The sequence below is a fragment of the Mycobacterium sp. DHQP2018-32-09 genome (assembly GCF_058148405.1).
On the sequence record NZ_JBYVYK010000031.1, the window covers coordinates 1 to 57,671 of the forward strand.

At 70.3% G+C, this 57,671-nt stretch carries 50 protein-coding genes (1 of these 50 running past the window's edge); 14 read left to right on the top strand and 36 right to left on the bottom strand.

All coding sequences use genetic code 11. The annotated features are described in order from the left end of the window. Positions 1–1,360: hypothetical protein (locus AC30CM_RS16050; RefSeq protein WP_490117890.1), on the bottom strand; the 1,360-nt coding region annotated here is incomplete at its 3' end. Between the two features lie 357 nt (positions 1,361–1,717). On the opposite strand from AC30CM_RS16050, the gene AC30CM_RS16055 reads away from it, so the two are divergent. From AC30CM_RS16055 to AC30CM_RS16070, 4 genes are read left to right on the top strand one after another with little or no spacing between them, the layout of a single operon-like run. Then, complete coding sequence (locus AC30CM_RS16055; protein WP_490117891.1) at positions 1,718–4,942, top strand: non-ribosomal peptide synthetase; 3,225 nt, start codon at positions 1,718–1,720, stop codon at positions 4,940–4,942. Further along, the gene (locus AC30CM_RS16060; protein WP_490117892.1) at positions 4,939–5,919 is read left to right on the top strand and encodes a thioesterase domain-containing protein; all 981 of its coding nucleotides are present in this window, start codon (positions 4,939–4,941) and stop codon (positions 5,917–5,919) included. Before AC30CM_RS16055 ends, AC30CM_RS16060 begins: the two co-directional genes overlap by 4 nt. Further along, positions 5,913–6,452 (top strand): YdcF family protein, encoded by a 540-nt coding sequence (locus AC30CM_RS16065; protein ID WP_490117893.1) that lies wholly within the window; start codon positions 5,913–5,915, stop codon positions 6,450–6,452. Before AC30CM_RS16060 ends, AC30CM_RS16065 begins: the two co-directional genes overlap by 7 nt. A gap of 13 nt (positions 6,453–6,465) precedes the next feature. Further along, positions 6,466–7,392 carry a polysaccharide lyase family 20 protein gene (locus AC30CM_RS16070; RefSeq protein ID WP_490117894.1) on the top strand — a complete coding sequence of 309 codons (927 nt, stop codon included), beginning with the start codon at positions 6,466–6,468 and terminating at the stop codon, positions 7,390–7,392. Positions 7,393–7,410: 18 nt separating this feature from the next. Here AC30CM_RS16070 and AC30CM_RS16075 read toward each other — a convergent pair whose 3' ends face one another. The 29 genes from AC30CM_RS16075 to AC30CM_RS16215 form a co-directional block, all read right to left on the bottom strand. After that, positions 7,411–8,859, bottom strand: coding sequence for a hypothetical protein (locus AC30CM_RS16075; RefSeq protein ID WP_490117895.1), 1,449 nt, complete (start codon positions 8,857–8,859; stop codon positions 7,411–7,413). Then, entirely contained in the window at positions 8,856–9,890 is a 1,035-nt protein-coding gene (locus tag AC30CM_RS16080) for a polysaccharide deacetylase family protein (protein ID WP_490117896.1), read from the bottom strand. The genes AC30CM_RS16075 and AC30CM_RS16080 overlap by 4 nt, the downstream gene beginning before the upstream one ends. Next, entirely contained in the window at positions 9,880–11,088 is a 1,209-nt protein-coding gene (locus tag AC30CM_RS16085; protein WP_490117897.1) for a glycosyltransferase family 4 protein, read from the bottom strand. The genes AC30CM_RS16080 and AC30CM_RS16085 overlap by 11 nt, the downstream gene beginning before the upstream one ends. After that, a complete protein-coding gene (locus AC30CM_RS16090) occupies positions 11,088–12,617 on the bottom strand; it encodes an oligosaccharide flippase family protein (protein ID WP_490117898.1) in 1,530 nt (509 codons plus the stop codon). The genes AC30CM_RS16085 and AC30CM_RS16090 overlap by 1 nt, the downstream gene beginning before the upstream one ends. Beyond that, positions 12,617–13,951: a nucleotide sugar dehydrogenase gene (locus AC30CM_RS16095; protein WP_490117899.1), complete on the bottom strand. Its 1,335-nt coding sequence runs from the start codon at positions 13,949–13,951 to the stop codon at positions 12,617–12,619. Before AC30CM_RS16095 ends, AC30CM_RS16090 begins: the two co-directional genes overlap by 1 nt. After that, positions 13,948–17,253 carry a heparinase II/III domain-containing protein gene (locus AC30CM_RS16100; RefSeq protein ID WP_490117900.1) on the bottom strand — a complete coding sequence of 1,102 codons (3,306 nt, stop codon included), beginning with the start codon at positions 17,251–17,253 and terminating at the stop codon, positions 13,948–13,950. Before AC30CM_RS16100 ends, AC30CM_RS16095 begins: the two co-directional genes overlap by 4 nt. Continuing rightward, positions 17,250–19,478 (bottom strand): bi-domain-containing oxidoreductase, encoded by a 2,229-nt coding sequence (locus AC30CM_RS16105; RefSeq protein WP_490117901.1) that lies wholly within the window; start codon positions 19,476–19,478, stop codon positions 17,250–17,252. The genes AC30CM_RS16100 and AC30CM_RS16105 overlap by 4 nt, the downstream gene beginning before the upstream one ends. Next, the gene (locus AC30CM_RS16110; RefSeq protein ID WP_490117902.1) at positions 19,475–20,722 is read right to left on the bottom strand and encodes a glycosyltransferase family 4 protein; all 1,248 of its coding nucleotides are present in this window, start codon (positions 20,720–20,722) and stop codon (positions 19,475–19,477) included. Before AC30CM_RS16110 ends, AC30CM_RS16105 begins: the two co-directional genes overlap by 4 nt. 1 nt (position 20,723) lies before the next feature. Then, positions 20,724–21,875 (bottom strand): glycosyltransferase, encoded by a 1,152-nt coding sequence (locus AC30CM_RS16115; protein WP_490117903.1) that lies wholly within the window; start codon positions 21,873–21,875, stop codon positions 20,724–20,726. Next, complete coding sequence (locus AC30CM_RS16120) at positions 21,872–23,347, bottom strand: O-antigen ligase family protein (protein ID WP_490117904.1); 1,476 nt, start codon at positions 23,345–23,347, stop codon at positions 21,872–21,874. The genes AC30CM_RS16115 and AC30CM_RS16120 overlap by 4 nt, the downstream gene beginning before the upstream one ends. After that, positions 23,344–24,750, bottom strand: a complete 1,407-nt coding sequence (locus AC30CM_RS16125) for a hypothetical protein (RefSeq protein WP_490117905.1) — start codon at positions 24,748–24,750, stop codon at positions 23,344–23,346. The genes AC30CM_RS16120 and AC30CM_RS16125 overlap by 4 nt, the downstream gene beginning before the upstream one ends. 48 nt (positions 24,751–24,798) lie before the next feature. Next, positions 24,799–26,187, bottom strand: a complete 1,389-nt coding sequence (locus tag AC30CM_RS16130) for a flavin monoamine oxidase family protein (RefSeq protein ID WP_490117906.1) — start codon at positions 26,185–26,187, stop codon at positions 24,799–24,801. Continuing rightward, positions 26,184–26,417 (bottom strand): phosphopantetheine-binding protein, encoded by a 234-nt coding sequence (locus AC30CM_RS16135; RefSeq protein WP_490117907.1) that lies wholly within the window; start codon positions 26,415–26,417, stop codon positions 26,184–26,186. The genes AC30CM_RS16130 and AC30CM_RS16135 overlap by 4 nt, the downstream gene beginning before the upstream one ends. Next, positions 26,414–27,976 (bottom strand): AMP-binding protein, encoded by a 1,563-nt coding sequence (locus tag AC30CM_RS16140; protein ID WP_490117908.1) that lies wholly within the window; start codon positions 27,974–27,976, stop codon positions 26,414–26,416. Before AC30CM_RS16140 ends, AC30CM_RS16135 begins: the two co-directional genes overlap by 4 nt. Beyond that, positions 27,973–29,094 carry a GNAT family N-acetyltransferase gene (locus tag AC30CM_RS16145; protein WP_490117909.1) on the bottom strand — a complete coding sequence of 374 codons (1,122 nt, stop codon included), beginning with the start codon at positions 29,092–29,094 and terminating at the stop codon, positions 27,973–27,975. The genes AC30CM_RS16140 and AC30CM_RS16145 overlap by 4 nt, the downstream gene beginning before the upstream one ends. Continuing rightward, positions 29,079–29,978 carry a hypothetical protein gene (locus tag AC30CM_RS16150; protein ID WP_490117910.1) on the bottom strand — a complete coding sequence of 300 codons (900 nt, stop codon included), beginning with the start codon at positions 29,976–29,978 and terminating at the stop codon, positions 29,079–29,081. Before AC30CM_RS16150 ends, AC30CM_RS16145 begins: the two co-directional genes overlap by 16 nt. Next, positions 29,975–31,459, bottom strand: coding sequence for a KamA family radical SAM protein (locus AC30CM_RS16155; RefSeq protein ID WP_490117911.1), 1,485 nt, complete (start codon positions 31,457–31,459; stop codon positions 29,975–29,977). Before AC30CM_RS16155 ends, AC30CM_RS16150 begins: the two co-directional genes overlap by 4 nt. A gap of 5 nt (positions 31,460–31,464) precedes the next feature. After that, a complete protein-coding gene (locus AC30CM_RS16160) occupies positions 31,465–32,451 on the bottom strand; it encodes an NAD-dependent epimerase/dehydratase family protein (RefSeq protein ID WP_490117912.1) in 987 nt (328 codons plus the stop codon). A gap of 55 nt (positions 32,452–32,506) precedes the next feature. After that, the gene (locus tag AC30CM_RS16165) at positions 32,507–34,009 is read right to left on the bottom strand and encodes a sugar transferase (RefSeq protein ID WP_490117913.1); all 1,503 of its coding nucleotides are present in this window, start codon (positions 34,007–34,009) and stop codon (positions 32,507–32,509) included. Beyond that, a complete protein-coding gene (locus AC30CM_RS16170; protein ID WP_490117914.1) occupies positions 34,009–34,977 on the bottom strand; it encodes a UDP-glucuronic acid decarboxylase family protein in 969 nt (322 codons plus the stop codon). Before AC30CM_RS16170 ends, AC30CM_RS16165 begins: the two co-directional genes overlap by 1 nt. Positions 34,978–35,019: 42 nt before the next feature. Next, positions 35,020–36,342 (bottom strand): UDP-glucose dehydrogenase family protein, encoded by a 1,323-nt coding sequence (locus AC30CM_RS16175; RefSeq protein WP_490117915.1) that lies wholly within the window; start codon positions 36,340–36,342, stop codon positions 35,020–35,022. 438 nt (positions 36,343–36,780) lie between these two features. Continuing rightward, entirely contained in the window at positions 36,781–38,553 is a 1,773-nt protein-coding gene (gene glmS, locus AC30CM_RS16180) for a glutamine--fructose-6-phosphate transaminase (isomerizing) (RefSeq protein WP_490117916.1), read from the bottom strand. 151 nt (positions 38,554–38,704) lie between these two features. Then, positions 38,705–39,382 carry a LuxR C-terminal-related transcriptional regulator gene (locus AC30CM_RS16185; RefSeq protein ID WP_490117917.1) on the bottom strand — a complete coding sequence of 226 codons (678 nt, stop codon included), beginning with the start codon at positions 39,380–39,382 and terminating at the stop codon, positions 38,705–38,707. A gap of 72 nt (positions 39,383–39,454) precedes the next feature. Then, the gene (gene ltp2, locus AC30CM_RS16190) at positions 39,455–40,612 is read right to left on the bottom strand and encodes a 17-hydroxy-3-oxo-4-pregnene-20-carboxyl-CoA lyase (protein ID WP_490117950.1); all 1,158 of its coding nucleotides are present in this window, start codon (positions 40,610–40,612) and stop codon (positions 39,455–39,457) included. An 8-nt stretch (positions 40,613–40,620) separates the two neighbouring features. Further along, a complete protein-coding gene (locus AC30CM_RS16195) occupies positions 40,621–41,034 on the bottom strand; it encodes a MaoC family dehydratase (RefSeq protein ID WP_490117918.1) in 414 nt (137 codons plus the stop codon). After that, positions 41,031–41,972, bottom strand: a complete 942-nt coding sequence (locus AC30CM_RS16200; protein ID WP_490117951.1) for a bifunctional MaoC family dehydratase N-terminal/OB-fold nucleic acid binding domain-containing protein — start codon at positions 41,970–41,972, stop codon at positions 41,031–41,033. The genes AC30CM_RS16195 and AC30CM_RS16200 overlap by 4 nt, the downstream gene beginning before the upstream one ends. A 17-nt stretch (positions 41,973–41,989) precedes the next feature. Next, a complete protein-coding gene (fadE29, locus tag AC30CM_RS16205) occupies positions 41,990–43,153 on the bottom strand; it encodes an acyl-CoA dehydrogenase FadE29 (protein WP_490117919.1) in 1,164 nt (387 codons plus the stop codon). After that, positions 43,154–44,164, bottom strand: a complete 1,011-nt coding sequence (locus AC30CM_RS16210) for an acyl-CoA dehydrogenase family protein (RefSeq protein ID WP_490117920.1) — start codon at positions 44,162–44,164, stop codon at positions 43,154–43,156. Positions 44,165–44,173: 9 nt separating this feature from the next. Next, a complete protein-coding gene (locus AC30CM_RS16215) occupies positions 44,174–45,418 on the bottom strand; it encodes a cytochrome P450 (protein ID WP_490117921.1) in 1,245 nt (414 codons plus the stop codon). A gap of 149 nt (positions 45,419–45,567) precedes the next feature. Between AC30CM_RS16215 and AC30CM_RS16220 the strand changes: the two genes are divergently transcribed. Genes AC30CM_RS16220 through AC30CM_RS16235 form a run of 4 tightly spaced genes read left to right on the top strand, consistent with a single transcriptional unit; the run spans position 45,568 to position 48,094 of the window. Beyond that, positions 45,568–46,731, top strand: coding sequence for a steroid 3-ketoacyl-CoA thiolase (locus AC30CM_RS16220; RefSeq protein WP_490117922.1), 1,164 nt, complete (start codon positions 45,568–45,570; stop codon positions 46,729–46,731). Then, complete coding sequence (locus tag AC30CM_RS16225; protein ID WP_490117923.1) at positions 46,731–47,117, top strand: DUF8021 domain-containing protein; 387 nt, start codon at positions 46,731–46,733, stop codon at positions 47,115–47,117. The genes AC30CM_RS16220 and AC30CM_RS16225 overlap by 1 nt, the downstream gene beginning before the upstream one ends. A gap of 53 nt (positions 47,118–47,170) precedes the next feature. Beyond that, positions 47,171–47,587 (top strand): nitroreductase family deazaflavin-dependent oxidoreductase, encoded by a 417-nt coding sequence (locus AC30CM_RS16230; RefSeq protein WP_490117952.1) that lies wholly within the window; start codon positions 47,171–47,173, stop codon positions 47,585–47,587. Between the two features lie 51 nt (positions 47,588–47,638). Next, entirely contained in the window at positions 47,639–48,094 is a 456-nt protein-coding gene (locus tag AC30CM_RS16235; protein ID WP_490117953.1) for a nitroreductase family deazaflavin-dependent oxidoreductase, read from the top strand. Positions 48,095–48,100: 6 nt separating this feature from the next. Here the strand turns inward: AC30CM_RS16235 and AC30CM_RS16240 are convergent, their stop codons facing one another. Beyond that, positions 48,101–49,006 carry an SDR family oxidoreductase gene (locus AC30CM_RS16240; RefSeq protein WP_490117924.1) on the bottom strand — a complete coding sequence of 302 codons (906 nt, stop codon included), beginning with the start codon at positions 49,004–49,006 and terminating at the stop codon, positions 48,101–48,103. Between the two features lie 28 nt (positions 49,007–49,034). Then, positions 49,035–49,808 carry an SDR family oxidoreductase gene (locus AC30CM_RS16245; RefSeq protein WP_490117925.1) on the bottom strand — a complete coding sequence of 258 codons (774 nt, stop codon included), beginning with the start codon at positions 49,806–49,808 and terminating at the stop codon, positions 49,035–49,037. Between the two features lie 53 nt (positions 49,809–49,861). Here AC30CM_RS16245 and echA20 point away from each other — a divergent pair, with 53 nt between their 5' ends. The 6 genes from echA20 (at position 49,862) to AC30CM_RS16275 (ending at position 54,849) form a co-directional block, all read left to right on the top strand. After that, positions 49,862–50,617 (top strand): (7aS)-7a-methyl-1,5-dioxo-2,3,5,6,7,7a-hexahydro-1H-indene-carboxyl-CoA hydrolase, encoded by a 756-nt coding sequence (echA20, locus tag AC30CM_RS16250; protein ID WP_490117926.1) that lies wholly within the window; start codon positions 49,862–49,864, stop codon positions 50,615–50,617. 1 nt (position 50,618) lies between these two features. Continuing rightward, complete coding sequence (gene ipdA / locus AC30CM_RS16255) at positions 50,619–51,503, top strand: cholesterol ring-cleaving hydrolase subunit IpdA (protein ID WP_490117927.1); 885 nt, start codon at positions 50,619–50,621, stop codon at positions 51,501–51,503. Continuing rightward, on the top strand, positions 51,500–52,249 hold the full coding sequence (ipdB, locus tag AC30CM_RS16260) for a cholesterol ring-cleaving hydrolase subunit IpdB (protein WP_490117928.1): 750 nt from the start codon (positions 51,500–51,502) through the stop codon (positions 52,247–52,249). Before ipdA ends, ipdB begins: the two co-directional genes overlap by 4 nt. Further along, positions 52,246–53,319 carry a (3aS,4S,5R,7aS)-5-hydroxy-7a-methyl-1-oxo-octahydro-1H-indene-4-carboxyl-CoA dehydrogenase gene (ipdC, locus tag AC30CM_RS16265; protein ID WP_490117929.1) on the top strand — a complete coding sequence of 358 codons (1,074 nt, stop codon included), beginning with the start codon at positions 52,246–52,248 and terminating at the stop codon, positions 53,317–53,319. The genes ipdB and ipdC overlap by 4 nt, the downstream gene beginning before the upstream one ends. A gap of 78 nt (positions 53,320–53,397) precedes the next feature. Next, positions 53,398–54,282, top strand: a complete 885-nt coding sequence (locus AC30CM_RS16270; protein WP_490117930.1) for a hypothetical protein — start codon at positions 53,398–53,400, stop codon at positions 54,280–54,282. Between the two features lie 96 nt (positions 54,283–54,378). Continuing rightward, the gene (locus tag AC30CM_RS16275) at positions 54,379–54,849 is read left to right on the top strand and encodes a hypothetical protein (RefSeq protein ID WP_490117931.1); all 471 of its coding nucleotides are present in this window, start codon (positions 54,379–54,381) and stop codon (positions 54,847–54,849) included. 165 nt (positions 54,850–55,014) lie between these two features. Here AC30CM_RS16275 and fadA6 read toward each other — a convergent pair whose 3' ends face one another. The 4 genes in view from fadA6 to ipdF are tightly spaced (at most 41 nt apart) and all read right to left on the bottom strand, a layout consistent with a single transcriptional unit that may run on beyond the window. Beyond that, entirely contained in the window at positions 55,015–56,163 is a 1,149-nt protein-coding gene (gene fadA6 / locus AC30CM_RS16280) for a steroid 3-ketoacyl-CoA thiolase FadA6 (protein WP_490117932.1), read from the bottom strand. Further along, positions 56,156–56,758, bottom strand: coding sequence for a TetR family transcriptional regulator KstR2 (kstR2, locus tag AC30CM_RS16285; RefSeq protein WP_490117933.1), 603 nt, complete (start codon positions 56,756–56,758; stop codon positions 56,156–56,158). The genes fadA6 and kstR2 overlap by 8 nt, the downstream gene beginning before the upstream one ends. A 41-nt stretch (positions 56,759–56,799) precedes the next feature. After that, entirely contained in the window at positions 56,800–57,069 is a 270-nt protein-coding gene (locus tag AC30CM_RS16290) for a hypothetical protein (RefSeq protein ID WP_490117934.1), read from the bottom strand. Between the two features lie 21 nt (positions 57,070–57,090). Beyond that, a protein-coding gene (gene ipdF, locus AC30CM_RS16295) for a (5R,7aS)-5-hydroxy-7a-methyl-1-oxo-2,3,5,6,7,7a-hexahydro-1H-indene-carboxyl-CoA reductase (RefSeq protein WP_490117935.1) crosses the window boundary here: on the bottom strand, positions 57,091–57,671 show its 3' portion. Its footprint extends 211 nt past the window's final position; the window shows 581 of its 792 coding nt (coding positions 212–792); its start codon lies off the right edge, out of view — the gene reads right to left on this strand; its stop codon occupies positions 57,091–57,093.

The following is a 57,671-nucleotide window of genomic DNA, read 5'->3' on the forward strand; positions in this document are numbered from 1 at the left end:
CGCCGTCGCCGCCGGTGCCACCCCGGCCGCCGGTCCCGACCGCCGAGTTGCCGCCCGCACCGCCGCTGCCACCGGAGGCGGTGGTCCCCGTGCCGTTCGACACGGCGTTGCCGGCGTCACCACCACGACCGCCGTTGCCGACGGTCGCGTCCCCGCCGCCGCCACCCGTTCCGCCCGTCGCATTGCCGTGCGCCGAGGCCGCATAACCCCCTTGACCGCCGGCGCCGCCGCTACCCGCGATGCCCCCGGCGCGACCCCCCGTGCCGCCGGAGCCACCGGTGGCGGTAGATCCACTGCCCGCGGGCGCCTCGTTGATGCTGTCGCCGCCCGCGCCGCCGCCGCCGCCGGATCCCACCAGGACCGAACTTCCGCCGTTGCCCCCGGCACCTCCGGTCCCCGCACCCCCTTCGGCGCTGCCGTGTCCGGCGTCGCCACCGCGGCCGCCGTGACCGACGATCGCGGTGCCGCCGTCGGCGCCGTCGCCGCCGGTGGCCGTGAAGCCGGACTCCAGGGTCTCGGCGTTGCCTCCGCTACCGCCCGCCCCGGCGTTCCCGACGGCCGACGCGCCGCCGCTGCCCCCGCGTCCGCCGACGGCGTCGCCGTTGGCCGACTGCGCATCGCCACCCCGGCCACCGTTGCCCGCCGTACCCGTCACCAGGCCGCCCCGCCCACCGGCGCCGCCTGCGGCGCCGGTGGCGGTGGTGGGATCGCCGGGCTTGGTGGACTGGACGTCGTCGCCGCCCCGTCCCCCTGCGCCGCCATTACCGAAAAGACCTGCGCTACCGCCATTTCCGCCTGCGGTCGCCGCCGAGACCAGGCGGCCCTCGGCGTCGTAGACGGCGTCGACGCCGTTGCCGCCCGCACCGCCGCTGCCGAACAGCAGACCGGCACTGCCACCGACGCCGCCGTTGGCACCCCGGCCCCCGTTGCCCCACAGCAGGCCCCCGTTGCCCCCGTTGCACGCGGCACCCACGCAGTCGGCGGCGGCGTCCAACCCGTCGCCGATCAACCAGCCGCCCGGTCCGATCATCGGGCGGAACGGCATGGTCGCGACCGCCACCGCGAGCGCTGTGGGCGTGGGCTTCTGCGGCGTACCCGGTGTCCCCGCCGCGCCCCCGAGCAGGCCACAGTCGGCCAGCGGAGCGCACGTGAGACCCACTGGGCTCAAGGCGAACTCGGACGTGGTGAGTCGTACGTCGACGGCGCGGGGCGCGGGTGCGGCAGTGGCATCCGGAGACGAAGCCAGCAGCAGACCTGCGCCCACCACGGCCGCTCCCGTGACCCCGGTGACGACGAGTCGACGAGCCGACGCTCCGGTGCTGCGGGCGTGTCGGGTTCGGCGAGCTTGATGAGTGACCACGGCGGAAACCTCCTCGTTCGAGCAGCCTGTCCGACCCCGGCAGGCGGCGTGTCCGGCATCGCGGTGTCCGCCGCGATCGGCTCGACACCGTCCCCCACGGACCGAGTCGACCGTGTCACTATCGACGCTCGCGTCACCTCGGCACATGGGTCATGGGAGCGAACTTCGATCCCCTCCCCGGACTAGGCACTCGGCAGGAACCCCGCGTGGATCTGGGGAACTAGTTCGCTGGATCCATGACGATTCAGGCCGCGGCGGACCAAAGATGGCTCCTCGGTGGACTCGGCAAACCTGGTGCCGGATAGGGCGATTGAGTAATCTCGGCGTTCGGGGATGCCGATCGCAGGGGGGCGACACGTGGACGACGCGAAGGGCACGGACGGCGCCGTGACGATCATCGACGCCTACGAGTTGTCGCCGTTGCAGCAGGGCATGGTGTTCCATGCCCTGAGCACGCCGGGCCTGGGCGTACACGTCGAGCAGATCACGATCGAGACCCGCGACGAGATCGACGTGCCGACGTTCGAGCACGCGTTCCGCACCGTCATGCAACGACACCCCATCTTGCGGACCAGGTTCCGCTGGCGCGACCTCGACGAGCCGCGCCAGGAGGTGCTGGCCGAGGTCGAGCTGGCCGCCACCGTCGCCGATTGGCGTCACCTCGAACCGGAGGCGGCACGGCAGCGCTTCGAGGTTCACCGGCGCGCCGACCGTCGCGACGACTTCGACCTGTCCGAGGCGCCCCTGATGCGCCTGTTCGTCGCCCACTGTCCCGGCGGTGGGTCCCGCGTGCTGTGGACGTGGCACCACCTGCTCGGCGACGGCCGTTCGTTCGTCGTGCTCCTCGAGTGGTTCGCGCTCTACGACGCGGCGCGGCGCGGCGAGTCGGTCGAGCTGCCGCCGGCCCGGCCCTACCGGGATTACATCGTGTGGCGGCGAACCCTGGATCAGGCTGCCGCAGAGCGGTTTTGGCGCGCCGACCTCGAGACGCTCGAGGCCCCGACGTCACTGGGGCTCGGCGCCCCGGGCGTGACCCAGCGCGGCGCCGACCCGTTCGGCACCGTCCAGCGCAGACTCTCCCGCGACGACTCCGACCGGCTGCGCGCCGCCGCCGCCCGGTGGGGCGTGACCGTCAACACCATGCTGCAGGCGGCATGGGCCGTGCTGCTGCGGCGGTACGGCGGAGAATCCGACGTGGTCTTCGGCGCGACGCGCACCGGGCGGTGGACGGGATCCGACGAGACCGCCGTGCGCATCGGGCTGTTCATCAACACCCTTCCCATGCGCGTGACGGTCGACGACGACGCCGAGATCGGATCGCTGCTGCAGACGCTGCGGGCGCGCCAGGTGGCGCTTCGCCCCTACGAACACACCTCACTCGCCGCCGTGCACGGCTGCAGTTCCGTCGCCAGGGGCACGCCGCTGTTCGAGAGCGTGGTGGTCTACGACCACAAGACGCTCGACTCGTTCATCGACATGCCGGGCCGCAGGTTCGAGTACGCCGGTCAGACCAACTTCCCGTTGACGCTGCTGGCGTACGGGGACGACGAGATGCTGCTGCGGTTGCAGTACTCGACGGAACGCTTCACCGACGCGGCGATGGCTCGCATGCTCGGCCACGTCGTGAACCTGCTGTCCCAGTTGGCCGGTGGCACCGTGACCACGGTGGGCGATCTCGATCCGCTCGACGCCGAGGAACGCGCGGCCCTCGTCGGCACACCGGCCACGAGCGTCGCGTGCCGCGACCGCACGCTGCACGGCGGGTTCATGCGCCAGGCTGCGGCCACCCCCGACGCCGTCGCCGTCACGGCCGGCACGGGCACCGAACGCGTCGAGCTGACCTATGGCGAACTCGACCGCCGGACGTCGGCACTGGCGAGCAGGTTGCGCGAGCTGGGCGTGACGGACGGAGACGTCGTGGGGCTGCGTGTCGAGCGCACCGCCGACGTCGTGGTCGGCATGCTGGGAATCCTCAAGGCCGGAGCCGCCTACCTGCCGCTGGATCCCGTGCACCCACCGGATCGCGCCGCGTTCATGGTCCAGGACGCGGGGGCGCGGATCGTGCTGACGCGGCGGGCGCTGGCCGGCCGGCTGGCGGCCCTCGGGGTGCGGTGCCTGTCCCTGGACGAGCCGCTGCCCGCGACCGCCTCCGTCGCGCCGCTCCCGACGTCGGGGGACCTGGCCTACGTGATGTACACCTCGGGGTCCACCGGCACGCCCAAGGGCGTGCCCATCACCCACCACAACGTGATGCGGCTGTTCGCCGCCACCGCACCGTGGTTCCCGTGCGGGACCGACGACGTGTGGGCGCTGTTCCATTCCTACTCCTTCGACATCTCGGTCTGGGAGACGTGGGGCGCGCTGCTGACCGGTGGGCGCCTCGTCGTGGTGTCGCAGGACACGAGCCGAGATCCCGTGGAGCTGCACGCCGTGTTGCGCCGGGAGGGCGTGACCATGCTGTGCCAGACTCCCACCGCGTTCCGGTCCCTGGCCGAGGCCGACGCCGCCGCACCGCAGGCCACGGCACTACGCACGGTGATCTTCGTGGGCGAGGCGTTGGAACCCCACCTCCTGACACCGTGGATGGACCGCCACGGCGACGCGTCGCCGGAGCTGGTGAACATGTACGGCCCCACCGAAACCACGGTGTACGCCGCCTACCGGCCGATCACCCGTGCCGACCTGTCGGGGGGCAGCGTCATCGGCGTCCCGCTTCCCGACCTCCGGTGCTATGTCCTCGACGACCGACTGCGCCCGGTCCCCGACGGTGTGCCCGGCGAACTCTTCGTCGCCGGGGACGGCGTCGCCGGCGGATATCTCGGGCGGCCCGAACTGACGGCAGAACGATTCCTGCCCAACCCCTTCCACGCGGGGACGATGTATCGCACCGGCGACGTGGTGCGCCGGCTCGACGACGGCGACCTCGAGTACCTCGGTCGCGTCGACCAGCAGGTGAAGATCCGCGGGTTCCGCGTCGAGCCCGGTGAGGTCGAGGCGGCCATCGCCGAGCACCCCGACGTCCGTCAGGTGGCCGTGGTGCCCCGCAAGGATGCCGACGGGCAGACGAGCCTGATCGCCTACCTGGTCGCCGACGGCGACCACGACGCGCTGGACGCGGCGTTGCGGGGGACGTTGCGGACGCGGCTGCCGGAATACATGGTGCCCACGCACTTCGTGACCGTCGATGCGCTGCCTCGCAACGCCAACGGGAAACTGGATCGCGCGGCGCTACCCGCGCCCGAGACCAGCGGGCGCCGTCCGCGCGCGGCGGTCGATCCCCGCTCCCGCAGTGAGGAGCTGGTGGTGGCCGTCTTCAGCGAGGTCCTGCACCGCGGCGACATCGGGGTTCTGGACGACTTCTTCGACCTGGGTGGCCATTCGCTGTCGGCGACACGGGTCATGACGAAGCTCAGCGATCGAACGGGGGTGCGCCTGTCGATGCGCAACCTGTTCGAACGGTCGACGCCAGAGGGACTGGCCCTGGCCATCGACGCGCTCACGTGGACGGCGGCCACGCACCGTCGGGACTCGGACGACGACCGGATGGACGACCGGATGGCACGCGAGGAGTTCGTCTTGTGACCGTCGGGCGGCTACTGGCGGAGCTGGCCAGCCTGGACGTGCACGTCGAGTTGCACGGCGACCAACTGCGTTTCGACGCACCCGTCGGCGTGCTCACCGACGAGCACAAGCGCGACCTGGCGCGGCGCAAGTCGGACGTCGTGGCCTTCCTGCGCGAGGCCCGGCGACTCTCCACCGATCTCCACGCCATCGTGCCCCTACGGTCCTCCGGCACCCGTCCGCCGATCTTCGCCGTCGGCGGGCACAACGGTGACGTCTTCACCTACCGTGGGCTGGCCCAGAGCCTCGGCGGCGACCAGCCGTTCTACGGTCTGCAGCCACCCGGTCTGGACGGAGCCGGACCTCCCCTGCCCCGGGTTCAGGACGTCGCCGAGTACTTCGCCGATCACATCCGCGCCTTTCGGCCCACCGGTCCGGTGACCGTCGCCGGCTATTGCGCCGGCGGTTCGACGGCCTTCGAAACGGCCTACCAACTCGTCGAGTCCGGCGTCCCGGTCACTCGGCTGCTGCTGTTCGGTGCACCGTACTGCGCGGCCTACCGGGCGACCGGAATGGTGCGTGCCGCAGGCCACCTCGGCATGCACGCCGCGCGTCAACGCATCGAGACGGTGCGTCGGACACCCGCGCGCCGGCTCGCGGGCCACGTGAGGCAGCGACTGCGCGACCGGCGCCACCGCACCCCGCCCGACGTCACACGGCAGCGCCGCGCGGCCCTGGAGAAGGTGACGTTGCGAGCGGCCAGGTCGTACGACCCGCCGTCGCTGGAATGCCACCTCGACATCGTGGTCCCCAACCGGGCCTGGGTCCGTGCGTGGGCCCGACCGCTGCACTGGGCCGGACACGTGAGGTCCTGCGCGACGTTCGTGGGGCCCGACGGCTGTACGACCGACACGATGCTGGGGCCGGAGTTCGTGGGCTACGTCGCCGACGTCGTCACCCGCACGCAGCAGACTCTCGTCCGGGAAGCGGGATGGTGAGCGTCCTGCGATGCCTTGCCACACTGCTCTGCATCTCGGCGGGCGTGTCGGCTGCAGGCATACCGGTGTACGTGCGACCGCAGATCGACGAACTACGACGGGCAGACGCAATCCTCGTGCTCAGCGGGCCGCACCACGTGCGGTACCCGTTTGCGTTCGCGCTGGCGGCGCAGGGCTGGGCCCCCAACCTGGTGATCTCGAACCCGGATCCGCAGGACGATCCCAAGCTCACCGCCTTCTGCGGCGCCCCGCACGGCGCGGTGACGGTGCGGTGCTTCCGCCCGGATCCCGCGACCACCAAGGGCGAGGGCCGCGAATTGCGCCGACTGGCGGGCGAATACGGATGGCGCACCGTCATCGTGGTCACGTTCCGGCCGCACGTGTCACGGGCCCGCTACGTCCTGCAGCAATGCTTCGACGGCGCCCTGATCGTCGTGGCGAGCGACGAACGCATCTCCGGCCTGCGCTGGTCGTTCGAATACCTCTACCAAACCGCGGGCTACGTGCGGGCCATCGTGCAGCCCGGCTGCTGACGAACGGGTGACGATGACGAGACGTACTTCGAGACAATCCCTCCCGGGAGAGGCCCGCCTCGGGCGGCGGGACTTCGGCCGGTGGTCGCTGGCGGCCGCCGTGCTGCTCGCGGGGTGCGCCCCGGCACGCCACGGCGCCGACTCGCCCCCGACCACCGCCGCGCCATCACCGGCACCACCGCGCGGCGACGCAGCCCCCATCGCCAAGACCGATGCCGCGGCGTTCGTCGGCGACTACCGCACCGGGGACTTCAGCCAGTGGTGGGTGCAGTGCCGCGGGTACAACGTCGACGGCCGCGACTTCCCCGGCACGTACTCGGCGACCATCGTCGCCGATCCCAGCCACGGTGAGGCGGCCCGGTTCGAGGTGCGTACCGGCGACGTACCCCCCTTCGGCGGCGGGGAGCGCTCCGAGGTCAGCAGCGACCAGACCGTCGCCACCGACGGCCAGGAAGCCTGGTACGGCTTCTCGACGATGTTCGACCCGTCGTTCCCCACGAACCACGCCGACCTCGGGTGGGGATTGACCAACCAGTGGCACGGCGATTCGAACGCCGGATCCCCACCGATCAACTGGAGCACCAGCTTCCGCAACGGCGAGTGGACCCTGATCGCCGACCGGCAATCCTTCCCCGGTGGTTACCTGGGCCAGGTGGCACTGTTCAGCACTCCGCTGGCCGTCGGCACGTGGCATGACGTCCGCATGCAGGTGCGGTGGTCACCGTCGGACGACGACGGTTTCGTGCGACTGTGGCACAACGGCGTTCGGCAGACCTTCGCCGACGGCTCGCAGACCTACCGCGGGCGCACCCTCGTCCCTGGCGGCTCCCCCTCGTTCGTCTACTACAAGGAGGGCTACTACCGGCAGAACGGGATCGGTCCCACCGGGGTGGTGTACCACAGCGGGTTCCGTTGCGCTCCCACCGAGGCGGGCATCTGACCGGCCTCCAACCGGCCGCTAACCGGCCTCGGTGCACTGCCCGGACGAGTCCAGCGGGATCACCCGCTCCGCAGGCGGGGGCCATGCCTGGGCCTGCTGCTCGGCGGCGCGGTCCAGGAGCAGCAGGCGTGCCGCGGCGGGGACCCCCGTCGCCTCGGGGTCCACCAGTTGCCCGTCGGGGCCCGGACGCACGGTCTCGACGAGTCGGTCCGACAGCGGCCTGCCCACCTCCCACAGCAGTTGGGGCCGCAGCGACCCCACGACGGCGTAGCTCCCGGGATGCTCGCGTAGGGCCCGCGCGACCACCGCCGCCACGCAGCGGTGCTCTGCCTGGACCTCGAGGTCGTGGATCACTGGGCCTGCCGGTGCCACCCGCACGCCCTCGCCGTGGTGCCGCACGCCACCGACGAAGCACGACAGCAGCAGTGACGCGGCCAGCACCGCCGGCATCCAGCGCCCCGCATATCGGCACAGCAACCAGTACAGGCCCGTCAGGGCCGGGATCAGATACGAGGCTTCGTCGGGCAGATAGGCGAACGCGGCACCGAACATCAGGATGACGGTGATCGCCCACCCGTCCATCGCGCGACTCCGCTCGACGGGCACGCCCCGGCGCGCGTTCGACCATGCCGACACCACCGCACCGACGACCCCGAGACATCCTGCGATGCCGAACAACTGGATCGAGACGTTCGCGAACAGATCCACCCACGTGCCGTACACCGTGGGCCGCACGAAGCCCACCGTGAGAAAGGCGGGTACGAAGAACGCCAGTGCCACCACGCCCGAGCCCACCGCCAACGTGGCCAGTCGTCGCCAGACGCGGGCCTGCAGCAACCGCGCCGGCTCGACGTCGACCAGCAGCAGCGCCAGCGGCAGGAACGCGAGCGCGTAGGTCGGCCGCGATGCCACCGCCAGTCCCAGCAGCACTGCGGCCCAACCGATCCGACGGGCGGTCACGCACAGCGTGGCGGCCAGGAAGAACGTCAGGCCCCACACGTAGTCCATGGCACCCAGGCTCGCGACGTAGACCACCGGGGTGAACGCCAGCGCCAGGGCCCCTGCCGTCGCCCGCCCGCGGCCCAGCGGTAGCAGCAGACAACCGAACAGCGCGGCCGCCACCGCGGACAGCACCGCCGAGACCATCCCGACCGCCAGGCTCGAGCCCAGCCCCACCTGCAGCATCACCGCGTCGACGAACTCGGGCAGCGGGAACCCCGGCACGCGCGAGGGTCGGTACACCCCCGTCTCCAGGAAGCGCTGCGCCGCCCACATGGCCCGCCACGCGTCCGGATCACCGCCGTAACCGTGGCCCAGCAACGGCAGCCTGCTCGCCAGGACCACCACGGCCACCAGGACGGCCACCAGGACCGCCCAGCCCCACGCAGGCATGCTCGCGAGGCGTGCCCGGGAGGCGCGGCCACCGTCGGTGCGCGGCGTGGCGTGCAGCACGCTGCGGTGAGTCATCGGTGCACGCCCGACACCTTGAGACGGAACACCGCGTAGGAGTGCTGGCTGGCGATGCCCACACGCGGTAACGCCAGCGGATCGCTGGTGGCGTCGGCGAAACCGTTGGTGGTCGACAGCGCCCAGTCCATGCCGTTGGCCCGCACGGCGTCGCGGGCACGCTGATCGAAGTCGTCGGCTCCCCCGTTCGGGTACGCGAACACCGCCGGCGCAGCACCCGTCTGGCGCCGGAGGCACGCCGCCGACGCGGCGATCTCGTCGCGCACCTTCGCATCCGGGCACCGCGACAGGATCGGATGGGTCACGGTGTGCGGGTAGAGCGCCACCGATCCGTCGCCGGCGAGTGTCCGCGCGTCGTCCCACGACAGCATCTCGAAGGGCGTGCCGCGCGCGTCGGTGTCGACCCCCAGGCGCTCGACGACACGCTCGACGAGGTCCAGCCGGCGCTCGTCGTCCACGTGCTTGAGCCGGTCCACCACGGCCTCGCGCGCGGTCGTGCGTTCGGTCGCCGTACGCAGCCGCCACCGTCCCAGGCCGAGGTCGTCGAGGTCGACGTCGTCGTTTCCGGTGCGTGCGAAGGCCAGCCACAGCCGATCGGGCCACAGCGCCTCACCGGTGCCCATGGGCCCGGTGGCCAGGAAGACGGCGGCGGGCAACCCGAGATCACGAAGCACCGGTGCCGCGTGGGTCAGCAGGTTTCGCGTGCCGTCGTCGAACGTCAGCGCCGCCGCCCGACGCGGCAGCGTGCCCGCGCGCATCCGTTCGACGGCTTCGTGCAGGGGCAGCACCGTGAAGTGCCGTCGGACGTAGGTGAGCTGCCGACGCAGCGTGGCCGCGTCGAGCACGTAGCTACACGGCGGTGAGGCCGGCTGCGCCTCGACACCGTGGTACATCAGGATGGCCAGCCGTCCGCGCCGGCGCCAGCGCGAGACAACGGGAACACCCGCCACGCACAGCAGGCGCGCGAGCCACTCCCTGGCCCTTGCCCGCCACGTGAGTTGCGAGGCATCGTCATTGGCGTCATCGGACATCGCTGCGCACCCCTTCCACCACCCCTTCCACCCCCGTGTGGAGCGTCGTTCCCATGGCCGCGCGGTAGGCCATGACGGTCTGCTCGGCGATCGCCGCCGGGGCAAAGCGCTCGGTCGCGATCTGGTGGCCGCGCCGCCCCATGCGCGCGCTCAGCTCGGCGTCGGCGAGCACGGCCGTCAACCGAGCGGCGAGCGCGGCCTCGTCTCCGGAGTCGACGAGGAACCCGCTGCGACCGTCCTCGACCATCTCCGGGATGCCGCCCACGCGGCTGGCCACCACCGGGGTGCCGGCTGCCATGGCCTGGGCGACGATGGTGGGCGCGTTCTCCTGTCGCGAGAACAGCACGACGGCGCGGGCCCTCGCGATCTCGGTGCGCAGGCGGTCACTTGCCACCTGGTCGACGATCTCGACGCAGTCGGTCAATCCCAGTGCGGCCACGCGGTCGCGGATCTCGTCGAGGTAGGCGGCATCCGACTGCGGTCCGATCAGCGCCAGTTCGGCATCCGGGATGGTCTGGCGCACCCGGGCCATCGCGTTGACCAGTCCCAGGGGGTTCTTCAACGGGATCAGGCCGCCGGCGAACAGCAGCCGCGGCGCGGTGGGACCCGCGGGGGCCAGCGCGAAGAACTCGGGAGCGACCGGATTGGCGATGCCGAAGCGCGTGCCCCGAACCAGGGGCGCGAGTTCGTCGGCGTCGTAGCGGGAGATCGAGATCACCACCTTCGCCCGCCCGAGGACGCGGGCGGCGAGTCGGCGGGCCAGCAGCGCCCGCAGCGTGGTCCGCCAGCCCGCCGCGTGGTACAGATGCGTCTCGACGTAGGTGATGCCGTGGACGGTGACGACGGCGCGGGGGCTGCACCGCACGGCGATGTCACCGTTGATGCCCATCTCCTGTCCGTGGATCACGTCGGGGCGCAGCGCGGCCACCATGGCCCGTGCCTTGCGCACGTCCAGGAACGCACCGGTAAGCATCCGCCAGCGATATTGCCCACGCACGTAATGGATCCGCACCTTGGGCGACTCCTGGCGCGATGGCACGGGCGCCTCGCCGTGGTGGAACCGCAGCACCGTCACGGAGTCGACGTCGTCCCGCGCGGCGAGCGCGGGAACCAGTGTGCTGGTTGCCGATTCGACGCCACCGCGAATCACGCCGGCTTCCACCGGGTACGTACCGATCATCAAGACGTTCAACCCCATCACCCGTTCCCCCGTCTGGTCGATCCCACCGCGGCGACGAACGCCGTGGCCGCCGCGGTCGCGACGCCGCGCACCGAGCGCCAACGCGTCGGGGCCACCACCCGCAGCATGGCCAGGTACACCGCCACGAACGCCGCGCCCTCCGCGAGCACCAGGCACAACCCCACGGGCTCGACGTAACGGTCGGAGCGCACGACGGCGTGCTCGAGGCCGAACACCAGGGTGAATGCCACGACGGCTGCCGCCGTGGTCGGCAGCACGCTGTCCAACACCTGACGGTAGGAGGAGCCGACGACGGCGCGCGCGATCAGCACGGCGGCGACGCCGCAGCTCAGATACGTCGCCGACAACCCGATGCCGACGCCCACCAGTCCGTAGGGCAACAGCAGCAGCACCAACGGGATGTGCAGTCCCAAACCCAATGCGCTGAGCCAGTTCACGAGCGAGGGCCGCCCCGCACCCTTGATGGCGGTGACGCCGAGCGCCTGCAGCGCGGCTCCCACGGCGATGCCCGCCATGGCCATGGCCGCCGACCCCGCCGGACGCCACGCGTCGCCCAGCAGCAGGACCACCACGGGCTGTCCGAAGACCACCAGCAGCGCCCCGAGCGGCAGCGCCCCGAACCACGTCCAGCCCAGCGCCCGCAGGAACGCCTCGCGGAACCGGACGGCATCCGCCGCGACCCGGGTGAATGCCGGGAACAACACGTACCCGAACACCTCGACGACCGCCATGGCGGGCATGGCCGCCATCTGTGAGCCGTAGCGGTACTGGCCCAGGTCGGCCGTGCCGAGTCGGCGGCCCAGCAGCACCTGCTGGAAGGTCTCCCGGATGCCGGTGGCGACGTGGTCGAGCAGCAGCGGGAACGAGAAGCCGGCCAGCTCGCGCCACAGCCGGAACGAGAACCGTCCGCGGAACGGCCGCCACCTGGCCATCCACCAGCTCAGCACCAGCAGCACCACGATCGAGGCGTACGACCCGACGACGAGGGACCACGCGCCGAAACCCATGACCGCCAACGCGATCGACACGACCGTGAACGCGATCTTGGCCGCGGGCTGGATGACCATGCGCTGCTTGAAGCGCAAGTCCCGCTGCATCAGCACCTCGGGCACGCTCACGCACATGTAGAGCAGCACCAGTCCCGACGTCGCCGCCGACACGTGCCCCACCCGGGGGTCGTGGAACAGGCGACCGATCACCGGCGAGGCCAGCAGCACGCCGACCCCGAGCACCAGCCCGGTCGCGAACGTCACGACCAACACCGTGTTCGCCGCGTCCTCCACGTCGCCGTCGCGCTGCACCAGGGCCTGCGCGAGCGTGCTCTGGGTGAAGGCGAGCAGGAAGCCGGACAGGACCGAGCCCGCCGTGAAGACACCCACCTCGGCCGGTCCGAGGATGCGCCCCAGCGCGATGGTCTGGACGACGACCGCGAGCTGGCACACCACGACGCCGACGGCGGAGTACCCCACGCCCCGCTTCAGGACGCCGGTGAGACCTCCTGCAGCCCTGTCGATTCCCGCGGTCATCACCAACCGATGCCCTGATAGTTGGGCCTGCCCCGGAGTCGCTCGGCATTCGGCAGCCGCACCAGGTCGATCAGGAGGCAGTCCGGTCGCAGCCGGCTGAGGGCGTCGACGACCTCCGGGGAACGCGACCCCACGATCACCACCTCACCGTGGGCGAGCACCTCGTCGGCGTCGTCGGTCAGCACGTCGCCGATGTGCGGCAGCCGCTCGTCGATGTAGGTCCGGTTGGCGCCGACGAGGCGCGACAGCACCACGTTGGCATCGTGGATCAGGACGTCGTAGCCCTTGCCGATCAGCCGTTCGACGAGTTCCACCATCGGGCTCTCGCGCAGGTCGTCGGTCCCGGACTTGAACGACAACCCGAAGACGCCCACCTTGCGCCGGCCGTCTGCGAGTACCAGATCGAGGGCGCGGCGCAGATGAACCTCGTTGGAGGTCAGTAGGTTCGACAGCAGCGGCAGGTCCACGTCGTTGCGACGCGCGGTGTGCGTCAGTGCCCGCAGGTCCTTGGGCAGGCACGAGCCGCCGAATGCGAAGCCCGGCCGCAGGTAGGCCTGGCTGATGTTGAGCTTGGTGTCGGCGACGAAGACGTCCATGACGGCGTGCGAGTCCAACTTGAGCGCGGCGCACAACGCACCCACCTCGTTGGCGAAGCCGATCTTGAGGGCGTGGAAGCTGTTGTCGACGTACTTGGTCATCTCGGCCACCCGAATCGGCACTTCGAACCGCGGACCGGGAAGACCGTCGTAGAGCGCCAGCACCGTCCGCCTGCTGGCCTTGTCGGTGCCGCCCACCACGGTCTTCGGCGGGTCCTCGAAGTCCCGGACGCTGGTGCCCTCACGCAGGAACTCGGGGTTCACGCACACGCCGAAGTCGACCCCGGCGATCTTGCCGGACGTCCGCTCCAACAGCGGGATCAGCGTGTCCTCACAGGTTCCGGGCACCATGGTGCTGCGGAACACGACCACGTGCCATCCGGACTTGTCCCGCAACGCGGCGCCGATGTCCGCGGTCACCTCCTCGAGGTAGCGGGTCGACAGGCCGCCTCCGGACGTGGACGGCGTGCCGACACAGATCAGCGAGACGTCGGTGTCCAACACGGCGCTGCGCGGGTCGTCGCGGACGACGAGGCTGCCCGCGGCCACGACGGCGGCGGTGAGGTCACCGATCCGCTCCTCGACGACCGGTGACCGCCCGTCGCGCAGCGCCGCCATCTTCTCGGCGTTCACGTCGACCCCCACCACGTGGAAGCCGCGCGCGGCGAGGCACGCCGCGCTCACGCAACCCACGTATCCCAGACCGAACAGGCTCACCGAGCGCGGTAGCTGGTTCATGATTCACTCACCAATCTCGAAGGGGTTGACGTGGGCGCGTAGGTGACGGCCCCGGGTCTCGTGGTGTCGATGGTCAGGGCGTGGCCGACGCCGCCTTCGGTCCAGCCGACGTGCAGCAGGGTGCCGTTGCAGACGATGGTGGGCTCGCCGATGGTCTCCGCGTCGTCGGCGCGCAGCAGCGTGAGCAGGGCCAGCGGCAGCTCGGTTCGCGCGTGCACGCCGAGCAGCCACGCCGGCGTCCTGGCCTCCAGCCGATCCGACCACCAGCCCAGCCCGGAGTCGGTGTCCGCACGCACCTGCCGCAGGTCGATGGGCGCCGTCGCGGCATGACACAGTTGCAGCGCCGGCGTGTCGTCGCGGTCGACCAGGTGGCCGTCCGGGGTGGGGATCCAGTCCAGCTCCGGGTGCAGCGGCCAGGACAGCGCGACGTCGTGCACGGCGGCGCCCTCGAGCAGGTCGACCACGATCACGGTGGGCGCCGTCGGCCCGGCGATCAGCCACCGGCGGTGGCCGACCGGATCGTGCAGTCGCCGATATCCGTCGTGTTCGGCGTCCACGATGCCGCGCTCGACGTCGACCGCGTGCACGGTCACGTGCGCCTGGCGGCTCCAGTAGAACGGCCCGCCGATCACCGACTGATCCACGCCGTCGACACACACCGTGGGGTGGGCGCGGGTGCCGCGGTGCACCGTGCGCCACGCCGGGTTGCCGTAGTAGCTGCCCGTTCCGGGGTCGACCACCAGATCGCGGCCCGCGCAGGCGAGGGTGACGGCCAGGGCGTCGGCATGCCCGTGCGCCGCCGTCGAACCGTGGCCGAGCGGTCCGACGTCCATCGTGACGCGCGGGGTGGGGCGTCCGGTGGCGCGGGGCCGCAACACCACGAGACCGCCGTGCGGGGCATGGCCCCCCGGTACCGTGTCGCCGCGCGTCACGCCCGCACCCAGCCCGTCGAGATCACCAGCCAGCGCGTCGGCGAACCAGGCTGCCTCCCAACTGGATTCGCCGTAGCACAGAGCGTCGGCGGCACCCGTGATCGCGGCAACCATGCCGAGGTGGCCCCGGACGGTGCGACGCTCCTGCGGACCGAGCCGCACCGCGAAGCCGTCGTCGTCGTCGCCGTAGCGCGGGTCGGGATCGCCGGAGCCCACCACGGTCACCAGGTACCGTGCGCTCCGTCGCACGGCGGCCAGCAGCACCGGCGACGGGTCCGTGCCGGACATCCGATCCCACAGCGCCACCAGTGCACACAGCTCCGCGGTGAACACCTGGTAGGACGCCGACTGCTCGGCGCCCGCGCCGTCGGGCAGGATCAGCCGGTCCGCTGCGCCCTCCAGCTCGACGATCGCACGCCGGTACGACCGTGCCGGGACGGCGAGTTCGGGGAAGAAGCGATGCACGGTCGCCAAACCCGCGAGTTCGCCGACGAGGTGGTTGTTGGCCGAACTGAACCGCGAACGCCCCTGCCAGCAGTACCGGGCACCGGCGTCGAGCATCCGGACGATCCGGCGGTACCGCTGCGGGGTGAGTGCCGCCGAGTCGCGCAGCCCCTGCAGGGCGACGGCCACCGAGATGGCTCTGATCCCGGCCTCGAACGCGCCCCGCCAGGCGATCCCGATGCCCACCGGGTTCTGCTCCAGCCAGGAGTCCAGATGCTCGAAGGCGCGCTCGGCGTAGCGGTCGTCGCCGGTGAGCAGCCATGCCTGCGCCAGCACGAGGAGGTGCTGCAGTCGGTTGAGTTCCCAGATCCACTTCGGGTCACTGCCGGCGACGCGGTGGTCGATCCGCGCGGCCGCGATGGCAGGCCAGTCGTAGTCGGTGCGGGGATCGCGGTTCCAGTCGACGACGGTGCCCACGTCGACGGCCGGGTAGCCGAAGTAGGCGTGCCGTCCCGCCATGATCTGGTCGGCCCGGGCGAGGAGCGCGTCGGCGCGTCGCGGATGCCGGTCGGCGAGGCGGTGGGCGCGCTCCCGGTCCAGCAGCACCGGTCGCCCGTCGCCTGCGCGGAAGCGCTGCAGCAGAACGTCCCAGTCCGCGTCGCGCCGCCCCAGCACGGCGGCGTCCGACCGTTCGCGCAGACCGTCACGGTGGGTCACGGTTTCCCCCACCCGACGGGCGCGCCAGAGGAATTCGCGCGGTGACATGGTCGCGGCGCGCCCCACGTACCAGGCCAGCCGGGAGCCCTGGCGCGCCGCGGCGAGGCTGCGGTAGGTGCCCAGCAGCACCTCGAGATTGCGATCGCCCTCGGCCGCATCGACGACGGCACCGACTGCGCCGACTGTGCCGACTGGGCCGACTGGGCCGACACCGTCACCACCGCCGTCGCGGGCCAACGTGTCGCGCAGCCGATCGGCGAGGTCCGCCGCGTCGGCGGGGCGGTACCGGACGACACCGGCCGGCCGGAACCCGACGTCGCTGGCCACGACCGGGGTGCCCACGGCCAACGCCTCGCGGACCGAGATGGCGTCGCCCTCGTGGTGCGGTGTGCGCACGAAGACGTCGGCGCGGCGCATGATCCCGCAGACCGCCGCCTCGTCCTCGCGGACCAGCACGTGACCGGCGAGGTCGCCGAGCCCCGCGAGGAACCGAGCGCGGAAGGCGGCGTCCCCACCACTCTTGACCGCGAGGACGAGCCCGATCCGGGGGTACGCGGCCCGCAGGGTGCGCACGGCCGCCACCAGGTCCTGGCTGCCGTAGTAGTCGAACCAGCCGCTGGTCGAAGCGAGCACCGGGTCGTGGGCGGTGACGAAGTCCTCGACCTCGGCAGGCAGGCGCTGGTCGGCGCGCGGATCGAGGTCCGGCGGGAGCGCATTGGACAGCGTGACGACGTGCCACGGGGCAACGCCGATCGCGCGCAGCGCATCGGCGATCTCCGGGGTGCACGCGACCACCACACGCGGCCGGGTGAGGATGAAGCGGACGAGCCGTCGGCGCACTCCCCGGTATCCGCTGACGGCGGTGGGGAACTCGCCACCGGCGACGGACAGGATGCTGGGGCGACCCACCACCCGCGCGGCCACGAGCGGGAGCACGTTGCCGAGCAGGTTGGGCTGGCTGCCCGTCACGCAATGAACCACGTCGGGCCGTGCGCGCAGCACGACCAGCGCGGCGCGCGCGAAGACCAGCAGCCGGGTGAGCTGACGCCGCCAACCGCCGAGCGCGGCGTAGGGCACCGGGATGCGCAGCGCCGTCAGGCCCGCCCGCGTCAGCCCGGCCTCCAGGGATGCGAAGTACACGCCCATGCCGCCGTAGGGCGGTGGGAAGGGGCCGACGAGCCCGACCGTCGCCGGCCGGCCGGCGGTCACGACGACCCGCCCTCGACGGTCACCATGCCCGCGGCCGCGCCCCGGCCGCCCAGCGCCACCGGGAGGTCGACCTCGACGGCCCGCCGTTCGGTCAGGGCCAGCGGCACCTGCAACGTCAACGCGCTCGACCAGAAGGCGGCCTCCGCGGCGGCACGTGCGTCGCGGACGCCGGTGGCCAACTCGACGAACGCCGCCATCTCCTCGCGGTGTCCCTTCTCCTGACGCCGACCGCGGGTGCGGGTCTGCTTGCCGCCCTTGCCGATCTGGAGTCCGAAGAAGTCGTCGACGACCCCGACGACGCCGCCGCAGAACACCTCGACGCGTTCCTTGGGGATGCTGGGGTCGCCGTTGCCGAGGTACTGCAGGCTCGCGACCGAACCGCAGGAGAACGTCACCTGGACGACCACGGTGTCGGCCAGTTCGGCGGGATCCGGCGAGGCGATGGCGTCCGCGGACACGCGCACCGGGTGGCCCTCCACCAGCGCACAGGCCAGATCCAGGAAGTGGCAGAGTTCGCCGACGATGCGGCCACCGCCCGAGATGGGGTCGCGCATCCAGTGATCGCCGGGCAACCGACCCGCGTTGCAGCGGGCGATGACCACCCGCGGCACGCCGCTGGGCAACTCGGCCGCAAGGTTCGCGATCAGTGGGGAGTAACGCCGGTTGAAGCCGACGAGCAGGGGCGGAGCCCCGCTGTCGGCCCACGCCGCCGCCACGTCCTCCAGTCCCTCCCACGTCGTCGCGAGCGGCTTCTCGCAGAAGGTGGCCTTGCCCGCGCGCAGGGACCGCGCCGCGAGCGCGGCGTGGGAGTCGTGCCTGGTGGCGATCACGACGGCGTCGGTCTGCGGGTCTGCGATGAGCGCTTCGGCGTCGCTGGTGGCGTAGGCGAACCCGTAGGTCTCGGCAACGCGACGCGCCGTGGCGCCACTGGAGGTGGTGATGCCGCCGGGCGTCACGCGGCCGGTGGCGGTCAGGGCAGGTAGCAGCACCCGGGTGGCGAAGTTGCCCGCACCCACCATCGCCAACCGGATGCGATCGGTCCGCGGCCGCGGCGCGGTGTCGACCTCGACGCGGTGACGGGCACCGGCGCCGGCGCTGTCGGGGTACTGCAGCAGCACGCCGATGGGGCGGTCGGCGACGGGCTGCTTCCCGGAGATGAGGGCGTAGGCGTCGGCTGCCGCGTCCACCGGAAAGCGATGCGTGGTGAGCGTGTCGACGTCCACCCGGCCGTCGCGGACGAGGCGCAGGAACTCCCCCAGGTTTCGCTGCTCGGTCCAGCGCACGTAGCCCAGCGGGTAGTCGTGGCCGTGCTCCTCGTAGGCGGGGTCGTAGCGTCCCGGCCCGTAGGACCGCGAATAACGGAGGGCGATCTCCTTGTCGTAGAACGGGTCCCGAGGCAAGGTCAGTCCCACGTGCCCGACGAGGACCACCCGCGCCCGGTCCCTGGCGAGTCGTGCCGCCAACTCGATGGGGTCGTTGGACGCCGCGGCGGCGCAGATCAGCACGGCATCGACGCCGGCGCCGTCGGTGGCGGCGTCCACGACGGCCTCGACGCCGTCGTGGCGGGCGACGGCGCGTTCGACGCCCAGCCGCTCGGCGAGCGCGCAGGCGGCGGGGTCGAGGTCGGTGCCGAACACCCGGGCACCGGCGACGCGCGCGAGTTGTGCGGCGACGAGACCCACCAGACCGAGACCGATGACGAGCACCCGGTCACCGAGGCCGAGATCGGCCTGCCGCACGCCGTGCATCGCGATGCATCCCAGCGTGCCGAACGCAGCCTGATCCGCACTCACGCCGTCGGGTACCGGCGCCAGCAGGTGCTTGGGGATGAAGTTCACCTCGGCGTGGTTGGCGTGTCCGGCGCCCGAGCAGGCGACCAGATCGCCCACCGCGATCCCGGGCACGTCGGTGGCCACGGCGAGCACGCGGCCGGCAGCGCTGTAGCCCAACGGATTCGGGGACTCCAGCCGTTGCATCACCGTCCGGTAGGTTTCCTTGAGCCCGTCCTGGCGCGCCTTGTCGAGCACCTGGCCCACCAGTTCGGGGCGGGCTCGCGCCTTGCCGAGCATGCTCTTCTCCCCCAGCTCGATCTTGCTGCGCTCGGTGCCCGCACTGATGAGCGACGACACCGTCGCCACCAGTGCCCCGCCGCGGTGCAGCCGCGGCGGGGGCACCTCCGCCACCGTGACCTCGCCGGTCTTCAGGTTCTGAATGGCTTGCTTCACATCGCCTCCGTCCGTTGGAGATCGCTGGTCGTCTCCGGGGTGGACTGCTCGACGGGTTCGCCGAGCAGTCGGTGGTAACAGCTCAGGAGGGCGCGCCGCGACACGTCCCAGGACAGGTCGCCGGCGACCCGGCGGTACCCGACGTCCCCCATCTCGCGACGGCGGCTCGGGTTGTCGAGCAGTTCGTCGATCGCCGTGGCAAACGCCAACTCGTCGTTGCCGGGCACGTACACCGCCGCGCCCGCGGCCGACACCCGCGCCTCGGTGAGGTCGAACGACACGATGGGCCGTGCCATCGCCATGTACTCGACGATCTTGTTCATCGTCGACACGTCGTTGAGGGGGTTGTGGGGGTCGGGCGCCAGACACACGTCGGCCGTCGACAGGCACCGCTGGACGAACTCGTCGGATACCCGGCCGGGAAATTCGACCACGTCCGACAGACCCAATTCGGCTGCCAGCGCGACCTGTTGGTCGAACGTGTCGCCGGACCCCATCATGATGCAGTGCACGTCTTCGCGACCGAGTTGGTGGCGGAGCAGGTGCAGGGCACGCACGGCGTAGTCCACACCGTCGGAGGGACCCATCACGCCCAGGTACGCCAACAGGTGACGCTTGCCCCGGCGCAGCTCGGGATCCGGTGGTCGGTGAATGAATCGACTGAGATCGGGTGCGGTGCGGACCACCGACACGTTCTCGGGGGCCACCTTGCCGCGCTCGATCGCGATGCGGCGATAGCTCTCGTTGGTCGAGATGACGGCGTCGGCACTGGCGAAGGTGAGCCGCTCGACCAGCCGGGTCATCCAGTAGAGCGCTCGACCCCCGGTGGGGAAGCGCGACAGGTACATCTCGGGTCCGAGGTCGTGGTGGTCGAAGACGAAGCGGGCTCCGAACGGCCGCAGCAACAGCGCGACGAGGAACAGCAGATCGGGTGGGTTGCACGCGTGCACCACGTCGATGCGTGCGGTGCGGCGTACCCGCAGCGCCAGCCGCGCCGTGTGCAGCAGGGCCAGCGGATACTCCCGCAGGTAGCCGATGGGTCCCGCGGTGGCGGCGTGCAGCGGATATCGCAGGATCCGGACGCCGTCGAGCACGACGTCGCGCTCGCGGTCGACGGTCGCGCCCACGGGGCAGATCACCGTCACCGCGTAACCGGCGTCCACCAACGCGCGGCTCTCCTGCCAGACGCGTCGATCGAAGGGCACCGAGAGGTTCTCGACGAGAATCAGTACGTGGCGTGGCATCTCAACTCCGTCCGGCGGTGGCGTACCGCACGCCGGCGACGTCCTCGAAGGCCTGCTCGGCCAGCGTGACGCTGCGGTCCAGGCTGAACTCGTCTTCGACGCGGCGGCGGGCGGCCGCACCCATGCGCCGCGCGGTCACGGGGTCGCCGAGCACGTCCAGCAGTCGCGCCGCGAGCAGCCGGGGATCGCTGGGCGGCACCAGGTGGCCGGTACGACCCTCGTCGATCATCTCGGGAATGCCTCCCACGGCGGTGCAGACCGCGGGTCGACCGCACGCCATCGCCTCCAGCAGCGCGATCGAAAAGCACTCCACGGTAGTCGAACTCAACGTGAAGACGTCGACGGCGCCGAGCAGCCGCGCCACGTCCCGGCGGATCCCGGTGAAGTGCACGTTCGGCACGAGTCCCAGGTCGCGCGTGATGGCTTCCAGGTCGGTGCGGCACGCACCGTCGCCGACGACGAGGAACCTGGCCCGCGGTAGCCGGTCCACGACCAACCGGGCCGCGCGCAGCAACGTGGCGTGGTCCTTGATCGGACTCAACTCGGCGACGATCGCGACGGTGGGGTCGCCTGCGCACCAGCCGAACTCGCCGAGCACGTCGCGATCGCCCCGGGCGTCGAAGAGCGCCGGATCGACACCGTTGTGGATGATGCGGATCTTGTCGGCTCGATATCCGAGATCGTCGGTCAGATAGCGCCGTTGGGCCTCGGCGACACCGAAGTAGGCGCTCGTCCAGCCCGACAGCCGAGCGTCGACGAACCTCCGGACGTTGCCCCGCGGTGTCGGGTCCCCGATGTTGTGCACCCACATCACGGTGTGCGGCACACCGGCCGCACGCGCGGCCAGCCGCCCCAGCGTCTCTGCGCTGTAGCCCCGGACCACCACGACGTCGGGGCGTTCCCTCCGCATGATCGACGTCAGTTCGACCAGTGCGCGCCCGGCCTGCCGCTTGTCCCCCCGGTGCAGGGCGCGGGCCGGGATTCCGGTGGCGGTCAGGTCGGCGAACAGGCCGCCCTCCTCGCCGAGGCACACCACCGACGGTTGGAACCTCTGCGGGTCCATCCGTGGCAGCAGCGTGACCACGTGACGCTCCGCGCCGCCGACCATCAGATCGGGCACGACGAACGAGATCCGCAGTGGACGGCCGGTCATCGGGTTCCTCCCCCGGCTGCCGCGACCCGCCGGTCGGCCCATCCGACCGCCACGCCGACGATCAGGAAGATGATCGTGGTCGACGAGTCGAAGTACCGTAGATCCACGGTCATCCCGGCGCATACCAGGATGGCCACGGCCATGACGGCCAGCACCACCAGCGGCTGACCGCACAGCTCGTGCGCGTCCAACTGCCGATAGGCGTGCCACAGCCGATGGGCGATGAGCAGGAGGACCGCGAGCCAGGCAAGAAGCCCGATCAGACCCAACTCGGCCAGGATGGCCAACTCGTTCTGGTGAGACACCTCGCCCCAGCCCGCGCTCCAGTCCGTGGCGGGCGTCCACTGCTGGTGGAAGTACGAGTTCACGGCTTGGAAGCGTCCGATGCCCCAGCCGGCGAACGGCTTTCGCTCGAAGGCCCACATCGCGGTCTGGATGTCGTTGAGCCGGGACTCGACCTCGGCCTGCGAGCCCACCCCGCCGGCCTCCCGGTCGGAGCTCGTGAAGGTGGTCCAATTGGCCGCCACCAGGGCGGCCAACGCGGCGAGCACCGTGACGTACCACGCCCGCACGCCCTTGGCCAGCAACGCTCCGATGATCAGAACGGCGAGACCGCCGAGCCATGCGGCGCGCGTTCGGGTCTCGTACAGCCCGACGCCTGCGGCCACCCCGATGACGCAGGCGAGAATCCGCTGCCATCGCGCCTCGCTGCGCCGGCTGAGCACCAGCATGGCCGTCGCGAAACCGACCGCCAGGACCATGCCGTTGATGACGGGCTGGTTGAACAAGCCGACGGCGCGTCCCACCCACGCAGGCTTCTCCACCACGGCGGCGTAGCGCGGCCAGACGTAGGCGGACAGTCCCACGAAGGGCATGATGCTCACGGCCGCGGAGTACGCGGTGATCCCGAGGATGGTCCACAGCAGCGCGCGCACCGCGGACACGCGGTCGAAGACGTAGCGTCCAGCGACGAACATCGCGAACGGGATCACGATGCCGATGACGATCAGCCGCGGCACCGAGACGTCCTGGGCGAGAACCACGTCCGTCGCCGGATAGCGGTGGGCGGTCAGCATCGAATAGCCGTTCCAGGCCACGTACACGGCCATGGCCCAGCCGATGGGCCCGATACCGCGCAGCCGGACGTCCGTGCGGTCCAGCCAGAGCAGTGTCGCCACCGCGGCGCAGGCGAACACGGCCAGGAAGAGTTCGACGGGCAGCGTCACCATCGCCTTGACCGGTAGCCGCAGGAACATGGCAATCAACAGCAGGACGACGGACAGCACCGGGCTGGCCAGCGCGCAGAGGCCCAGGACGAGCGCGATCGCCCCGGCCAGGATCAGCGTTCCGGACAGCGACGGCAGCGTCACCAGCAACCCTGCGGCCACGAGTACGGTCAGTACGGCGGTCGGGCGGACCGTTCGCGACGGACGTACCGCGGCCGCGCCCCGCAGCGCAGACATGGTGGTCATCGGCGTCCGCCTGGGCTCTCGGCGTAATCGGTGCGGCGCTGCATGCTGGCGATCCACCCGGCCTTGGCCGGCTTGCGGCTGCAGACCAGGACCGCACCCAGCAGTGCGGCGCGGCCCTCGGTCAGGGCCGCCACCGCCGCCGTCACGCCCGTCGCGCGGGAGCGGTGCTTGTCCACCGCCAGCACGGTGACGTCGGCTGCGGCGCAGATCTGTTGTGCGTCCATGGCATCCGCCAGCGATGGCGCGGCGATCACGACGGTCTCCGCGCCCGCCCGCAGTTCGGTGATCACCGCGGCCACCCGATCCCGGCTGACGCGCAGGTGGCGGTCGGGGCTCGCCGTCCCCAGGGACATCACCCGCAGCGCGTCGAGGGGCCCTTCCTGCAGCGCCCGTTCGACCAGCCTGGGGTCGGTCAGTGCGTCGTTGAAGCCGGGTACCAGATCGGGGGATGCCGTGGTGGCGTCGGTGTAGACCAGCACCGTGTGAGTACCACGCTGCGCCGTCAGCGTCGCGATGGCCTCGGCCAGGTCCTGGGCCGCCCGCGCACCTCCGGCGTCGGCGACGGCGACCACGGTCGACGCCGGAACGTCCTGCAGCTCCACGAGATCGACGATTCTGCGCAGGCCGCGCTGCCGTTCCAGATCGTGGTGGGCCGACCCGCCCTCGGGCAGGTCGGCGAGCACGTCGACGCCCGTCTTGTCGGACAGGTCGGCGGGGGTGCGGACCCGAGTCGACCACGTCGCCAACCCGACGGCGGCCAGGACGCCGAACACCAGCCCGGCGCCGACCCGCAGGATCAGCTCGGTCATGACCTTGGACTTCACCTCGGTGACACCACCGCGCGGCTGCAGCTCCTGCACCTGGTCGGTGGTGTCGGCTCGCAACACGTCCAGCCGCTGTTGGATCACCGGGATCAGCGGATTCATCAGGGCTTCCGGACCCGGAGCGGCGAGCAGGCCGTCGAGCTGCCGCTGGGTGTCCTGGATCGACTTGGCGTTGCGGCGTTCCCGGACGCCGTTGATGTCGGTGGTGAACGCCTGTGCCATCTTCATCGCCGCGTCCTGGGCCACCGAGGGGTCCTTCGCGACGGCCTCGATGGTGAGGATCGGACTGGCACCGACCATCCGGGCCTCGTAGGTCGCGGGCGCGTCCAGGCCGTATTGGGACGTCAACCGGTCGATGGTGGCGGGATCGTTGAACACCGTGGCGTAGCCGGTGATCATCGACGCGTCCTCGAGCGGATTGCGGTTCGGCGACGACAGCACCAGCGTCGAGGTGGCCGCATACGTCGGCTGCGCCCGCAGCAGCGGGACGGCCGTGAGCGTCGCGAGCAGGCTCACCCCGACCACCACCCACCAGTAGCGCCGCACCTGCCGCAGTCTGCGGGTGACGTTCGGGTTCACGGTGCCTCCGGAGTTCTCGAATCGGTCTGGATCGGTTGGTGCGCCACGTCAACCCGCCCTGCCCGCGCCGATCGGCGCGCCTGCGGCGCAGGCGGAGAGCACTTCCCCGGCCGCGCGCCGCGCCGACCGGATGGCGCCCTCCATGAGCCCGAAGAACTCGAGACTGGTCTCGGTCCCAGCCCAGTGGACGCGGCCGTGCGGGGCGGTCAGGGTCGGCCCGAGTTCCAGCCAGTCACCGGGGCCGAAGAGCGCCGCGTAGCACCCCTTGCTGTACTCCTCGGCCAGCCAGTCGGTGACCCAGACCCGCGACGGCGCCGGCAGGTGCGGGAAGAGTCGGCGCGCGTGCGCCAGGGCGGTCGCGCGCTGCTCGTCGGCAGGCAGGGCGCTGAACGCGGTCGCGGCCGCGCCGGTCACGAATCCGGTGAGTACGCCCACGGATTCGTCTGCCGGGGAGTCGTCCACCGTCGACAGCAGCGGTCCGTGGCTACTCACCGACCAACCCGACAGGCCCTGCTCGCGCCACAGCGGACGGGCATGGGCCATGTGCACCTTGACCGCGCAGCCCCGCCCGGTCACCGCGGTGGCTCGCGGCGACGGCAGGACGGGATCGAAGGCGATGCGCTCCGCCAACAGTGGCGGGACGGCGACGACGACACGGTCCGCGGAGTGCCGGGTGACACTGCCGTCCACGGTCGACACCGAGTGCACGACGACGCCGGCGGCGTCCTGCTCGATCAGTCGGACCGGTCGACCCAGGTGCACGCGGTCTCCGAGCCGGTGCGCGAGTTCCTCGCACAGCAGGTGCGAACCGCCCTCGATCCGCCACTGCTGAGCTCCGCCCTCGAAGGCGTTGAGGTATCGGATGCCGCCGCCGGAGCGCAGGTAGACGGCCATGTGGAGGGCGGAGATCGCGGCCGGGTCGGCGGCCATCATCTCCCCGAGGAAGAGCGGGAAGAAGGTGTGCGCGTCGGGGTGGGTGACGTTCTCGGCCAGCCACTCCGACGCCGTCAGGTGATCCAGCCGCTCGGCGTCCCGGCTGAGCCACGGCGCGTCGGGCCGGATGCTCGCGACCAGGTCCTCGAGCGCGTCGAACAGCGCACCGAGGGCCACCGCGTCGAGCGGGGGGACCCGGCTCGGGGTGGTGGTGTGCTCGTCCGCGACGAGGAACGTGCTGTCCCCGGTCATCGTCGTCGCCGCCAGACCCAGGGCGCAATCCTGGATCAACGCCAGCAGGTCGGTGTGCCGTGCGCCGAGGTAGGCCGCTCCCCCGTCGGCGAAGACGCCGTCGGCCACGGGGACGCCGTGCATGCGGCCGCCCACCCGCTCGCGCGCCTCGAGCACCGTGACGTCCACGCCGGCGGCGACCAGTTCGACGGCGGCCGTCAGCCCGGCCAGCCCGGCCCCGATGACGACGACGCGCCCGCTTCCGGCGGTCATGATGCGGTGGCCGTGCTGGTGGACGTGGCCTTGGCGAACAAGCCGGCCGGCGTCGGGTCGTCGACGAACTCGTCGTATGCCAGTTCCCGGCCGAACTCCCTGGCGATGGCGCTGAGCACACGCGTGGCCAGCAGGGAGTCACCGCCGAGTTCGAAGAAGTCGGATTCGGCGGTGACCTCGGAGGTCTGCAGCACCCTGCTGAAGATCTCGACTATTGCGTCCGGGCTCATCGGTCTGCTCCTTTGTCGTGGTGTGCCGGTGTGTCGTGGTGTGCCGGTGCGTCGTGGTGTGCCTGTGTGTCGTGGTGGGTCCGCAGCGTGGCGCTGCGATCGACCTTGCCGCTGGCCGTGTAGGCCAGTGCGGGGACGAAACGTATTCGGGTGGGGACGAATTGGCGCGGTAGCCGGTCCGCGAGGTGACGTTTGAGGGCGGCTTCGGGTGGTGCGACGCCCGCCGCCACGACCAGTGCGGTGAGCACGGTGCGGCCGAGTCGGTGCTCGGCGACCACGACGGCGGCCGCCACCGCCGGGTGGCCGGTCAGCTGCGCCTCGACCTCGGCGGGATGTACGCGCACACCGGCGACCTTGATCTCCTGGTCGACGCGGCCCAGGGCGTGCAACAACCCGTGCTCGTCGCGCACGACGACGTCGCCGGTGCGAAACCATCGGGCGGGTTCCCCGTCGACGTCGGCCACCGGAAAGCGCGTCGCCGTGGCCTCCGGGGCACCGAGATACCCGCTGGCGAGCGAGGTTCCCGCGATCCACAGCTCACCGTCACCGCTGACGTGATCGCGAACGTGGGGCAACGACCTGCCCAGCGGCGCCCCGCCCGCCGCCACCGCAGGCTCGGTACCGGGACCGTGCAGCCGAACGGCGTGCGTGATCATCGTGGTCTCGGTGCAGCCGTACGTGTTGAGCAACACCACGTTCGCGGTGTCGAGGGCGCGCCACTGGTCCAGCCGGGTGGGGTCGACGCGCTCGCCGCCGATCACGACCAGGCGCACGCATTCCGGCAGGCCGGCCCGCTCCTCGTGCAGGTACAGCACCAGTTCGTGCCAGAAGGCCGTCGGCAGGTCCACGACCGTGATGCGTCGGTCGGCGAGCATGCGCACGAACCGGGGAAACGACCCGCATTGGGCCGCGTCGTCGAACACCAGTGCCGCTCCTGCGGTCAGCGTCGGCAGCATCTCCTCCAGACAGGTGTCCCAGCCCAGCGACGCGAATTGCAGCACCCGGTCCGTGCTGGTGAGACCGAACAGATCGCGCAGCGCGGCCACCGTGGCGGTCAGCGCGCCGCGGCTCACGACGACGGGCTTCGGCGCCCCCGTCGAGCCCGACGTGCACAGCACGTACGCGGGATCATCGACGTGGCCGAGATCCTCTGGCACGCCCTCGACTTCGCCGTGGACGTCCACGTCGCCGCGGTGGTCGTCGGCGGTCGCCATCCGTTCGAGGTCGAGCACCTCGGCCATGGCCAGTTTGCGCGCCGGGGGGACCGTGGCGTCGATGGGGCAGTACGCGGCACCGGCGCGCAGGATCCCGAGCAGGTGGACCACCGTGGCGGGCCGGTGCGAGACCACCACGCCCACCCTGGGGGTCGCGCCGCCGGCCGTCCGGTAGCGCGCGGCGGTCCGCTCGACGGCCGCGGCAAGCCGCGCGTAGTCGATGGTGCCGGTCTGGTCCTCGACGGCCGGTCGTTCCGCCCAGCGGCCGGCCGCCGCCAGGAAGTCGCCGACGACGTCGCCGGTGTGTCCGGGCGCCGTCGGCGTCACCGTGTCCTCGATCGTCACGAGTGCCTCGCTTCCGTCGCTTGTCCGGCGGCCCGCTCGAGGACCCGCTCGAGTCGGAAGCGCATGCGCGGCTTCTGCACGACCGTCCACGACAGCGTCTGCACGTCGTTGCCGAAGCTGCTCTTGAGCCGGTTCTGCCCTGCCATGAAGTCGTAGACGCGGGCGCCCTGTTGCCAGGCGTGCCGGATGGCCAGCGCGTGGGAGACCACTCCGGGGCGCTCCCCGGGCGACGGCTGCACGAACCCGCTCTGGTAGGCGTACACCCGGTCGCCGTAGACGAAGTTGTAGAGCACTCCGACGATCCGGTCACCGCTGGACACCCGCAGCAGTTGAATGGCACCCGAGGCGAACGCCCGCTCGATCAACCGTTCGTGGAAGCGTTCGAAGAAGGAATGGGTGAACGCGTGCCGCGCACCCCGGCGCAGCCACCATCGCACGTGCAGTTCCTTCAGCGTGCCGAAGTACGCCAGGGCCTCGCGCTCGGTGGTCGCCGCCTGCAGCCGCAACGGCTCGAGCTTGCGCACCGAACGCCGCAGCTGAGACCGGGCATTCTTGCTCAGGATGGCGGTCACGTCGCCGGCACTGCCCGTGAGCGCGTCCAACTCGACGGCGTAGGACGTCTCGCAGGCCTCCCTGCGACGCAGCCCGCGCTGCGCGAGCAGCGCGTCGGACGGCGGCCGCGCGATCCCGGACAGGCACAGTTCGTCGACGTCCTTGGCGGCGACGAACGCGTCGAGCAGCCCCTCCCAGCCCATCTCGGCGCCGGCCAACAGGCCGTTGTGCTCCACGTGGATGCTGTCGGCCGCCGGATCGCCCGTCGCGTTGAGGACCCACCGCCGCGCGGAGATCACGTGGTGCCGGTGGATCCGAGCGTCGCCGAGCAGCCCGAGCGCCACGGTGGCGCCCGCGGCGGTGCCGCGCACCAGGCCCGGCCGGGACTCGGCGGGCAGGACGTCGAGCAGGGTGCCGATCCAGTGCCACGATCCGAAGAACGACGGCGAGACCTCACGCTCCAGCAGCTGCCATTCCTGGGCGAGGCGATCCACCGAGTGGATGGGCTCGACTGCGAAGGCGACGCCGGGACGGACCACCGGCCCCGCCGCTACCACGGCACGCACGTCAGCTCGCTGTACAGATAGTCGATGTGTTCGGCTTCGAGCGTGCTGCTGCGAAACATCCTCGGCCAGTTGCGGATCGACACCGAGGCCAGTGGCGCCGCGCCGATGATCCGCAGCTCGGCCACGGTGGCCAGCAGCCGATGCCGCAGCAGCAGGTGAGCAGTGAACGTGCGCCACGTACGGCCGAACAGTTCGGGGTCGCTGACGTAGAGCAGCAGCGCGACGGGCCTGCCCCGGAACCGCGACTCCCGGTACATCACGTAGCAGGTCCGCTGCCCCCGGGCGAGCACCACGTGGCGCGCGGCGAGTGCCCCCGCATGGTCGCGGTAGATCCGCAGGGCGGTGCCCGCCAGCGTCGTCTCGAGGTCGGCGGGTGCGCAGCTCACCCGAGTCCGGCCGAGTCCTCGCGCGCCGAAGGCACTGGGCCACGGCAGGTTCGGGATGAGCGCGGCGGTCGTGTCGATGGGCCGAAATCCCGACCACGCCAGGATCTCCTGCGGACCCACGTCCGCCGTCAGGACGGTGAAGTGGTAGTCGTCCTGGGCCAGCAACGCCTTCAGCAGAGACAGGCTGCGCGACCGGTACTCCGGCCGTACGCACCACGAACCCATGTTGCAGAACTTCTCCACCCGGCCCGCCACCATCCGGGTCGAGTAGAGGGCCAACAGCGCCCCCACGACGCGATCGCCGTCGCGCAGCTGGAAGCCGTAGTTGGGCCACTGGCCCTGCCACGGCACCGATGCGCACGTCTCGCGCCAGGCGACGCCGTCGTTGAGGTTGGCACGCAGGAAGTCGGCGACGTCGTCGAGATCGTCGGCGGTGATGGGCGCCAGTTCGGCCGTCGAGCGCGTCGTGGCACCCCGGCCGAGCCCGAGGTCGGTCATCGAATGCCCGCCTCTGGGGCGACCAGCACGATCGACTCCTCGGCGTCGGCCACCGTCGATGCGTCCGTTTCACGGTTGTCCCGCCACCACGCCTGGCCGGCCGCGGGCAGCCCGCCGATCGGGTCGTAGAAGGGGTACATCCGGGCCGACGCGTCGACGTCGGCATGGTCGAGCCCGGTGCGATAGTTCTTGGTCCAGTACGAGATTCCGAGGTCACGGTCGTACTGGGCCACCTGGTGCACCCAGCGCTTGCCGACGTAGGGCACGTCGCACACGATGCGCGGGGTGGCGTACCCCGGCAGGTAGCCCATGATCGAGACCTGCAGCTGCTGCGCCTCCCACAGCGGCGTCCGCCAGTGCTCCGAATGCGGGATCATGTCGCACATGTAGAAGTAGTAGGGCAGGATGTTGGCCTCTCCCTGCAGGGCCAGGCACAGGTCCAGTAGGTCGTCGGCGGTCGCGTTGACGCCGCGCATGAGCACCCCCTGGTTGCGCACGTCCCGCAGTCCCGCGTCGAGCAGCGCCCGTGCCGCGGCAGCGACCAGCGGCGTCACCGACTGGACGTGGTTGACGTGGGTGTGCACTGCCAGGTTCACCCCGCGCGCCGCCGCCGTCGTGGCGATGCGGTGCACGCCGTCGAGCACGGCGGGCTGCAGCCAGTGCTGCGGCAGACCGGCCAATGCCTTGGTGGCGAGTCGGATGTCGCGCACCGTGTCGATCTCGAGCAGCTGGGTGACGAATGCCTCGAGCCTGGGCCACGGGACGTTCGCGACGTCGCCACCGGAGACCACGACGTCGCGCACGGTGGGCGTGGCGCGCAGGTACTGCAGCATCCGGTCCTGGCGATCCGCCGGCCGCAGCGACAGTCGCGTCTTGCCGACCGTCGGCGTCGAGTTGCCGATCAAGTCCATGCGCGTGCAGTGCCCGCAGTACTGGGGGCACGTGGCCACCATCTCCGCGAGCACCTTCGTGGGGTACCTGTGGGTCAACCCCTCGCTGACCCACATGTCGCTCTCGTGCAGCGAATCCCGTTGTGCGTAAGGGTGTGACGACCATTCGACGTCACGATCGCTGAAGACCGGCAGCATGTATCGACGGATCGGATCGGCGTAGAACGCGTCGGTGACACTGCGGGGGTCCGCGGCGCAGTGCGGCGCCATGGTGTTCAGCATCTGCGGGGGCACCAGCATCGACATGGTGGCACGCAGCCGTTGGTCGGCCGCCAGGTCGTCGTAGAAGCGATCGGCGAGCAACCCGCCGACCACCGCGCGCAGCTGTGTGATGTTCTTGACGGTGTGTGCCCGCTGCCACTGCGCGTCGCGCCACTGTGCTGCGGTGACGGATGCCCATCCGGGAAAGCGTCGCCAGTCCGGTTCCACGAGCGGGGTTCGGACGTAGGAGTAGGGCTGTTCGGTCGCGGCGGTGAAGCCCGTGCCGCAGTCGGGGCTGCCGGCGCCGTTGGTCGTGGATGCGTTCGTCATCGTGATCACGCGTCGATCAGCAGTGCGGGCTCGGGGTCCAGGGTGGCGCGCAGCCACTGCACCGTGCGGCCGACTCCGGTCTCGACGTCCACGACCGGTCGCCAGCCGAGTTCGCGTTCGGCCAAGCCGGCATCGAGGGCGATGGCGCGCAGCTCCCCGGTGCGGGCCGCCGCGTGGATCGGCTCCGACGTGATTCCCAGCGCCTGGCACATCAGGCGGTGCACGTCGGTCACCGAGGTCTGCCGACCCGTACCGACGTTGTAGGTACCGACGGTCGTCAACGGTGCGTGCCCGGCTCGGACGAAGGCGTCGACGACGTCGTCGACGTAGACGTAGTCGCGCATGGCCGTGCCGTCGCCGAACACCGTCACGGGCAGGCCCTTGATCATCCGGCTGCCGAAGATCGCCATGACGCCGGCCTCGCCGTGCGGATTCTGCCGTGGCCCGTAGACGTTGGCCAGTCCGAGACAGATGGGGGCGATCCCGAACATCTCGGCGTATGCCCGCACGTACAGCTCTCCGGCCACCTTCGCCGCGGCGTACGGCGACAGCGGGTTCAGTGGCGCCGTCTCGTCGACGGGTAGGGCGTCCGGGGCGCCGTACCGGGAACCGCCGGACGCCGCGTACACGAACCGGCGCACCCCCGCCCACCGACTCGCCTCGAGGAGGTTGATGGTGCCGAGCACGTTGCTGCGCGCGTCGAACAGCGGATCGGAGACCGATGCCCGCAGATCGACCTGCGCGGCGAGGTGAAAGACGGTGTCCGGGTTGGTGCCTGCGACCACGCCGGCCAACTCGGGCGCCTGGACGTCGACGTGCAGGAACGTGAAGCGTCCCGGGCTCGACTGGTTGAATCGCCGGGCCGCGTCGAGGTTGGCCGCCACGCCCGTGCTGAGATTGTCGACGCCGACGACGGTGTGACCTTCTCGCAACAGTCGGTCGACGAGAGTGGATCCGATGAAACCGGCTGCGCCGGTGACGAGAACTCGCATGATGGTGACTTCCTGATCGAGCGAATGAGGCTGTGGGGTGGTCTCTTCCGGCTGCTCAATAGGCCCCACTGGGCGCCAGGACCGACCGCACGGTCTTGGTGATGATCACGATGTCCGCGGCCATCGACCAGTTGTCGACGTAGGACAGATCGAGCCGGATGGAGTCCTCCCAGGACAGGTCGGAGCGACCGCTGACCTGCCACAGACCGGTGATCCCGGGCTTGACGAGCAGACGTCGATGGGCATCGAGATCGTCGGTGTCACGCACCGTGAACAGCGGCCGCGGACCCACCACGCTCATCTCGCGCCGTAGGACGTTGATGAACTGGGGCAACTCGTCGATGCTGAACCGCCGCAGGATGCGACCGACGGGGGTGACGCGCGGGTCGTCGCGCATCTTGAACAGGTTGCCGTCGCACTCGTTGCTGTCCATCAGGTCCACCAGCAGCTTGTCGGCGTCCTGCACCATGGTGCGGAGCTTGAGCATGCGGAACGTGCAGCCGTTGAACCCGATTCGTTCGGAGGCGTAGAACACCGGACCCTTGCTGGTGGCCTTGACGAGCACCGCCGCGGTGACCAGCACCGGCAGCGTCACGGTCAACGCGGCGAGCGCGAAGCAGAAGTCGAAGACCCGCTTCTGCAGTCTCTCGGCTCCCCGGTACTGCGGCTTGTCGATGTGCAGCAGGGGGAACCCGGCGATGGGCAGCATGGTCACGCGCGAGGCGGCCACGTCCGTGACCCCCGGGGAGACCACCAGTTCCACGCCGAGCGGTTCGAGTTCCCACATCAGCCGTCGCAGTTCGCGTACGCCCAGATGGCCGGCGCCCACGACCGCGACGGTGTCGGCTCCGCAGTGGGTGACGATCGTGGTGAGGTCGTCTCCGTGACACCCGACCACCGGGATGGCGACTCCCCTGCGGGAATGCAGGTCGGTACCCACCGCCACACCAGCGGCCCCCGGAACGCACGCCCCCGTGATGCGGAAGCCGTCCTCGGGGCGGCGGGACAATTCGTCGGCGAGGTCGATCACGGCGTCGACGTTGCCGACCGCGAGCACGGCGGTCTGATACTTGCCCTCGCGGCGCCCGCGGGCGACCCAGCGGCGGGCGAGCCAGCGGTTGGCCACCAGCCCCAGCACGCCTGTCGGCAGCGCCACGGCCAGGTATCCGCGGGCGATGTCGAGCTTGAACAGCAATTCGGCCATGGCGATCGCGCCGAAGGTCCACAGCGTGGCCTCCACGGCCCGCCGGTACTCTTCGGTGCCGCGACCCATGATCCGGCTGCAGCGCGCGCGGAAGCCTGCCAGGCTCACCAGCCAGATGACGACGATGAGCGCCGAGGCCAGCGTGGCGTGCTGATGCCCTTCCTCCCCGGGCACCAGGGGCGGGTTGCCGAAGCGCACGGACTGCGCCACGATCACGGCGCCACAGATCACCAGCGCGTCGGCCCAGCGCAGCACCGTCGCGTAGCGCCGCTGCCACCGCTGCCGGTCGAGCGCGACCGCGGGCGTCGGCTGCGGCGTCGTGGCCGGCGCACCCTTGGGCAGTACCGAGGTCATCACGCACCCACTTCCTGCAGGGATTCCCGAAGGGCAGCTGCGTGCCATTCGATGGTCTTGGCGATGCCGTCGCGCGCGGTGATCACCGGACTCCAGCCCAGGCGTTCGCGCGCCACCGTGACGTCGGGGCGTCGGCGCGTCGGATCGTCCTGGGGCAGGGGGCGGTACTCGACGGGCGACGACGACCCGGTCAGTTCCCTTACCAGGTCGGCGATCTCCCCCACCGTGAGTTCCTCGGGATTGCCGAGGTTCACCGGGCCCGGCTCGGTGGAGTCGAGCATCGCCACCAGGCCACGCACCAGATCCCCGACGTAGCAGAGGCTTCGGGTCTGGCTTCCGTCACCGAAGACGGTCAGCGGCTGGTGGCGCAGCGCCTGATCGATGAAGCTCGAGACGACGCGGCCGTCGTCGGAACGCAGCCGCGGCCCGTAGGTGTTGAAGATCCGGACGATCCCGGTGTTGGCGCCGTGGGCCGTCCGGTACGCGGTGGTCAGCGCCTCCGCGTAGCGCTTGGCCTCGTCGTAGACGCTCCTGGGGCCGACGGGATTGACGTTGCCCCAATAGCTCTCGGGCTGCGGATGCGTCAGCGGCTCACCGTACACCTCGCTGGTGGAGGCCAGGACGAATCGGGCCGAGTTCGCGAGCGCGAACTCCAGCGCGTTCCGGGTGCCCTCCGCTCCGGTGCGGAGCGTGAAGACGGGGTGTCGCAGATAGGCCACGGGCGACGCGGGGCTCGCGAGGTGCAGCACCCCGTCGAAACGGTCCGAACGGCCGCCCGGGATCGAGATCGGCTCCAGGACGGTCGCCTCGACGAACTCGAACCCCGGCGCACCGAGGAGGTGTGCGACGTTGCTGCGCCGCCCGCTGGACAGGTCGTCGAGGCACACCACGGTGTCGCCACGCCCGATCAAGAGGTCGCAGAGGTGCGAGCCGAGGAATCCGGCTCCGCCGGTGACGAGAATCCTCACGAGTGTTCCCCCTTGTGCCGATGGATGGTGTGGTGCGGGTCGTCAGACGCGGCCGAGGCCGCGGTAGCTCCAGCCCGCGCCCCGCCACAGGTGTGGGTCCAGGCAGTTGCGGGCGTCGACGATGCGACGGGACCGGGTGATGCCCGCCAGGTCGTCGGGGGCCAGGGCGCGGAACTCGTCCCACTCGGTGAGGACCAGCACGGCATCCGCGTCGACGCACGCGTCGAACGCCGAGAAGGCATAGTTGAGTGCGGGAAATGCCTTGCGCGAGTTGTCCATGGCCTTGGGGTCGTACACCGTGACCTCGGCTCCGGCGGACCGGATCCGTTCGGCGACGTCGAGCGCCGGAGAGTCCCGGATGTCGTCGGTGTTCGGTTTGAACGCCGAGCCCAGCACGCCGACCCGGGCACCCGCCAGCGAGCCGCACTCTTCCTCGGCGATCGCGACGACGCGGCGCCGCCTGCGCAGGTTGACCTCGTCCACCGCGCGCAGGAACGCCAGGGCGTCACCGACGCCGAGTTCCTCGGCCCGGGCCATGAAGGCCCTGATGTCCTTGGGCAGGCAGCCGCCGCCAAAGCCGAGTCCCGCGTTCAGGAATCGCCTGCCGATGCGGGTGTCGTGGCCGAGCGCGTCCGCGAGGACGGTGACGTCCGCCGACGCGGCCTCGCAGATCTCGGCCACCGCGTTGATGAACGAGATCTTCGTCGCCAGGAACGCGTTCGCCGCGACCTTGACCAGCTCGGCCGTCGCCAGGTTCGTCACGAGGAATGGGATGCCGTCGACGGCGAGGAGCGGCGCGTAGAGCTGCCGCACCATGGCTTCGACCTGCGCGCGGCGCCCCTCCTCCACGCCGAGCACGATGCGGTCCGGATGCAGGGTGTCGCGCACGGCGAAACCCTCCCGGAGGAATTCCGGGTTCCAGGCCAGATCGACGTCGTCGCCGGCGGCCGCGGCGTTGCGCACCCGTGCGGCCAGCCGCTGTGCGGTGCCGACGGGCACCGTGGACTTCCCCACGACGAGCGCCGGCCGACGGAGGTGGCAGCCGAGCGCGTCGACCGCCGCGTCGAGGAACGACAGATCCGCGCCGTGCCCTCCGGCGCTCTGAGGTGTGCCCACGGCCAGGAAGTGAACGTCGGCGAAATCGGCTGCCTCGGCGAATGATCCGGTGAAGCGCAGCCGGCCCGAGGCCAGTCCGTCCGTCACCGCGTCCTGCAACTCCGGCTCGAAGAAGGGCACGACGCCCGACTGGAGCTTGGCGACCTTGTCGGCATCGACGTCGACCGCCAGCACGTCGTGGCCGATGCGCGCCATGCACGCGGCGTGCGTGGACCCGAGGTAGCCGGCACCGATCACCGAGACCCTCATGACAGTGCCCGATCCGCTGACGCCACCCGATCGGTGACCCAGAACCGACGAAGAATGCGCACGGCATCATCCCTTCCCCCGAGGATTCGGTTCCCACGCCGACTCCGATGAATTGCCTCAACGGCGATCCGTTGTGAAACTAGCACTCGATCTTCCGCGCGGCAATGCGATTTCAGCAAATTCACCGAAGCATTTCCCAGTGCGAACATATCCACTCCCCAAAAAGGCCGCACGCTGCGATATCGGTTGTTGAACAAGATTTTTCACGTCGCTACCGGGCTTGGCAGCACAAGCCGTCCACCCCGGGAAACGCGCACCAGGTCGAGCCTCGTTCACCTTCAGCTATCAGCAATGGTGCGCGCGGATATGTCATTCCATTGCTCGTCGAATTAGCCGACGGGCGTCGAATTCAGTCGCATTCGATACACGAATGAATGCTCATTCCACGGTGACCGCCTTGGCGAGATTGCGCGGCTTGTCGACGTCCCGTCCCAACGCCACCGCCACCCCCCGTGCCAGCAGCTGCAGCGGTACGACGCTCTCGATGGGCCCCCATGGTCGGTACCCACCGCCCTCGGTCGGCAAGTCGCCGTCGGCACCCCCGACGATGACCACCCGCCCGTGGCGAGCCCGGATCTCGGCGACGTTGCCGGCCAGCTTCGGATCCCCGTTGTCGATCACGATCACCGGGGTGCCGTGATCGACGAGTGCCAGTGGACCATGCTTCAGCTCGCCCGCCGGATGATGTTCCGCCCAGCGGTAACTCAGCTCCTTGAGCTTCAATGCGCCCTCTGCCGCGTAGGGCAGACCGTTACCCCGCGCCACGTAGATGAACCCGCTGCAATGCGCGAGATCGGCGGCGATGGCACCCACACGCGCCTCGGCCATGGTCGTGGTCGCGGCCAGCCGCGCCGGCAGTCGCCGCAGCTCGTCGACGAGGGTGCGCGCATGCCGGGCGTCGAGCCGGCCGTCGGCCACCAGCGCCGCGACGACCAGCCCGATCCCCACGATCATCTGACACACGAAGGTCTTCGTCGCGGCGACCCCGATCTCCGGTCCCGCAGAGCAGTCCAGGACCGCGTCGGCGCGGCGGGCGAGGGTGGAGTGCGGGTTGTTGGTCAGGGCCACCAGCGCGGCGGCGGCCGAGCCGTCGAGCGCACTCAGCACGTCCGCGGTCTCTCCAGACTGGCTGATGGCGAGCCGAGTGGTGCCAGGCTCCACCAGGTCGGTGGCGGCTTCGCTGGCCACCGACAGCGTGACGGGGATCCTCCCGAGGGCGGCGGCGACGTTGCGGATCACCCGGCCCGCGTTCAGCGAGGTCCCGCAGCCGACGACCTGCAGCCGGCGCAACGGTCCCACGCCGGTGTCGTGCCACAGGCTGCCGTCGAGGATGCGCGGGCCCAGCGCGTCGACGACGCGTGCGGCGACGTTGGGCTGCTCGGCGATCTCCTTGGCCATGAAGTCGGCATGACCATCCAGCTCGGCGTCACCGCGACGCCAGACGCGTCGGACGTCGATTGCGGGCCCACCGCGGATACGCCAGGCATCGTCGTCGGTGAGTTCGAAGACCTCACCGTCGGCAAGCGCCCGAAACTCCTCCACCCAGTCGGCCATCGCGGCGACGTCGCTGGCCGCGAAGACCCCGACCCCGTTGCGTGCCACCAGCAACGGCGATCGATGCGCGGCGACCACGATCCGGCCGGTGCCCCGTTCCAGGACGGCCACCGCCCAGGCCCCCCGCACCGCCGACAGGGCGGCCCGCACGGCCGCGACCAGATCGTCGGTACGTCGGGCCTCGTCCTCGATCAGATGGCAGAGCACCTCCGAGTCGACCTCGGAGGCGAAGCGATGGCCGCGGCGCTGCAGCGCGTGCCGCAACTCGTCGGCGTCCTCGATGATGCCGTTGTGCACCACGCTGAATCGTCCGGAACAGTCGACGTGTGGGTGCGCGTTGGCCTCGGTCGCGGGACCGTGTGTGGCCCAACGGGTATGACCGATGCCGACGCCGTCGAGCTGGGCGCCGGCGTGCGTGCGGACCGCCTCTTCCAGAACGTGGATCCGACCGGCACGCCGAAGGCGTACCACCTCGCCTGTCGTCGTCCCCACGGCGACGCCCGCCGAGTCGTACCCGCGGTACTCCAGCCGCTTGAGCGCGGACAGCAGATAGTCGACGGCGGGCGCATCCGTGCGACACGCGATGATCCCGCACATCAGGCCACCCGCCGCCGCGGGCCGGGGGACGCGGTTCGCCGCATCCGGTGAGCAAATGGTTCGAGCACGCCATCACTATCGAGCCCAGCATCGCCGCCGTACATGAACCACGAGATCCATCTTTGGTTGGGCCACGGACTAGATCGCCGGGTCATTCACGGCTCCGTCGCCACCTGCGCGAGAGGGCCGCCGCCTCGGCGCGGGTACCCACGCCGAGCTTGGTCAACAAGCTGTGGACGTGGTTCTTCACGGTGTGGATGGTGATCGACAGCTGGTCGGCGATGTCCTGATTCGACCGCCCCAGCTCGAGCATCCTGAGGATCTGGGCCTCGCGCGTGGTCAGGGCTGGTTCCCGCGGCGCGGGGCGAAGTCCACCCGCCAGCGACGACAGTCGGCGTAGCAACATCGCCGACACCGCGGGGGTACACGCCGTCTCGCCGACCGAGACCTGCGCGATCACCCGGAGCAACTCGTCGAACGTGTCGGGTCGCATGTGGAAGTGGGCCACACCCACCTCGGCACAGGCGACGATCGTGGCCTCCTGATCCTCGGCCACGCCCACCACGATGGCGCGCAGCCCGGGCACGATGTCGGTCGCCGACCGCAGCAGCGCCACGCAATCGCGGGTCGCGATGTTCACCAGTGCCACGGTGGGCCGCACCTCGTCGAGCACCGTCACGAGCGACAGCAGGTCCCATGCGCGTGCCGGCGCCGGGAGGCCGGCCGCCTCCACGGCGGCGCACAGGCTCTCCCGATGAATCGTGCAGTCGTCGACGACCAACAGGACCGCGTCGCCGGCCGGCGCGACGGCGTCTTCGTCAACTGCCACCACGCCACTATCGGCGCGACACCCGTTGCCCCACAAGAACACATGGAGCCATTTCAGACCAGACCCAGAGGACTAGATCCCCAAGATCAGCCCCGACGTCGGCACGCCGGTGCCCGCGGTGACCAACACGTGCTCGACGTCGGGCACCTGGTTCACCGACGTGCCCCGCAGCTGCCGTACCCCTTCGGCGATGCCGTTCATGCCGTGGACGTAGGCCTCACCCAGCTGTCCGCCGTGGGTGTTGATGGGCAGCCGCCCACCCAGCTCGATGGCCCCGCCTGCGATGAAGTCCTTGGCCTCGCCACGGCCGCAGAAGCCGAGTTCCTCGAGCTGGATCAACGTGTACGGGGTGAAGTGGTCGTAGAGGACGGCCGTCTGGATGTCGTTGGTCGACAGCCCACTTTGCGCCCACAGCTGCTTGCCCACCAGACCCATCTCCGGTAGGCCCAACTCCTGACGGTAGTACGAGTACATCGTGAACTGGTCGGCGCCTGCGCCCTGCGCGGCCGCCTCGACGATCGCAGGACGATGCCTGAGATCGCGCGCCCGCTCCGGCGTCGTCACGACGATCGCCACGCCACCGTCGGTCTCCTGGCAGCAGTCCAACAGCCGCAGCGGTTCTGCGATCCACCGCGAGTTCTGGTGATCGTCGATGGTGATCGGCTTGCCGTAGAAGTGTGCCTTCGGATTGGTGGCGGCATGCTTGCGGTCGGCCACCGAGATGACTCCGAAATCCCTACTGGTGGCGCCGTACTCGTGCATGTACCGCTGGGCGATCATCGCCACCGACGCCGCGGGGGTGCTCAACCCGTGAGGGTAGGACCAGCTGTACTCCACGCCCCGCGAGTCCGCGTTGACCGTCAAGCCGGTCATCACCTGGCCGAACCGGAACTCCGAACGCTCGTTGAACGCGCGGTAGGCGACGACGACCTCGGCGATCCCGGTGGCGACCGCCAGCGCGGCCTGCTGCACCGTCGCCGCCGCCGCACCGCCGCCGTAGCCGATCTGGCTGAAGAAGCTCAGGTCGCCGATGCCGGTGGCCCTGGCGACCGCCGTCTCCAGGTTCGAGTCCATCGTGAAAGTCACCAGGCCGTCGACGTCCGACGGCGCCAGCCCGGCGTCGTCGAGCGCGTCGAGCACCGCCTCGGCAGCCAACCGCAGCTCGCTGCGCCCCGAGTTCTTCGAGAAGTCGGTGGCACCGATGCCGGCGATCGCCGCCCTGCCCGACAGTCCGCCGGTCACGCCGCACCTCCGAACTCGAGAGTGGCCGTGGCGATCACGTGATCGCCCAGGCTGTTGCTGCCCGTCACCTTCACCGTCACCAGCCCGTCGGCGACCGCGGTCACCTCACCTCGGAACGTCACGGTGTCGTAGGCGTACCACGGCACCCCGAGACGTAGACCGATGGACCGGATCACCGCGGTGGGGCCCGCCCAGTCGGTAAGGTAGCGCTGCACCAGCCCGGTATCGGTCAGGATGTTGACGAAGATGTCCTTGGACCCCTTGGCCTGCGCCTTGTCCCGGTCGTGGTGCACGTCCTGGTAGTCCCGCGTCGCGATGGCGGTGGACACGATGAACGTGGGGTCGCCGTAGAGCGCGAGTTCGGGCAGCGTCGTACCCACGTCGTGCGTCGGCACCGCGGTCGCGCTCATGCCCGGGGCTCCCATGCGTAGAGGGTCCAGGCGGGGCTGACGTCACTGTCACCGAAGTCGAGATAGGTTGCACGCACCGGCATTCCGATCTTCACGGCGGACGGTTCGACGCCACGCAGTTCCCCGAGCATCCGGACCCCCTCCTCGAGTTCGACGAGCGCGATCACGAACGGCAGGGTTCGGCCCGGCACCTTGGGCGCATGGTGGACGACGTAGCTGAACACCGTGCCGTCGCCACTGGCGACGACGTAGTCGACCGGCTCGTCCTTGTCGGCCCAGACCGCGGGCACCGGCGGATGCCGCAGCGTGCCGTCGGCCAGCCGCTGGATGCGCAGCTCGTGCGCATTGACCCCGTCCCAGAAGAACCGGGTGTCCTTCGACGATGCCGGCCGCATCAGCTTGTCCGGATCGAGATCGTCGGGAACCTCGGGCTTCGCCTCGGCACGCGGCATGAACTTCATGATGCGCCAGTTCATCTCGGCCACCGTCTCACCATCGTCGACGGTCCAGGTGATGAGCTGGTTGATGAAGTAGCCCTCGCCGAGCGCGGTCTGCTTGGGGCCCACCACGTCGGTGATCTCGGCGTGCATGGCGACGTTCTCGCCCGGCCGCAGGTAGCGGTGGTAGGTCTGCTCGCAGTTGGTGGCCACCACGCCGACGTAACCGGCCGCGTCGAACAGCGCCATGATCTTCGACAGCGGGTCATCGTCGGAGCGGCCCTCTCCGAGCCCGCCCATGGTCCACACCTGGATCATGGCGGGCGGGGCCACGACGCCGGGGTGCCCGGCAGCCCTGGCGGCTTCGTCGTCGACGTAGATCGGGTTCCGGTCGCCGATGGCGTCCACCCAGTGTCGGATCATCGGCTGGTTCACCGGATCCGGGCTCTGCCGGGGCCGACTCCTGCCGTCCGCCGTGATCTGCTCGATGCCGGCGCGCAGGCGCTCGTCGGTGCCCGTCACCGCGTCACCCGCGGCACCTTCAGGCCCGATGCCGCGATCATCTCGCGCATCACCTCGTTGACGCCGCCGCCGAACGTGATGACCAGGTTCCGCTTGGTCATCTTGTCGAGCCAGTCCAGCAACTCCCCGGTCTCGGGATCGGCGGGGTTGCCGTAGGTGCCCACGATCTCCTCGGCCAGCCGGCCCACGTCCTGGATGCGCTCGGTCGAGAACACCTTGGTGGCGGCGGCATCCGCGACGGCGATGGTCTCGCCGGACGCGGCCACCTGCCAGTTGAGCAACTCGTTGACGCGCCAGATCGCCTTGATCTGTCCGAGGAGCCGGCGCACGTCGGGCTGCTCGATGGGCGTCACGCCGTCCGAGCCGGGCTTGGACGCCCACGCATGCACCTGGTCGTAGATGCCGGCCACGCGACCCGCCGGTCCCAGGCCCACGCGTTCGTGATTGAGCTGGGTCGTGATGAGCTTCCAGCCGCCGTTCTCCTCGCCGACGAGCATGTCGGCGGGCACCCGGACGTCGTTGTAGTACGACGCGTTGGTGTGGTGCGCCCCGTCGGACAGGATGATCGGGGTCCAGGAGTAGCCCGGATCGTTGGTGTCCACGATCAGGATCGAGATGCCCTTGTGCTTGGCGGCCTGCGGATCGGTGCGGCAGGCCAGCCAGACGTAGTCGGCGTCGTGGGCGCCCGTCGTCCACAACTTCTGCCCGTTCACCACGTACTCGTCACCGTGGCGGACGGCCGTGGTCCGCAGCGAGGCCAGGTCGGTGCCCGCGTCGGGCTCGGAGTAGCCGATGGCGAAGTGGATGTCACCGGAGAGGATTCCGGGCAGGAACTTCTTCTTCTGCTCGTCGGTGCCGTAGACCTGCAGCGTGGGCCCCACGGTCTGCAAGGTCACCAGCGGCAGCGGCACGTCGGCCCGGTTGGCCTCGTTGACGAAGATCTGTTGCTCGATGGGGCCGAAACCCAGTCCGCCGTACTCCTTCGGCCAGCCGACGCCGAGCTTGCCGTCCGAACCCATCCGCTTGATCACCGCGCGATAGGCCTCGCCGTGCCGGTTCGACTCCATGGCCGCGGCCTCTTCTGGCGTGATCAGCGTCGAGAAGTACTGACGCAGTTCGGCTTGCAGCGCACGTTGCTCGGGGGTCAGTTCGATGTACATTCAGGCTCCCACCAGGTCCAGACGGTGTGTCGGACCACCCAGCACCCGGGTCAGGTCCTTGATCGACGAGAAGTAGCGGTTCATCGGGTAGGTGATGTCCATGCCCATGCCGCCGTGCAGGTGATGGCACGTGCGCATCGCCGGGGGTGCCTGCGACGCCAGCCAGTAGCCGAGGATCGCCAGGTCGTCATCGGCGTCGAGCCCCTGTGAGAGCAGCCAGACGGCCGACGTCGACAGCAGCGCGACGGTACGCGCGGCGATGTACACCTCGGACAGTTGCGCGGCCACCGTCTGGAACGTCGACAGCGGCCTGCCGAACTGTTCGCGGGTGGCCACGTAGTCGGCGGTGAGCCGCAGCGCCCCGGCCACCGCACCGGCGGCGAACGCCCCGATGGTGGCCAGCGCCAATTGATTCACCCGGTGGGCCGTCGCTCCCGCCAGGACGTCCTCGTCGGCGACCGCGACGTCGGTGAAGGTCACCACGAATTCGTCGGCCCCCGTCGAGGACGGCGTCCTGGTGGTGGCGACGCCGTCGGCGTCGCCGCGCACCACCACGACGCCCGCGTCGGCCGTGACCACCAGCCACTGCGCGCGGTCCGCGTAGCCCACCGCGAGCTTGGTGCCGTTGAGCCTGCCACCCGACAGCGTGGTGGCCGGCCGTTCGGGTTGTGAGGCGCCCGGCTCGTTGAGCGCCAGGCTCAGCACCGCCCCCGTCGACGAGTCCGCCAGGCCGGCCAGGTAGCGGTCCTGCCCCTGGGGCGATGCGAGGTCCAGTAGCACGGCGGCGGCGCCGAGCGTGCTGAGCGCCGGGCTGATGGTGCCGTGCCTGCCGATCTCGGTGAGTGCCGTTGCGATCTCGGGCAGGCCCAGCCCGTCGCCGCCGAGCCGTTCGGGTGCGGCCAGGGCGAGTACGCCGCCGGAAACCAGTGCGTCCCAGTCGTTGTCCTTGCCCAGCGCTGAGGCCACCACGTCGGCGACGGCCAGCTGCCCCTCGTCGGGAGTGAAGTCCACCGTGATCCCCTAGGCCCGCGCCGATGCGGCCGCACCGCCGGTGTAGTCCACCTGCCAGTGCTTGATGCCGTTGAGCCAGCCCGACTTCAGCCGCTCGGGCTCACCGATGGGTGTCAGGTTCGGCATGGCGTCGGCGACGGCGTTGAAGATGAGGTTGATGGTCATGCGGGCCAGATTGGCCCCGATGCAGTAGTGCGCCCCGGTGCCGCCGAACCCGACGTGCGGGTTCGGGCTGCGCATGATGTCGAATCGTTCGGGGTGGTCGAACACCTCGTCGTCGAAGTTGGCCGAGCGGTAGGACATCACGACGCGCTCACCCTTCTTGATCTGGACGCCGCCCAGCTCGACGTCCTCGAGCGCCGTGCGCTGGAACGCCGACACCGGGGTGGCCCAGCGGACGATCTCGTCGGCCGCGGTGCCGGGCCGCTCCTTCTTGTACAGCTCCCACTGCTCGGGGAACTGCGAGAACGCGATCATGCCGTGCGTGATGGAGTTTCGCGTGGTCTCGTTGCCCGCCACGGCGAGCATCACGACGAAGAAGCCGAACTCGTCGTCGGAGAGCTTCTCCCCCTCGACGTCGGCCTGGACCAACTGCGTGACGATGTCGTCGGTGGGGTTGTTCGAGCGCTCCTCGGCCATCTTCATGGCGTAGGTGATCAGCTCGAACGACGACATCGCCGGGTCGACGTCGGCGTACTCGGGGTCCTCACCGGCCGTCATCTCGTTGGACCACCGGAACAGCTTGTCGCGGTCTTCCTGCGGCACCCCGAGCAGTCCGGCGATGGCCTGCAGCGGCAGCTCGCACGACACCTGCTCGACGAAGTCGCCACTGCCCTCGGCGGCGGCGGTCTGCGCGATGTGCTGGGCGCGCTCCCGCAGCTCGGCCTCGAGCCGTCCGATGGCCCGTGGGGTGAAGCCACGCGAGATGATCTTGCGCAACCGGGTGTGCTGCGGGGCATCCATGTTCAGCAACACGGCCTTCTGCAGGTCGATCGCGTCCCGCGTCATGTCCTGCGGCCACGTCGGGATGGCACCGTCTGGCGAACTCCCGAAGACGTCGTTGCGCTTCGACACCTCCTTGACGTCGGCGAGCTTGGTGACCAACCAGTAGCCCTTGTCACCGAAGCCCCCGGTTCCGCCGGGCACGTCCACCCAGTGGATCGGCTCGGACTCGCGCAGCTCGGCGAGTTCGGCGACGGGAAGCCGCTCGAGGTTCAGGGTCGCGTCCAGGAAGTCGAAGTCGGCGGGGATCATCTAGCGGATCACCTTTCCGAGATGGAGACGCCGCTCCACCTCAATCTGCAACGTGTTCTAGCCAAAGTAAAACACGGCATCTAGGCAGATAAAAGGCAGGTCACCATAGTTGCTTGTCAGAGGACTGAAACGTGTTCTAGCCTGACGGAATGGGTAACCCTGTCATCGTCGAAGCCACCCGCAGCCCCATCGGCAAGCGCAACGGCTGGCTGTCCGGCCTGCACGCCACCGAGATCCTCGGCGAGGTGCAGAAGGCCGTCGTCACCAAGGCCGGCATCGACGCCGGCCTCGTCGAACAGCTCATCGGCGGGTGCGTCACCCAGTACGGCGAGCAGTCCAACAACATCACCCGCGTCAGCTGGCTCACCGCCGGTCTGCCCGAACACGTGGGTGCCACCACCGTCGACTGCCAGTGCGGCAGCGGCCAACAGGCCAACCACCTGATCGCCGGCCTCATCGCGATCGGCGCCATCGACGTGGGCATCGCGTGCGGCGTCGAGGCGATGAGCCGCGTCGGCCTCGGCGCCAACGCCGGACCCGACCGCTCCAAGATCCGGGCGGCGTCGTGGGACATCGACATGCCCGACCAGTTCACCGCCGCCGAGCGCATCGCCAAGCGCCGCGGCATCACCCGCGACGACATCGACGCATTCGGCCTCGCCTCGCAGCGCAAGGCCGCCCAGGCCTGGGCCCAGGGCCGGTTCGACCGGGAGATCTCGCCCATCGTCGCCCCGGTGCTCGACGACCAGAAGCAACCCACGTCCGAGCGGGCACCCGTCACCCGCGACCAGGGGCTGCGCGACACCACGATCGAGGGGTTGGCGTCGCTGAAGCCCGTCATGGAGGGCGGCATCCACACCGCAGGCACGTCGTCGCAGATCTCCGACGGGGCGGCGGCGGTCCTGTGGATGGACAGTGACGTGGCCAAGGCCCACGGCCTGACGCCCCGCGCCCGCATCGTCGCCCAGGCCAACGTCGGCGCCGAGCCGTACTACCACCTCGACGGGCCCGTGCAGTCGACGGCCAAGGTGCTCGAGAAGGCGGGCATGAAGATGGGCGACATCGACATCACCGAGATCAACGAGGCCTTCGCCTCGGTGGTGCTGTCGTGGGCGCGCGTTCACGAGCCCGACATGGACACCGTCAACGTCAACGGCGGCGCCATCGCGCTCGGGCACCCCGTCGGCTGCACCGGCAGCCGCCTCATCACCACGGCGCTGCACGAACTCGAGCGCAGCGACAAGAGCACGGCGCTGATCACCATGTGCGCCGGCGGCGCCCTGTCCACCGGAACCATCCTCGAGCGCATCTGATGGCCGACGACCACGCCGCCCGGGTCGCCGCGGCCCGGGCCTACGTGAGGGCCCTCGCCACCCACCGCGCCGACGACGTCCCGTTCGCGCCCGACTGCACGCGCGTCGAAGTCGGGCTCAAGACCGGCTTCTCCGGGAAACACCTGCGCCGCAGCCTCAACCGCGGACCGCAGTACCGCGTCATCGAGACGACCACCGCGCCGGACTTCACCCCCGAGGGCGACCGACTGCGGGCGCGCTTCGACGTCATCACCAAGCCGGTCCTCGCGGGCCGCCGCGTCTGCGCCCACGTCGACGAGACGTTCGAGTTCACGCCCGACGGACGCATCGCCCACATCACCGCGCGCATCCGGCCGTTCGTGCAGCGGGTGGTGGTCGCGTCGTGACCGAGCCTCCCAAGGCCCTCAACTCCACGCAGGCGGGTGTCGCGATCAAGTGGATGTCGCGACTGAACACCTGGGCCTACCGCGCCACGGGGGGCCGCCTCGGGGCCAAGTGGCGCGGCGGTTCCAACCGGTTCTCGGCACCACCGCCGGTGGGGATCCTGACGACCATCGGCCGCAAGACCGGCGAAAGGCGCGACAGCCCACTGCTGTTCCTGCGGGAGGGCAACCGCATCGTGGTGGTGGCCTCGCAGGGCGGCCGGGCCACGAACCCGATGTGGTACCTCAACCTCAAGGCCAACCCGGCGGTGACGTTCCTGGACAAGACCGAGCGGTTGTCGCTGACGGCCCGCGACGCCACCGCGTCCGAACGTGCCGAGTACTGGCCGAAGCTCGACGCGATGTACCCGGACTTCGCCAACTACCGGTCCTGGACCGAGCGCGAGATCCCCATCGTCATCTGCGATCCCTAGCGACCCGGCGCGCGCGTTTGCCGACGAGCGGCCGTGGCTATCCGTGCGGCCATGACGTCGATCGGCCACGAGATCCGCAACTCCACGTTCCTGGCGTCGGCGTTGAAGTACTTCGCCCGCGGCCACATCTGGGTCTACCAGAGCACCAACGGCCGGATCGGCGCGCGACTGCTGTGGTTGCCCGCTGCCCTGATCACCACCACGGGCCGACGCAGCGGAGTGCCACGGACCACCGCGACCCTGTGCCTGATCGACGGGGAGCGCGTGATCCTGCCCGCGTCGTTCGGCGGCCGCGACCGGGATCCGGCGTGGTATCTCAACATCGGCGCCGACCCGCGAGTCCAGGTGCAGTACCGCTCGCAGTGCCGCGACATGGTGGCGCGCGACGCGACGGGCGCCGAACGCACCGAGTACTGGCCCCGGTTGACGCGCATGTACCCGCCCTACCGCGGGTACCGGCGCGCGGCGTCCCGGGTCATCCCCCTGGTGGTCTGCGAGCCGGAGTGACGAGGCTCAGGCCCCGTAGACCGGCACCGCGGGCCGCGCCTTGGCCAGGACGTCGCTGACCACCGGCCCGAGTTCGGCGGGGTCCCACCGGGCGCCCTTGTCCACCTCCGGGCCGTGAGCCCAACCCTCGGCCACGCGGATCTTGCCGCCTTCGACCTCGAACACCCGCCCCGTGACGTCCCGGGACTCGACGCTGCCCAGCCACACCACGAGCGGTGAGACGTTCTCCGGCGCCATGGCGTCGAACGCCTGCCCTTGCGTCGACATCATGTCGGCGAAGACCGTCTCCGTCATGCGCGTGCGCGCCGACGGCGCGATGGCGTTGACCGTGACGCCGTAGCGCCCCATCTCCGCGGCGGCGACCAGCGTGAGCGCGGCGATGCCCGCCTTGGCGGCGCTGTAGTTCGCCTGGCCCACACTGCCCTGCAGGCCGGCCCCGGAGCTGGTGTTCACGATGCGCGCGTCCACGGGCTCGCCGGCCTTCGACCGCGCTCGCCAGTACGCCGCGGCGTGCCGCATGGTGGCGAAGTGCCCCTTGAGGTGCACGGCCGTCACCGCGTCGAACTCTTCCTCGCTGGTGTTGGCGAACATGCGGTCGCGCACGATGCCGGCGTTGTTCACCAGCACGTCCAGGCCGCCGAAGTGGTCCACCGCGGTCTGGATCAGGCCTTCGGCCTGTCCCCAGTCGGCGACGTCGGCGCCGCTGGTGATCGCTTCGCCGCCGGCTGCGGTGATCTCGTCGACGACGCCCTGCGCGGCGCTCCCGCCACCGGCGGGCGAGCCGTCCAGGCCGACGCCGATGTCGTTGACGACGACGCGCGCTCCCTCGGCGGCGAAGGCCAGCGCGTGCGCGCGACCGATGCCGCCACCCGCTCCCGTCACGATGACCACACGGCCGTCGAGCAGTCCCATGGTGTTCGTCTCCCTTGCTGTGCGATTGCTATCTGATGTCTGCGGTCGTGGTGGACAGGTAGGGCGGCGGCTCTCCGCCGCCGTGCACCTCCAGTGAGGCGCCGCTGACGTAGGACGCGGCCTCGGAGGCGAGGAATGCGGTGGCCCAACCGATGTCGGCGGGCTTGGCCAGGCGGCCCAACGGCACGTTCCTGGCGATGGCCGCGATCGACTCGGCGTCACCGTAGAACAGCTCGGACTGCTCGGTCTCCACCATGCCGACCACCACCGAGTTCACTCGCACCTTGGGCGCCCATTCGACGGCGAGCGTCGTCGTCATGTTCTCCATGCCGGCCTTGGCGGCACCGTAGGCCACGGTGCCGGGGGTCGGCCGTCTGCCGCTGACGCTGGTGATGTTCACGATGCAGCCGCCCGAATCCTGCTGCTGCATCACGTTGTTCGCGTGGGTGGACACCGAGAGTGCGCCCAGGAGGTTCAGTTCGACGATCTTGGTGCTGAACCTCGCCGACGCCTGGTCGGCGGGCACGAACGGTGACCCCCCGGCGTTGTTGACCACGACGTCGAGCCGGCCGTGCCGCTGGACGATGGCCGCGACGAGCGCGGCGACGGCGTCGTCGTCGCGGATGTCGCAGGCGTGGAACTCGTACGGCGAGCCGGTGACCGGGCGCCGTGCGCAGGTGACCACCGTGGCGCCCTGAGCGGCGAAGACGTCGCTGATGCCGGCGCCGACGCCGCGCACTCCACCGGTGACCAGCACCACCTTGCCGTCGAGTCGGAGATTGATTCCAGCGGGGACGCTCACTGTGCTAGCGTACCAAGCAAGTGCTTGCTTAGGTAGCCACACGAGGAGTGCGCGTGACGATTTCCACCGCGACCGTCGAACCGGGCATCGTCTCGGTCACGGTCGACTATCCGCCCGTCAACGCCATCCCGTCCCGCGGATGGTTCGAACTGGGCGACGCCATCACCGCCGCGGGCCGCGACCGCAGCACCCACGTGGTGATCCTGCGCGCCGAGGGCCGCGGCTTCAATGCGGGCGTCGACATAAAGGAGATGCAGAACACCGAGGGCTTCACCGCCCTCATCGACGCCAATCGCGGCTGTTTCCATGCCTTTCGGGCCGTGTACGAGTGCGAAGTGCCCGTCGTCGCCGCGGTGAACGGGTTCTGCGTGGGCGGCGGCATCGGCCTCGTCGGCAACTCCGACGTCATCGTCGCCTCCGACGATGCGACGTTCGGTCTGCCCGAGGTGGAGCGCGGGGCCCTCGGCGCCGCCACCCACCTGTCGCGGCTGGTCCCCCAGCACATGATGCGCAGGCTGTTCTTCACCGCGGCCACCGTCGACGCGAACACGCTGCACCACTTCGGTTCCGTGCACGAGGTGGTGCCCCGCGCCGAGCTGGACGAGGCCGCGCTGCGCGTCGCCCGCGACATCGCCGCCAAGGACACCCGGGTGATCCGGGCCGCCAAGGAGGCGCTCAACTTCATCGACGTCCAGCCCGTGAACGCGAGATACCGCATGGAACAGGGCTTCACGTTCGAGTTGAACTTGGCCGGCGTGTCCGACGAGCACCGGGATGCGTTCGCCGGGACCGACAAGGGGTCGAAATAGCATGGCAGACAAAAGAACCACACTCGACGAGGCGGTATCGGCCGTCGAGAGCGGCATGACCATCGGCATCGGTGGCTGGGGATCCCGCCGCAAGCCCATGGCGTTGGTCCGGGCGCTGCTGCGCACCGACGTCACCGACCTCACCGTCGTCACCTACGGCGGTCCGGATCTCGGATTGCTCTGCGCTGCAGGCAAGGTCAAGCGGGTCTACTACGGCTTCGTGTCGCTGGACTCGCCGCCCTTCTACGATCCCTGGTTCGCCAAGGCGCGCACCACCGGGGCCATCGAGGCCCGCGAGATGGACGAGGGCATGCTGCGGTGCGGCCTGCAGGCGGCCGCGCAACGGCTGCCGTTCCTGCCCATCCGCGCGGGCCTGGGCAGCGACGTGCGCGCGTTCTGGGGCGACGAACTCAAGACCGTCCGCTCGCCCTACCCGACCGGAGACGGCTACGAGGAACTCCTCGCGATGCCCGCGCTCGACCTCGACGTGGCGCTGGTACACCTCGACCTCGGCGATACGTCCGGCAATGCCGCGTACACCGGCATCGACCCGTACTTCGACGACCTGTTCCTGATGTCGGCGCAGCGCCGCGTGATGTCGGTCGAGCGCGTGGTGCCCACCGACGAACTGGTGAAGTCCGTTGCCCCACAGCAACTGCTGGTCAACCGGATGATGGTGGACCACGTCGTGGAAGCGCCGGGCGGCGCCCACTTCACCAGCGCCGAGCCGGACCATCGCCGCGACGAGAAGTTCCAACGGCACTACGCCCAGGCGGCGGCATCCGACGAGACCTGGGCGGAGTTCGTCGCCACCTACCTCTCCGGCAGCGAGGCCGACTACCAGGCCGCCGTGCGCCGCTTCGCCGAACAGGAGGCTGCCAAGTGATCTCGGTGACCCGTGCCGAGGTGTGCGCCGTGGCGTGCGCCGAACTGTTCCGCGACGCCGGCGAGATCATGGTCAGCCCCATGGCCACCATGGTGTCGGTCGGCGCGCGCCTGGCCCGCCTGACGTTCTCCCCCGACATCCTGCTCACCGACGGCGAGGCTCGCCTGCTGGCCGACACCCCCGCCCTCGGCGCGAGCGGTGCCATCGAGGGCTGGATGCCGTTCGGCCGCGTCTTCGAGACGTTGACCTGGGGCAGGCGTCACGTGGTGATGGGCGCCAACCAGATCGACCGCTACGGCAACCAGAACCTGTCGGCATTCGGCCCCCTGCAGCACCCCACGCGTCAGATGTTCGGCGTCCGGGGGGCGCCGGGCAACTCGATCAACCACGCCACCAGTTACTGGGTGGGAGGTCACAGTTCGCGCGTCTTCGGCGAATCCGTGGACATCGTCTGCGGAATCGGTTGGGACAAGGTCGACGTGGACAATCCGGCCTACCGCTTCGCCAACGTCTACCGCGTGGTGAGCAACCTCGGCGTGTTCGACTTCGGCGGTCCCGACCACCAGATGCGGGCACTGTCGCTGCATCCCGGTGTCGACGCCCAGGAGGTGGCCGACAACACCGGTTTCGAGGTGCACGGTCTCGGCGAGGCGTCGACCACCCGCCTGCCCACCGAGGACGAGCTGCGCCTCATCCGCGAGGTTATCGACCCCAAGGGGCTGCGCGACCGCGAGATCCGCTCGTGAGTCACCTCGAGACCGCGCTGACCCGACTCGTCGGCATCGAGCACCCCGTCGTGCAGACGGGCATGGGCTGGGTGGCGGGTGCCCGACTGGTCGCGGCCACCTCGAACGCCGGCGGCCTGGGGATCCTGGCGTCGGCGACCATGACGCTCGACGAGTTGCGGACCGCGGTGGCCAAGGTCAAGGCCACCACCGACAAACCGTTCGGCATCAACATCCGCGCCGACGCCGGCGACGCGAACGACCGCGTCGACCTCCTGATCCGCGAAGGAGTCAAAGTCGCCTCCTTCGCCCTGGCCCCCAAACCCGACCTGATCGCGCGGCTCAAGGACGCCGGCGTCGTGGTGATCCCATCGGTGGGGCTGGCCAAGCACGCCAAGAAGGTCGCAAGCTGGGGTGCCGACGCCGTCATCGTCCAGGGTGGCGAGGGCGGCGGGCACACCGGACCCATCGCCACCACGCTGCTGCTGCCGTCGGTGCTCGACGCCGTCGCCGACACCGGCATGCCCGTGGTGGCGGCCGGCGGCTTCTTCGACGGGCGCGGGCTGGCCGCCGCGCTGTCCTACGGCGCCGCGGGCGTCGCGATGGGCACCCGGTTCCTGCTGACCACCGACTCGACCGTGCCCGACGCCGTCAAGCAGCGCTACCTGGCCGCAGCCCTCGACGGCACCGTGGTCTCCACGCGCGTCGACGGCATGCCGCACCGCGTGCTGCGCACCGGGCTGGTCGAGAAGCTCGAAAGCGGTTCTCCCATGCGCGGACTGGCGGCCGCAGTGGCCAATGCCCAGAAGTTCAAGAAGATGACCGGCATGACGTGGAAGTCGATGGTCACCGACGGGCTGGCGATGCGCCACGGCAAGGACCTGAGCTGGTCACAGGTGGTGATGGCGGCCAACACCCCGATGTTGTTGAAGGCCGGCCTGGTCGACGGCAACACCGACGCGGGCGTGCTGGCATCGGGACAGGTCGCAGGCATCCTCGACGACCTGCCGTCGTGCGCCGAGCTGGTGCCCGCGATCGTGGCCGAGGCCGTCGCGCACCTGCGATCGGCGTCCGGGCTCATCGCACCCTGACCATCGGCTGAACGTCTGCTGCCGATTCGCCAAACGGGCGGATCACCCGCCCGGTGACCGGGTACCGTCTCCGATCTGATGAGCGAGGGCGCGAACGCGGGCGAGGTCCGCCAGCGGTTGCTGCTGCGCGCCCGCCAGCTCGCCGAAACCCGGCGTCTGCGACCCGTGGCGGCCATCGCCGCCCGGTTCACCGAGATCGAGGGCGGGACCCTCGGCGCCATGGTGTCGGTCCAGCTGTTCACCACCGTCATCCCCCTGATGATCATGGGGTTCAGCTACATGCGCGGGTTCGCCGACAACGCCAGCCCCGGAACCCTCATCATTCGCGAACTGGGATTGGTGCATCCGGCGTCGGATCACGTGCGGTCGGCGTTCGGGGACTCGTCGGCGCTGCGCTCCAACTGGACGTTCCTGGGCGTGGCGGGATTCCTGGTGTGGGGCATCCCCATGGGCATCATGATCGCCGGCATCTTCGCCAAGGCCTGGCGCCGCGACCAGTTCCCGTTGGCGGGCCGGTTGTGGCGCGGCGTGCTGTGGTTCGCGCTGTACCTGGTGATGATCGGCATCCGGGATCGCATCGCCTTCGGCGGTGTCCATCACGCCGAAATGCGCCTGGTGCACTTCGCGATCTCGCTGCTGCCGGTCTGGCTCTTCTGGTCCATCACCCCCGCCCTGCTGGTCCGCGACGGTGGCCGAGGCAGGCAGTACCTGATGCTCGCGGGCCTGGCCGGAGTCGTGATCGACGGCGTCGTACTGCCGTTGGGCTCGCGCTGGCTGTTCCCGCCCGTGCTCGACGGCTGGCAGGAGCTGGGGCCCATCGGCGTCGCGATGGCGATCCTGACGTGGTGCGGCGCCGTCGGCACCGGCTGGGTGATCACCGCGTGCGTGGGCGCGGTGCTGTGGGAGCGCACGGCACCGACGGAGACGGTGCTCGAGTCGCAGAGCGAGAAGGTGGGCTCCTAGCGGCATCATCCCCAGTGCCCACTTCGTGCACAGGCCGGCGCTTCGGTGCGGGTTCGGACGTGACTCGGGTCAGTGCTCGCTACCAGGGTTCGGGGGGTGACGCGGCTCGACCAACCGTTCCTGGGACAGCGCGCCGTCGCGGCCGGAGACGTGTCGGCACGGCGGCTGCAGAAGGACTTTCGCGCCGTCTACCGCAACGTCTATCTGCCGCGCGGGGTGGACCTGGACGCCCGGACGCGCGCCCGCGCCGCGTGGCCGAGGGCCGGTGGCGAGTGCACGTTGGTGGGCCGATCGGCCGCGGCGGTGCTCGGTGCGAAGTGGCTCGACGCCGACCACCCCGCCGAGCTCCACCGCGCCGATCGGCACGCGCCCGACGGGATCGTCGTGCGGTCCTACGCGCTGGCCGTCGAGGACGTGGGCGTGATCCGCGACATGCGCACCACCACGCCCGCCCGTACGGCCTTCGACCTCGGCCGGCTGCTCCCCCTGCGCGTCGACCTCGGCTGGCGGCAGTGGCGAGTGGCCGTCGAGTACGACGGGTTGCAGCACTGGTCGAACCGTCGGTAGCGGTCGTGGGACATTGACCGCACGGCGCTGCTCGAGGCCGCCGGCTGGGTCGTGGTGCGCGTGAGCGCCGAGCTGCTCGACCGACCCCACGTGGTGTTGGCGCGGATCACCGAGAAGCTGCGCGCTCGCGGCTGTCCGCTGTGACGCGTGCCCGCCTAGGCCTACCTAGAGTCGCTCGATGATGGTCACGTTGGCGGTGCCGCCGCCCTCGCACATCGTCTGCAGGCCGTAGCGACCGCCGGTGCGCTCCAACGTGTTCAGCATGGTCGCGAACAGCTTGGCGCCCGTCGCGCCCAGCGGGTGACCCAGCGCGATCGCACCGCCGTTCGGGTTGACCTTCGCCGGATCGGCGCCGGTCTCCTTCAGCCACGCCATGACCACCGGCGCGAACGCCTCGTTGATCTCGACGGTGTCGATGTCCTCGATGGACAAGCCGGTCTTGGCCAGCGCGTACTCCGTGGCGGGGATGGGTCCGGTGAGCATGAACACCGGGTCGGCGCCGCGGGCGCTGACGTGGTGGATGCGAGCCCGCGGCGTCAGACCGTGTTCCTTGACGGCCTGCTCGGAGGCCAGCAGCACCGCGCTGGCGCCGTCGGAGATCTGGCTGGCCATGGCCGCCGTCAGCCGACCCCCTTCGACGAGGGTCTTGAGGCCGGCCATCTTCTCCAGCGACGTGTCCCGCGGACCTTCGTCGGTGACGAAGCCATCCACCGAGACGATCTCGTTCTCGAAGTTTCCGGCGCGGATGGCCTCCTGCGCGCGCTGGTGGCTGGCGAGTGCGAACTCCTCCATGGACTCCCGGGTCAGGCCCCACTTCTCCGCGATCAGCTCGGAGCCGCGGAACTGCGAGATCTCCTGATCCCCGTAGCGGTGCAGCCACCCCGTGGATTCGTTGGTGGGTGAGGTGTGACCGAACTCCTTGCCGACGATCATCGCCGAGCTGATGGGGATCTGGCTCATGTTCTGCATGCCACCGGCCACGATGAGATCCGCGGTGCCGGCCATGATGGCCTGGGCGCCAAAGGAAATCGCCTGCTGGCTGGATCCGCACTGCCGGTCGACGGTGACCCCGGGGACCTCCTCCGGGAACCCGGCCGCCAGCCACGACAGCCGGGCGATGTTGCCCGCCTGGCCGCCGATCGCGTCGACGCAACCGGCGATCACGTCGTCGACGGCTCCCGGGTCGACGTCGGTGCGGTCGAACAATCCCCGCCACGCCGCGGCGCCGAGATCCACTGGATGCACCCCGGCGAGTCCGCCGCCCCGCTTGCCGACGGCGGTGCGTACGGCGTCGATGACGTATGCCTCAGCCACTGCTGCCTCCTTCTGTCGTCAGGCCACCGAGGACGATGGCCAGGTACTGTCTGCCGACCTCTGCGGCCGTCAGCGGCCCACCCGGCGAATACCAGCGGACCGAAACCCAGGTGGTGTCGCGGATGAAGCGGTACACCAGGTCGACGTCGAGATCGGGCCGGAAGCTGCCCTGCGCGATCCCCTGGTTGAGCACGTCGACCCACATCCGCCGCTGCTCCCGGTTGCGTTCGTCGACGAACGCGAACTGCGGCAGCGACGACAGCCGCTTGGCCTCGTCCTGATAGATGACGACCTGCGCGTGCCGGTGTTCGATGGCCTCGAACGACGTCAGGAACAAGCCCTTGACGCGTTCCAGCGGATCGGATTCGCGTGCCACGATCTCGGCGTACCGCTCGAACAGCCAGTCGAGGAAGTCCCGCAGGACCTCCTCGACCATCTGCTCCTTCGACTTGAAGTGGTGGTACAGGCTGCCGGAGAGGATGCCCGCGGAATCGGCGATGTCGCGCACGGTGGTCGCCTTGAGGCCGCGATCGGCGAACATCACCGCGGCGAGGTGCAGCAGCTCGTCGCGACGGCTCGGTAACGCCTTGTCCACCCCGACACCCTACCAACCAAGCACTTGCTAGGTATAGCGGGTCAGACGAGCTGGCCGATGGGAGTGTCCCGACGATCGTCGGCCGAGCAGGCCTGTACGGCGCGCAACCGCGCGTCGACCACGTCGGCCGTCGACGCGTTGCGCCCGTTGCGCTGCTTGAGCAGCTTGGCGACGGTGGCGTCCTGGTCGGAGGTGGACACCGCGACGAAACTTGCGCACGTGGTGTCACCACCGGAATTGCTGGCGCCGGAGCACCCACCGAGCGCGATCGTCACCCCGACCGCGACACCCAACCCGACCACGAACTTCACGTGGCCAGCGTACTGACGGGCTCAGGCGCGCTGGCTGGACACCGAGATGACCTCGCCTGTGAGGTAGCTGGAGTAGTCGCTGGCGAGGAAGGCGATGGTGGCGGCCACCTCCCACGGCTCGGCGGCGCGCCCGAAGGCCTCCCCCTCGGCCAACCGGTCCAGCAGCTCCGAACTGCTCGTCTTCTCCAGGAACTTGTGCCTGGCGATGCTGGGCGACACCGCGTTGACGCGTACCCCGTACTCCACGGCCTCGATGGCACTGCACCGCGTCAGCGCCATCACCCCGGCCTTGGCCGCTGCGTAGTGCGACTGCGAATGCTGTGCCCGCCAACCCAAGACGCTGGCATTGTTGACGATGACACCGGTGTGGGGCACGTCGCGGAAGTACCGCAGCGCGGCGCGCGTCGCCCGCATCACCGAGGTGAGCGTCACGTTCAGCACGCGGTCCCACTCGTCGTCGGTCATGTCGATGACCGGCGTCTGGCCGCCGAGCCCGGCATTGTTGACCAGCACGTCGAGCCGTCCAGCGGCCTCGACCGTCCGCGCCAGTAGCGCGTCGACGGCCTCGGTAGACGTCACGTCGCACGGGACGGCGTGCACCG

Bases quoted from the DNA above. Each gene is read 5' to 3' on its own strand.
- AC30CM_RS16195 (WP_490117918.1), bottom strand. From the start codon at position 41,034: ATGAGCGCGACCGCGGTGCCGACGCACGACGTGGGTACGACGCTGCCC.
- AC30CM_RS16220 (WP_490117922.1), top strand. From the start codon at position 45,568: ATGGGTAACCCTGTCATCGTCGAAGCCACCCGCAGCCCCATCGGCAAG.
- AC30CM_RS16070 (WP_490117894.1), top strand. From the start codon at position 6,466: ATGACGAGACGTACTTCGAGACAATCCCTCCCGGGAGAGGCCCGCCTC.
- AC30CM_RS16085 (WP_490117897.1), bottom strand. From the start codon at position 11,088: ATGGGGTTGAACGTCTTGATGATCGGTACGTACCCGGTGGAAGCCGGC.
- AC30CM_RS16135 (WP_490117907.1), bottom strand. From the start codon at position 26,417: ATGAGCCCGGACGCAATAGTCGAGATCTTCAGCAGGGTGCTGCAGACC.
- AC30CM_RS16270 (WP_490117930.1), top strand. From the start codon at position 53,398: ATGAGCGAGGGCGCGAACGCGGGCGAGGTCCGCCAGCGGTTGCTGCTG.
- AC30CM_RS16075 (WP_490117895.1), bottom strand. From the start codon at position 8,859: ATGACTCACCGCAGCGTGCTGCACGCCACGCCGCGCACCGACGGTGGC.
- AC30CM_RS16175 (WP_490117915.1), bottom strand. From the start codon at position 36,342: ATGAGGGTCTCGGTGATCGGTGCCGGCTACCTCGGGTCCACGCACGCC.
- AC30CM_RS16065 (WP_490117893.1), top strand. From the start codon at position 5,913: ATGGTGAGCGTCCTGCGATGCCTTGCCACACTGCTCTGCATCTCGGCG.
- AC30CM_RS16230 (WP_490117952.1), top strand. From the start codon at position 47,171: ATGTCGCGACTGAACACCTGGGCCTACCGCGCCACGGGGGGCCGCCTC.
- AC30CM_RS16225 (WP_490117923.1), top strand. From the start codon at position 46,731: ATGGCCGACGACCACGCCGCCCGGGTCGCCGCGGCCCGGGCCTACGTG.
- AC30CM_RS16155 (WP_490117911.1), bottom strand. From the start codon at position 31,459: ATGACGAACGCATCCACGACCAACGGCGCCGGCAGCCCCGACTGCGGC.
- AC30CM_RS16090 (WP_490117898.1), bottom strand. From the start codon at position 12,617: ATGACCGCGGGAATCGACAGGGCTGCAGGAGGTCTCACCGGCGTCCTG.
- AC30CM_RS16215 (WP_490117921.1), bottom strand. From the start codon at position 45,418: ATGATCCCCGCCGACTTCGACTTCCTGGACGCGACCCTGAACCTCGAG.
- AC30CM_RS16160 (WP_490117912.1), bottom strand. From the start codon at position 32,451: ATGCGAGTTCTCGTCACCGGCGCAGCCGGTTTCATCGGATCCACTCTC.
- ipdA (WP_490117927.1), top strand. From the start codon at position 50,619: ATGGCAGACAAAAGAACCACACTCGACGAGGCGGTATCGGCCGTCGAG.
- AC30CM_RS16240 (WP_490117924.1), bottom strand. From the start codon at position 49,006: ATGGGACTGCTCGACGGCCGTGTGGTCATCGTGACGGGAGCGGGTGGC.
- glmS (WP_490117916.1), bottom strand. From the start codon at position 38,553: ATGTGCGGGATCATCGCGTGTCGCACGGATGCGCCCGCCGTCGACTAT.
- fadE29 (WP_490117919.1), bottom strand. From the start codon at position 43,153: ATGTACATCGAACTGACCCCCGAGCAACGTGCGCTGCAAGCCGAACTG.
- AC30CM_RS16080 (WP_490117896.1), bottom strand. From the start codon at position 9,890: ATGTCCGATGACGCCAATGACGATGCCTCGCAACTCACGTGGCGGGCA.
- AC30CM_RS16235 (WP_490117953.1), top strand. From the start codon at position 47,639: ATGACGTCGATCGGCCACGAGATCCGCAACTCCACGTTCCTGGCGTCG.
- AC30CM_RS16110 (WP_490117902.1), bottom strand. From the start codon at position 20,722: ATGCCACGCCACGTACTGATTCTCGTCGAGAACCTCTCGGTGCCCTTC.
- AC30CM_RS16165 (WP_490117913.1), bottom strand. From the start codon at position 34,009: ATGACCTCGGTACTGCCCAAGGGTGCGCCGGCCACGACGCCGCAGCCG.
- AC30CM_RS16130 (WP_490117906.1), bottom strand. From the start codon at position 26,187: ATGACCGCCGGAAGCGGGCGCGTCGTCGTCATCGGGGCCGGGCTGGCC.
- AC30CM_RS16115 (WP_490117903.1), bottom strand. From the start codon at position 21,875: ATGACCGGCCGTCCACTGCGGATCTCGTTCGTCGTGCCCGATCTGATG.
- AC30CM_RS16150 (WP_490117910.1), bottom strand. From the start codon at position 29,978: ATGACCGACCTCGGGCTCGGCCGGGGTGCCACGACGCGCTCGACGGCC.
- AC30CM_RS16120 (WP_490117904.1), bottom strand. From the start codon at position 23,347: ATGACCACCATGTCTGCGCTGCGGGGCGCGGCCGCGGTACGTCCGTCG.
- AC30CM_RS16095 (WP_490117899.1), bottom strand. From the start codon at position 13,951: ATGAACCAGCTACCGCGCTCGGTGAGCCTGTTCGGTCTGGGATACGTG.